57 protein-coding genes and 3 tRNA genes (2 of these 60 cut by a window edge) are annotated in these 55,673 nt (G+C 65.2%); 35 read left to right on the forward strand and 25 right to left on the reverse strand.

Annotated features, from left to right (window positions below; genetic code table 11):
- Positions 1 to 758, reverse strand: partial view of an ammonium transporter gene (locus IP65_RS15065; RefSeq protein WP_054132224.1) — the 5' portion only. The gene continues 565 nt to the left of window position 1, outside the view; the window shows 758 of its 1,323 coding nt (coding positions 1-758); it begins with the start codon at positions 756 to 758; its stop codon lies beyond the left edge, outside the window.
- A 68-nt stretch (positions 759 to 826) separates the two neighbouring features.
- Complete coding sequence (locus IP65_RS15070; protein WP_022676308.1) at positions 827 to 1,855, reverse strand: D-glycerate dehydrogenase; 1,029 nt, start codon at positions 1,853 to 1,855, stop codon at positions 827 to 829.
- A 208-nt stretch (positions 1,856 to 2,063) separates the two neighbouring features.
- On the opposite strand from IP65_RS15070, the gene IP65_RS15075 reads away from it, so the two are divergent.
- Entirely contained in the window at positions 2,064 to 2,564 is a 501-nt protein-coding gene (locus IP65_RS15075) for an SH3 domain-containing protein (RefSeq protein ID WP_022676307.1), read from the forward strand.
- An 88-nt stretch (positions 2,565 to 2,652) separates the two neighbouring features.
- Here the strand turns inward: IP65_RS15075 and IP65_RS15080 are convergent, their stop codons facing one another.
- A complete protein-coding gene (locus IP65_RS15080) occupies positions 2,653 to 3,849 on the reverse strand; it encodes an acetyl-CoA C-acyltransferase (RefSeq protein WP_022676306.1) in 1,197 nt (398 codons plus the stop codon).
- A 228-nt stretch (positions 3,850 to 4,077) separates the two neighbouring features.
- Between IP65_RS15080 and IP65_RS15085 the strand changes: the two genes are divergently transcribed.
- The 21 genes from IP65_RS15085 to IP65_RS15185 all read left to right on the forward strand — a co-directional run bounded on the left by IP65_RS15085 (position 4,078) and on the right by IP65_RS15185 (position 23,524).
- Complete coding sequence (locus IP65_RS15085) at positions 4,078 to 4,839, forward strand: A24 family peptidase (RefSeq protein ID WP_231627734.1); 762 nt, start codon at positions 4,078 to 4,080, stop codon at positions 4,837 to 4,839.
- 251 nt (positions 4,840 to 5,090) lie between these two features.
- Positions 5,091 to 5,465, forward strand: coding sequence for an NADH-quinone oxidoreductase subunit A (gene ndhC, locus IP65_RS15090; RefSeq protein WP_022676304.1), 375 nt, complete (start codon positions 5,091 to 5,093; stop codon positions 5,463 to 5,465).
- On the forward strand, positions 5,462 to 6,019 hold the full coding sequence (locus IP65_RS15095) for an NADH-quinone oxidoreductase subunit B family protein (RefSeq protein ID WP_022676303.1): 558 nt from the start codon (positions 5,462 to 5,464) through the stop codon (positions 6,017 to 6,019). Before ndhC ends, IP65_RS15095 begins: the two co-directional genes overlap by 4 nt.
- Before the next feature lie 13 nt (positions 6,020 to 6,032).
- Positions 6,033 to 6,764, forward strand: a complete 732-nt coding sequence (locus tag IP65_RS15100; protein WP_022676302.1) for an NADH-quinone oxidoreductase subunit C — start codon at positions 6,033 to 6,035, stop codon at positions 6,762 to 6,764.
- Positions 6,761 to 7,972, forward strand: a complete 1,212-nt coding sequence (locus IP65_RS15105) for an NADH-quinone oxidoreductase subunit D (RefSeq protein ID WP_022676301.1) — start codon at positions 6,761 to 6,763, stop codon at positions 7,970 to 7,972. Before IP65_RS15100 ends, IP65_RS15105 begins: the two co-directional genes overlap by 4 nt.
- Positions 7,969 to 8,175 (forward strand): hypothetical protein, encoded by a 207-nt coding sequence (locus IP65_RS15110; RefSeq protein WP_022676300.1) that lies wholly within the window; start codon positions 7,969 to 7,971, stop codon positions 8,173 to 8,175. The genes IP65_RS15105 and IP65_RS15110 overlap by 4 nt, the downstream gene beginning before the upstream one ends.
- A 1-nt stretch (position 8,176) precedes the next feature.
- Entirely contained in the window at positions 8,177 to 8,512 is a 336-nt protein-coding gene (locus tag IP65_RS15115; RefSeq protein ID WP_022676299.1) for a nuclear transport factor 2 family protein, read from the forward strand.
- Complete coding sequence (locus IP65_RS15120; protein ID WP_054132225.1) at positions 8,512 to 9,180, forward strand: NAD(P)H-dependent oxidoreductase subunit E; 669 nt, start codon at positions 8,512 to 8,514, stop codon at positions 9,178 to 9,180. The genes IP65_RS15115 and IP65_RS15120 overlap by 1 nt, the downstream gene beginning before the upstream one ends.
- A 3-nt stretch (positions 9,181 to 9,183) precedes the next feature.
- Positions 9,184 to 10,476 carry an NADH-quinone oxidoreductase subunit NuoF gene (gene nuoF, locus IP65_RS15125; protein WP_054132226.1) on the forward strand — a complete coding sequence of 431 codons (1,293 nt, stop codon included), beginning with the start codon at positions 9,184 to 9,186 and terminating at the stop codon, positions 10,474 to 10,476.
- On the forward strand, positions 10,476 to 12,482 hold the full coding sequence (gene nuoG, locus IP65_RS15130) for an NADH-quinone oxidoreductase subunit NuoG (RefSeq protein ID WP_054132227.1): 2,007 nt from the start codon (positions 10,476 to 10,478) through the stop codon (positions 12,480 to 12,482). Before nuoF ends, nuoG begins: the two co-directional genes overlap by 1 nt.
- Complete coding sequence (nuoH, locus tag IP65_RS15135; protein ID WP_022676295.1) at positions 12,479 to 13,525, forward strand: NADH-quinone oxidoreductase subunit NuoH; 1,047 nt, start codon at positions 12,479 to 12,481, stop codon at positions 13,523 to 13,525. The genes nuoG and nuoH overlap by 4 nt, the downstream gene beginning before the upstream one ends.
- A complete protein-coding gene (nuoI, locus tag IP65_RS15140; RefSeq protein ID WP_022676294.1) occupies positions 13,522 to 14,007 on the forward strand; it encodes an NADH-quinone oxidoreductase subunit NuoI in 486 nt (161 codons plus the stop codon). Before nuoH ends, nuoI begins: the two co-directional genes overlap by 4 nt.
- A 12-nt stretch (positions 14,008 to 14,019) precedes the next feature.
- Positions 14,020 to 14,637, forward strand: coding sequence for an NADH-quinone oxidoreductase subunit J (locus IP65_RS15145; protein WP_022676293.1), 618 nt, complete (start codon positions 14,020 to 14,022; stop codon positions 14,635 to 14,637).
- Entirely contained in the window at positions 14,637 to 14,942 is a 306-nt protein-coding gene (nuoK, locus tag IP65_RS15150) for an NADH-quinone oxidoreductase subunit NuoK (RefSeq protein WP_022676292.1), read from the forward strand. The genes IP65_RS15145 and nuoK overlap by 1 nt, the downstream gene beginning before the upstream one ends.
- Before the next feature lie 4 nt (positions 14,943 to 14,946).
- Positions 14,947 to 17,001 (forward strand): NADH-quinone oxidoreductase subunit L, encoded by a 2,055-nt coding sequence (nuoL, locus tag IP65_RS15155; RefSeq protein ID WP_054132228.1) that lies wholly within the window; start codon positions 14,947 to 14,949, stop codon positions 16,999 to 17,001.
- Positions 16,998 to 18,542, forward strand: coding sequence for an NADH-quinone oxidoreductase subunit M (locus tag IP65_RS15160; RefSeq protein WP_054132229.1), 1,545 nt, complete (start codon positions 16,998 to 17,000; stop codon positions 18,540 to 18,542). Before nuoL ends, IP65_RS15160 begins: the two co-directional genes overlap by 4 nt.
- Positions 18,542 to 20,005, forward strand: coding sequence for an NADH-quinone oxidoreductase subunit NuoN (nuoN, locus tag IP65_RS15165; protein WP_022676289.1), 1,464 nt, complete (start codon positions 18,542 to 18,544; stop codon positions 20,003 to 20,005). Before IP65_RS15160 ends, nuoN begins: the two co-directional genes overlap by 1 nt.
- 7 nt (positions 20,006 to 20,012) lie before the next feature.
- Positions 20,013 to 20,759 carry a biotin--[acetyl-CoA-carboxylase] ligase gene (locus IP65_RS15170; RefSeq protein ID WP_197279264.1) on the forward strand — a complete coding sequence of 249 codons (747 nt, stop codon included), beginning with the start codon at positions 20,013 to 20,015 and terminating at the stop codon, positions 20,757 to 20,759.
- On the forward strand, positions 20,759 to 21,565 hold the full coding sequence (locus IP65_RS15175) for a type III pantothenate kinase (RefSeq protein ID WP_022676287.1): 807 nt from the start codon (positions 20,759 to 20,761) through the stop codon (positions 21,563 to 21,565). The genes IP65_RS15170 and IP65_RS15175 overlap by 1 nt, the downstream gene beginning before the upstream one ends.
- Positions 21,566 to 21,618: 53 nt before the next feature.
- A complete protein-coding gene (locus IP65_RS15180) occupies positions 21,619 to 23,214 on the forward strand; it encodes a ribonuclease J (protein WP_216643461.1) in 1,596 nt (531 codons plus the stop codon).
- 37 nt (positions 23,215 to 23,251) lie between these two features.
- Entirely contained in the window at positions 23,252 to 23,524 is a 273-nt protein-coding gene (locus tag IP65_RS15185) for a DUF1467 family protein (RefSeq protein ID WP_054132231.1), read from the forward strand.
- Position 23,525: 1 nt separating this feature from the next.
- On the opposite strand, the gene IP65_RS15190 is transcribed toward IP65_RS15185, so the two are convergent.
- Both IP65_RS15190 and IP65_RS15195 read right to left on the reverse strand, forming a co-directional pair.
- Positions 23,526 to 24,410, reverse strand: coding sequence for a bestrophin family protein (locus IP65_RS15190; protein ID WP_054132232.1), 885 nt, complete (start codon positions 24,408 to 24,410; stop codon positions 23,526 to 23,528).
- Positions 24,411 to 24,428: 18 nt separating this feature from the next.
- Positions 24,429 to 24,692, reverse strand: a complete 264-nt coding sequence (locus IP65_RS15195) for a hypothetical protein (RefSeq protein ID WP_054132233.1) — start codon at positions 24,690 to 24,692, stop codon at positions 24,429 to 24,431.
- Between the two features lie 234 nt (positions 24,693 to 24,926).
- Between IP65_RS15195 and IP65_RS15200 the strand changes: the two genes are divergently transcribed.
- Complete coding sequence (locus IP65_RS15200) at positions 24,927 to 25,808, forward strand: LysR family transcriptional regulator (protein ID WP_022676281.1); 882 nt, start codon at positions 24,927 to 24,929, stop codon at positions 25,806 to 25,808.
- Positions 25,809 to 25,883: 75 nt separating this feature from the next.
- Here IP65_RS15200 and phoB read toward each other — a convergent pair whose 3' ends face one another.
- From phoB to IP65_RS15235, 7 genes are all read right to left on the reverse strand, one after another.
- Positions 25,884 to 26,573 (reverse strand): phosphate regulon transcriptional regulator PhoB, encoded by a 690-nt coding sequence (phoB, locus tag IP65_RS15205; RefSeq protein WP_022676280.1) that lies wholly within the window; start codon positions 26,571 to 26,573, stop codon positions 25,884 to 25,886.
- Between the two features lie 99 nt (positions 26,574 to 26,672).
- Positions 26,673 to 27,356, reverse strand: coding sequence for a phosphate signaling complex protein PhoU (gene phoU / locus IP65_RS15210; RefSeq protein ID WP_022676279.1), 684 nt, complete (start codon positions 27,354 to 27,356; stop codon positions 26,673 to 26,675).
- An 11-nt stretch (positions 27,357 to 27,367) separates the two neighbouring features.
- Complete coding sequence (gene pstB / locus IP65_RS15215; RefSeq protein WP_022676278.1) at positions 27,368 to 28,198, reverse strand: phosphate ABC transporter ATP-binding protein PstB; 831 nt, start codon at positions 28,196 to 28,198, stop codon at positions 27,368 to 27,370.
- Between the two features lies 1 nt (position 28,199).
- Complete coding sequence (gene pstA, locus IP65_RS15220; RefSeq protein WP_054132234.1) at positions 28,200 to 29,471, reverse strand: phosphate ABC transporter permease PstA; 1,272 nt, start codon at positions 29,469 to 29,471, stop codon at positions 28,200 to 28,202.
- Positions 29,472 to 29,478: 7 nt separating this feature from the next.
- The gene (pstC, locus tag IP65_RS15225) at positions 29,479 to 30,861 is read right to left on the reverse strand and encodes a phosphate ABC transporter permease subunit PstC (RefSeq protein WP_022675553.1); all 1,383 of its coding nucleotides are present in this window, start codon (positions 30,859 to 30,861) and stop codon (positions 29,479 to 29,481) included.
- Between the two features lie 22 nt (positions 30,862 to 30,883).
- The gene (locus tag IP65_RS15230) at positions 30,884 to 31,930 is read right to left on the reverse strand and encodes a substrate-binding domain-containing protein (RefSeq protein WP_028657663.1); all 1,047 of its coding nucleotides are present in this window, start codon (positions 31,928 to 31,930) and stop codon (positions 30,884 to 30,886) included.
- Between the two features lie 156 nt (positions 31,931 to 32,086).
- The gene (locus tag IP65_RS15235) at positions 32,087 to 33,274 is read right to left on the reverse strand and encodes a cell wall metabolism sensor histidine kinase WalK (protein ID WP_022675555.1); all 1,188 of its coding nucleotides are present in this window, start codon (positions 33,272 to 33,274) and stop codon (positions 32,087 to 32,089) included.
- Between the two features lie 456 nt (positions 33,275 to 33,730).
- Here IP65_RS15235 and IP65_RS15240 point away from each other — a divergent pair, with 456 nt between their 5' ends.
- Entirely contained in the window at positions 33,731 to 34,000 is a 270-nt protein-coding gene (locus IP65_RS15240; RefSeq protein WP_133726748.1) for a hypothetical protein, read from the forward strand.
- Positions 34,001 to 34,093: 93 nt separating this feature from the next.
- Here IP65_RS15240 and IP65_RS15245 read toward each other — a convergent pair.
- From IP65_RS15245 to recJ, 4 genes are all read right to left on the reverse strand, one after another.
- Positions 34,094 to 34,168: transfer RNA gene (locus IP65_RS15245), tRNA-Glu, on the reverse strand.
- Positions 34,169 to 34,251: 83 nt separating this feature from the next.
- A tRNA-Glu gene (locus tag IP65_RS15250) sits at positions 34,252 to 34,326 on the reverse strand.
- 19 nt (positions 34,327 to 34,345) lie between these two features.
- Positions 34,346 to 34,420, reverse strand: a tRNA-Glu gene (locus IP65_RS15255).
- Positions 34,421 to 34,512: 92 nt separating this feature from the next.
- A complete protein-coding gene (gene recJ, locus IP65_RS15260; protein WP_054132252.1) occupies positions 34,513 to 36,327 on the reverse strand; it encodes a single-stranded-DNA-specific exonuclease RecJ in 1,815 nt (604 codons plus the stop codon).
- A 172-nt stretch (positions 36,328 to 36,499) separates the two neighbouring features.
- Here recJ and IP65_RS15265 point away from each other — a divergent pair, with 172 nt between their 5' ends.
- The 3 genes from IP65_RS15265 to IP65_RS15275 all read left to right on the forward strand — a co-directional run bounded on the left by IP65_RS15265 (position 36,500) and on the right by IP65_RS15275 (position 38,373).
- The gene (locus IP65_RS15265; RefSeq protein WP_231627735.1) at positions 36,500 to 36,982 is read left to right on the forward strand and encodes an NAD(P)H-dependent oxidoreductase; all 483 of its coding nucleotides are present in this window, start codon (positions 36,500 to 36,502) and stop codon (positions 36,980 to 36,982) included.
- 264 nt (positions 36,983 to 37,246) lie between these two features.
- Positions 37,247 to 37,834 carry a hypothetical protein gene (locus IP65_RS15270; RefSeq protein WP_156306637.1) on the forward strand — a complete coding sequence of 196 codons (588 nt, stop codon included), beginning with the start codon at positions 37,247 to 37,249 and terminating at the stop codon, positions 37,832 to 37,834.
- A 53-nt stretch (positions 37,835 to 37,887) separates the two neighbouring features.
- The gene (locus IP65_RS15275) at positions 37,888 to 38,373 is read left to right on the forward strand and encodes an AHH domain-containing protein (protein WP_255352220.1); all 486 of its coding nucleotides are present in this window, start codon (positions 37,888 to 37,890) and stop codon (positions 38,371 to 38,373) included.
- 65 nt (positions 38,374 to 38,438) lie between these two features.
- Here the strand turns inward: IP65_RS15275 and leuA are convergent, their stop codons facing one another.
- The 7 genes from leuA to miaA all read right to left on the reverse strand — a co-directional run bounded on the left by leuA (position 38,439) and on the right by miaA (position 46,341).
- Positions 38,439 to 40,109: a 2-isopropylmalate synthase gene (leuA, locus tag IP65_RS15280; protein ID WP_022675561.1), complete on the reverse strand. Its 1,671-nt coding sequence runs from the start codon at positions 40,107 to 40,109 to the stop codon at positions 38,439 to 38,441.
- Between the two features lie 248 nt (positions 40,110 to 40,357).
- A complete protein-coding gene (locus tag IP65_RS15285) occupies positions 40,358 to 41,005 on the reverse strand; it encodes a YceI family protein (RefSeq protein WP_054132237.1) in 648 nt (215 codons plus the stop codon).
- A gap of 128 nt (positions 41,006 to 41,133) precedes the next feature.
- Positions 41,134 to 41,532: an I78 family peptidase inhibitor gene (locus tag IP65_RS15290; RefSeq protein WP_022675563.1), complete on the reverse strand. Its 399-nt coding sequence runs from the start codon at positions 41,530 to 41,532 to the stop codon at positions 41,134 to 41,136.
- A gap of 246 nt (positions 41,533 to 41,778) precedes the next feature.
- Positions 41,779 to 42,798, reverse strand: coding sequence for a ketol-acid reductoisomerase (gene ilvC / locus IP65_RS15295; protein WP_022675564.1), 1,020 nt, complete (start codon positions 42,796 to 42,798; stop codon positions 41,779 to 41,781).
- A 103-nt stretch (positions 42,799 to 42,901) separates the two neighbouring features.
- Positions 42,902 to 43,417, reverse strand: coding sequence for an acetolactate synthase small subunit (gene ilvN, locus IP65_RS15300; protein WP_171792719.1), 516 nt, complete (start codon positions 43,415 to 43,417; stop codon positions 42,902 to 42,904).
- Positions 43,418 to 43,443: 26 nt separating this feature from the next.
- Positions 43,444 to 45,195 (reverse strand): biosynthetic-type acetolactate synthase large subunit, encoded by a 1,752-nt coding sequence (gene ilvB, locus IP65_RS15305; protein WP_054132238.1) that lies wholly within the window; start codon positions 45,193 to 45,195, stop codon positions 43,444 to 43,446.
- 165 nt (positions 45,196 to 45,360) lie between these two features.
- Positions 45,361 to 46,341: a tRNA (adenosine(37)-N6)-dimethylallyltransferase MiaA gene (gene miaA, locus IP65_RS15310; protein WP_022675567.1), complete on the reverse strand. Its 981-nt coding sequence runs from the start codon at positions 46,339 to 46,341 to the stop codon at positions 45,361 to 45,363.
- On the opposite strand from miaA, the gene serB reads away from it, so the two are divergent.
- Positions 46,334 to 47,218 (forward strand): phosphoserine phosphatase SerB, encoded by an 885-nt coding sequence (gene serB, locus IP65_RS15315; RefSeq protein ID WP_028657667.1) that lies wholly within the window; start codon positions 46,334 to 46,336, stop codon positions 47,216 to 47,218. The two genes, miaA and serB, sit on opposite strands and share 8 nt — an antisense overlap.
- Entirely contained in the window at positions 47,218 to 48,015 is a 798-nt protein-coding gene (locus tag IP65_RS15320) for a Coq4 family protein (protein WP_022675569.1), read from the forward strand. Before serB ends, IP65_RS15320 begins: the two co-directional genes overlap by 1 nt.
- A 180-nt stretch (positions 48,016 to 48,195) precedes the next feature.
- Here IP65_RS15320 and purL read toward each other — a convergent pair whose 3' ends face one another.
- Positions 48,196 to 50,337 (reverse strand): phosphoribosylformylglycinamidine synthase subunit PurL, encoded by a 2,142-nt coding sequence (gene purL, locus IP65_RS15325; protein WP_022675570.1) that lies wholly within the window; start codon positions 50,335 to 50,337, stop codon positions 48,196 to 48,198.
- 120 nt (positions 50,338 to 50,457) lie between these two features.
- Here purL and IP65_RS15330 point away from each other — a divergent pair, with 120 nt between their 5' ends.
- From IP65_RS15330 to queA, 5 genes are all read left to right on the forward strand, one after another.
- The gene (locus IP65_RS15330) at positions 50,458 to 50,703 is read left to right on the forward strand and encodes an exodeoxyribonuclease VII small subunit (RefSeq protein ID WP_028657669.1); all 246 of its coding nucleotides are present in this window, start codon (positions 50,458 to 50,460) and stop codon (positions 50,701 to 50,703) included.
- 5 nt (positions 50,704 to 50,708) lie between these two features.
- Positions 50,709 to 51,617 carry a polyprenyl synthetase family protein gene (locus IP65_RS15335; protein WP_022675572.1) on the forward strand — a complete coding sequence of 303 codons (909 nt, stop codon included), beginning with the start codon at positions 50,709 to 50,711 and terminating at the stop codon, positions 51,615 to 51,617.
- Positions 51,617 to 52,129: a pantetheine-phosphate adenylyltransferase gene (coaD, locus tag IP65_RS15340; protein WP_022675573.1), complete on the forward strand. Its 513-nt coding sequence runs from the start codon at positions 51,617 to 51,619 to the stop codon at positions 52,127 to 52,129. The genes IP65_RS15335 and coaD overlap by 1 nt, the downstream gene beginning before the upstream one ends.
- A 111-nt stretch (positions 52,130 to 52,240) precedes the next feature.
- Positions 52,241 to 52,960 carry a peptidylprolyl isomerase gene (locus IP65_RS15345; protein WP_054132239.1) on the forward strand — a complete coding sequence of 240 codons (720 nt, stop codon included), beginning with the start codon at positions 52,241 to 52,243 and terminating at the stop codon, positions 52,958 to 52,960.
- 174 nt (positions 52,961 to 53,134) lie between these two features.
- Positions 53,135 to 54,163 carry a tRNA preQ1(34) S-adenosylmethionine ribosyltransferase-isomerase QueA gene (queA, locus tag IP65_RS15350; protein ID WP_054132240.1) on the forward strand — a complete coding sequence of 343 codons (1,029 nt, stop codon included), beginning with the start codon at positions 53,135 to 53,137 and terminating at the stop codon, positions 54,161 to 54,163.
- Here the strand turns inward: queA and IP65_RS15355 are convergent, their stop codons facing one another.
- Positions 54,164 to 54,967: a TSUP family transporter gene (locus tag IP65_RS15355; protein WP_082350186.1), complete on the reverse strand. Its 804-nt coding sequence runs from the start codon at positions 54,965 to 54,967 to the stop codon at positions 54,164 to 54,166.
- A 69-nt stretch (positions 54,968 to 55,036) separates the two neighbouring features.
- Here IP65_RS15355 and tgt point away from each other — a divergent pair, with 69 nt between their 5' ends.
- Positions 55,037 to 55,673: the 5' portion of a tRNA guanosine(34) transglycosylase Tgt gene (tgt, locus tag IP65_RS15360; RefSeq protein ID WP_022675577.1), read on the forward strand. It continues 491 nt past the right edge of the window; 637 of the gene's 1,128 nt are visible here — the first part of the coding sequence; it begins with the start codon at positions 55,037 to 55,039; its stop codon lies off the right edge, out of view.

The following is a 55,673-nucleotide window of genomic DNA, read 5'->3' on the forward strand; positions in this document are numbered from 1 at the left end:
GCGCTGCCACCGGCCAGCGCCAGGCTGCCGGTCCAGACCATCGCGCCGCCAACCAGGGTCAGCAGCGTCAGGCCACCGTTGCGCGCAGCGGCCTGGGCAAAGCGTTCGCGCCGGCCCATCAGCAGCGCCACGATCAGCGCGGAAACCCCCGCGCTGGTGTGGACCACCAACCCGCCGGCATAGTCCACCGTGCCAAGCCGCGTGGCGAGCCAGCCGCCGCCCCAGATCCAGTGCGCGATCGGTGCATAGACCATCAGGCTCCACAGCGCGCAAAAGCCCAGCACCCAGCCAAAGCGGGCGCGATCCACCCATGCGCCGATCATCAGCGCCGGCGCGGCAAGGGCAAAGACCATCTCGAACAGGGCATAGGCGCTTTCGGGCACCAGGGTATCGGTGCGCACGTTACCCAGATCGATCAGCATCCAGGCACTGCCGCTGCCGAGCCAGCCATTGCTGACCGTGCCGAACGCCAGGGTATAACCCACCACGATCCACAACAGGGAAACCAGCGCGGTGACCGCCACGGTCTGCGTCATGACCGAGAGCATACTCTGCGTCCGCACCCGCCCGGCATAGAACAGGCCAATGCCCGGCAGCACCAGCAGCAGCCCGAGCAGCGTGGCGGCGAGAAGCCATGCGGTATCGCCGCTATCGGCGGGGTCGAGCCCGGCGTCCTGGGCATAGGCAAGGGTTGGAACCAGTAGCAGGGCCAGCGCGGCCAGGGCGCGGGCCCCGTGATGTCGCAACGAATCGTTCATGGCGCGGCACCTTAGGCCCAAGTCTTTGACAAATCCGAAATGGTTAGCGGCGCGGTGACCAAGCGCCGCTAGGCCCAGCCCTCGATCACCTGGTCGGGCGGGCGATGGCCATCGGCCCAAAAGCGGATATTGGCGATGACCTTGTCGCCCGAGGCGAGCCGCCCTTCGAACGTGGCGCTGCCCATGTGCGGCAGCAGGACCACGTTGGGCAACTGGCGCAGGCGCGGATCGACCTGGGGTTCGTGCGCGAAAACATCGAGCCCGGCGCCGCCGATCGCCCCGGCTTCCAGCGCGGCGATCAACGCGGCTTCCTCGATCAGTTCGCCGCGCGCGGTGTTCACCACATAGGCGTGCCGCTTCATCATCGCGATGCGCCGCGCATTGATCAGATGGTGGGTTTCGCTCGTGTGCGGGCAATGCAGCGACAGAATGTCGGCGGTGCGCACCAGCGTGTCGAGATCAGCTTCGTAGCGCGCGCCCAGCGCTGCCTCTGCCGCCGGGGGCAGGCGGTGGCGGTTGTGATAGACGACCGCCATGCCAAAGGCGCGGGCGCGCAGGGCCACGGCCTGGCCGATTCGCCCCATGCCGATGATGCCCAGCATCTTGCCGCCCAGCCGGTGGCCCAGCAGGCTGGACGGCGACCAGCCTTCCCAGGTCTGTTCGCGGATCACGCGCTCGCCATCGGCCAGCCGGCGCGGCACCGAAATGATCAGTGCCATGGTCATGTCGGCGGTATCGTCGGTGAAGACGCCGGGCGTGTTGGTGACGATGATCTTGCGCGCACGCGCGGAGGCGAGATCGATATGTTCGATGCCTGCGCCGAAATTGGCGATCAGGCCAAGGCCAGGGCCAGCCGCCGCGATCAGATCGGCATCGATCGCATCGGTGACCGTAGGCACCAGGACATGCGCCTGCGCCACGGCATCGCGCAAGGCCTGGCGCGACATGGGGCGATCATCGGCATTGAGCGTGACGTCGAACAATTCGGCCATGCGCCGCTGCGTTTCGGGCAACAGGCGACGGGTCACGACGACGCGGGGCTTGCCATCGATACGGCGCGTGAGGCGCAAGTCTTGCGGGCGGGCGTGCTGGCTCATCCCCACTATGGCTATGCGCATGGGGTGGTGGTGGTCAAGCAGGACCAAGGGCGATATCCGATCGGGACCGGAATTTGCCGCGACATTCGGGCTGGGCCAGGCGGGGTGATCGCCGGCCGCAGCCATGCAGGCTGTTGCCCTTGCCGGCCAATGCTGTATCGCACCAGAGATTGCACGTCCGGGCGGGGGCGGCAGGAGAAGTCTTACCGTGATCCAGTTTCGCTTTATCATCCGTTCGGCCGCGGCGCTGGCACTGGTTGCCGGTGCGGTGGGCCTGGCCGGACGGCCGGCGCACCTGCACGCCGCCGATGATGGCAACAGCCCCTATTGGGCGTCGCTATCCAAGGACCAGACCAACATGCGCGTGGGGCCTGGGCGCGAATACCGCATCAATTGGGTCTATGTGCGCCGTGGCTTGCCGGTAAAGGTCTTGCGGGTGATGGGTGGCTGGCGCCTGATCGAAGATCCCGATGGCGCGCGCGGCTGGGTGCTGGCGCAGTTTCTCAGCCGCAACCGCGCAGCGCTGGTCAAGGGCGCGATTACCCCGATCCGGGCCAACAAGGATGGCAGTGGCCCCGTGCTGTGGCGCGCGGCGCCGGGCGTGCAGGCCGCGCTGGGCGATTGCCGCGATGGCTGGTGCCCGGTGGATGTCGGCGGGCGCCGGGGCTTTGTGGCGCAGGATGCGCTGTGGGGCGCGGGGACGCCTTGATTGGGTGGTTTCCCCAGCGTTTGCTGAGGTTTCCACCACCCCCAACCCCCTCCTCTGAAGAGGAGGGGGCGGAAGACTTCATTCGGTTTTAGACCAGTTCGACGGCGAGGGCGGTGGCTTCGCCGCCACCGATGCACAAGCTGGCCACGCCCTTGGTCTTGCCGTGGCGCTTGAGCGCGGCAAGCAGGGTAGTGACGATGCGTGCGCCCGAGGCGCCGATCGGATGGCCCAGGGCGGTGGCGCCGCCATGGACGTTGACCTTGTCGTGGCTGATGCCAAGGTCATGCATCGCGAACATCGCCACGCAGGCAAAGGCTTCGTTCACTTCGAACAGTTCGACGTCGTCAATGCTCCAGCCGGCCTTGTCGAGCACCTTCTTGATCGCGCCGACCGGGGCGATGGTGAAGTCCTTGGGTTCCTGGGCATGGGCGGCCAGGGCGACGATGCGCGCCACGGGCTTGAGGCCCTTGGCATCGGCCACGCTCTGGCGGGTAAGCGCAAGGGCTGCTGCGCCATCGGAGATCGACGAGGAGGTAGCGGCGGTGATCGTGCCATCCTTGGCAAAGGCGGGCTTGAGCGAGGGAATCTTGTCGGGACGGGCCTTGCTCGGTGCCTCGTCGGTATCGACCGTCACTTCGCCAGCGCGGGTCTTGACCGTGACGGGGGCGATTTCCTCGACAAAGGCGCCATCGGCGATCGCGGCCTTGGCGCGGCGCAGCGATTCGATGGTGTATTCGTCCTGGTTTTCGCGGGTCAGGCCATAGTCGTTGGCAGTATCCTGGGCGAACGTGCCCATGGCGCGGCCGGCGTCATAGGCGTCTTCCAGGCCATCGAGGAACATGTGGTCATAGGCCGTATCATGGCCGATGCGCGCGCCCGAACGGTGCTTCTTGAGCAGGTAGGGGGCGTTGGTCATCGATTCCATGCCACCGGCAATGGCCAGGTCGATGCTGCCGGCGGCCAGGGCCTCGGCGGCCATGATCACCGTCTGCATGCCGGAGCCGCAGACCTTGTTGACCGTGGTGGCCTGGGCCGACTTGGGCAGGCCGGCCTTGATCGCGGCCTGGCGGGCAGGTGCCTGGCCCAGGCCGGCGGGCAGCACGCAGCCCATGTAGACCCGCTCCACGTCGGCGCCGTCCACGCCGGCGCGCGCGACGGCGGCCTTGACCGCGGTGGCGCCGAGATCGGTTGCGGCAACGTCTGCCAGTGCACCCTGCATGGCGCCCATCGGCGTGCGCGCATAGCTGAGGATGACGATCGGATCGGCGGCGGAGAACTGGGCCATGGTAACAGGTCCTTCCTGTGCTAAACTGCCGCCCCGGCTGCGGGCGGGTGGCAGCGTCTTGTCGTTGCCAGCGCCGATGTAGAGACCGGGCGTGGCGATTGCAATTGAAGGCGGCCCTGCATTGCCGTTTCATGACGCATTGCAGCAATTCGGCAGACACCCTGGGGTGGGGCTCGTGCCGCCGGGCATGGGGCGGGTGGGGGACGTAACGTGGGGTTTTCGGCGCAGATGCCGATGTTTACGGTCGTGGCGGGCATGCCGGCCTGGCTCTTGGTGACAATCGACGCCATTTTGGGGGCAATCATCGGATCATTCCTGGGCACCGTGGCGGTGCGCCTGCCGGCCGGGCGCGGCATCATCCGCGCGCCTTCGGCCTGCGATAGCTGCCGCCAGCGCCTGCGCCCGTGGCACCTGGTGCCGATCGTTTCATGGCTGGCCCTGCGCGGGCGCTGTCAATCCTGCGCCGCGCCGATCGGGCGGGGGCAACTGGTGGCAGAGGTGCTGGGCGCCGCGATCGGCGCATTGGCATGGTGGGCACCGATTGGCCTCGCCTTGCCGGCCATGGTGCTGGGCTGGCAACTCCTGCTGCTGGGGCTGCTCGATGCGCGCTGCCTGTGGTTGCCGTGGCGCCTCAACGCTGCGCTGGCGTTGAGCGGATTGGCGGTAGCCGTGGCGGACAACTGTTTGCCATTTGCCCTCGCTGGCGGCGGCCTGGCCTATGGCCTCTTGGCGCTGGTTGCGTGGGGCTATCGCCGGGCGCGCGGGCGCGAAGGGCTGGGCGGAGGTGATCCGCTGCTGCTCGGCGCGATCGGGTTATGGGTGGGGCCGGTGGGCGCGGTGCATGTCCTGCTTGGCGCGGCGCTGCTCGGCCTGGCCGTGGCGGGCCTGATGGCCTGGCGAGGAGGCCGCATCGATGCGGCCACCAGATTGCCGCTCGGTACGTTCCTGGCGGCCGCGGCCTGGCCTGTTTTCGTGCTCGACCTGAGGTGAGGATGCGCGGGGCGCCTTGTGCGCCATGCAATCGTGTGCGCAATTCCTGCAACTGACATCTCGCGATGCGGCAAGAGGTGGCTGGTTTGCCGGGCTTTTGGGCGAAATCCGGGGGGTCGTGCCTCGGTATTGTCACGATCTTGCCCAAATGGGTGGGGTCAACCCCCTTTATTGCGCTGCACCCCACTTGCGCATGGGCCAAGGCAGGACTAGTGCCCCGTGCCAAGTGCATTCCATCGCGAGTCAGCCCCTTGGTCGACCTCATCCAATATCTGCCGATCCTGATTTTCCTCGGGATCGCGCTCGCGCTTTCCACGGCCTTCGTGTTTTTGCCGATGGGGGCAGCCCGTCTGACGGGCACCCACAATCCCACGGCAGACAAGCTGGCCGAATATGAGTGCGGGTTCCCCGCCTTTGAAGACCCGCGCAGCCAGTTCGACGTGCGGTTCTATCTCGTGGCGATCCTGTTCATTATCTTCGACCTGGAAGCAGCGTTCCTGTTTCCCTGGGCGGTGAGCCTCAAGCAGACCGGTTGGGCCGGCTGGGCGACCATGATGGTCTTTCTGGCTGAACTGGTGCTGGGCTTCATCTATGCCTGGAAGAAGGGCGCACTGGATTGGGAATGAACGACATGGCTACTACCCCCGCTGTTTCGCCGGTCGCTGGCTCGCCGATCGTCGCGCCCGACCAGGCCTTTTTCGAAAGCATCAACGCCGAGGTTTCGGACAAGGGCTTTCTCGTCACCTCGACCGAGGAACTGTTCCAGTGGGCGCGCACCGGCTCGCTCTGGTGGATGACCTTTGGCCTGGCATGCTGCGCGGTGGAAATGATCCACGTCAACATGCCGCGCTATGACATGGAACGCTTCGGCGTCGCCCCTCGCGCTTCGCCGCGCCAGTCCGACGTGATGATCGTGGCCGGCACGCTGTGCAACAAGATGGCCCCGGCGCTGCGCAAGGTCTACGACCAGATGTCGGACCCCAAGTACGTCATCTCGATGGGCTCGTGCGCCAATGGCGGTGGCTATTACCACTACAGCTATTCGGTGGTGCGCGGCTGTGACCGCATCGTGCCGGTGGATATCTATGTGCCGGGTTGCCCGCCGACTGCCGAGGCGCTGCTCTATGGCGTGATGCAGTTGCAGCGGAAGATCCGCCGCATCGGCACGCTTGAGCGTTGAGAGGGTAGGGCATATGGCCATTCTGCATTCCGCACCGCGCTATGCCCCCTTCGACGGGGTGAAGGACACGCTGGCCACCGCGCTGGGCGACCTGGTGATCGAGGCGAAGGAAGAGCACGGCGAAATCGTCCTGCTGGTCGTGCGCGAGCGCATCCAGGACGTGCTGCGCACCCTGCGTGACGAGCACGAATACCAGCAGCTGATGGAAATTGCCGGGGCGGACTATCCGCAGCGGCTTGACCGTTTCGAGGTGGTTTACTGCCTGCTCTCGCTGACCCGCAACCATCGCCTGATCGTGAAGGTGCGGACCGACGAGTCCACCCCGGTTCCCACCGCCACCACGCTGTGGCCGGTGGCTGGCTGGCTGGAGCGCGAAGTCTATGACATGTATGGCGTGCTGTTCGCGGGCAACCCCGATCTGCGCCGCATCCTCACCGACTATGGCTTCCAGGGGCACCCGTTCCGCAAGGACTTCCCGCTGACCGGCTATGTCGAGCTGCGCTATTCCGAGGAAGACCAGCGCGTGGTCTATGAGCCCGTGCGCCTGGCTCAGGACCTGCGCCAGTTCGACTTCATGAGCCCGTGGGAAGGCGCCGAGTACGTGCTGCCCGGTGACGAGAAGGCAGCGCAAGCGGCCGCGCCTGCACCGGTGGCCACGCCCAAGGACACGCCGACGCCGGCGCATACCGGTGCTGGCGCGGCAGCCAACAAGGAAGCGACCAAGCCCTCGGGAGACAAGGCATGAGCTTCTCGCTCGAACAGTCGCCCACCACGGGTGACGAGGTCATCACCAACTACACGATCAACTTCGGCCCGCAGCACCCGGCCGCGCACGGTGTGCTGCGCATGGTGATGGAGCTGGACGGCGAAATCATCGAGCGGATCGATCCGCACGTTGGCCTGCTGCATCGCGGCACCGAAAAGCTGATCGAGCACAAGACCTATCTCCAGGCGCTGCCCTATTTCGACCGCCTGGACTACTGCTCGCCGCTGGCGATGGAGCACTCCTACGTGCTCGCGGTGGAAAAGCTGCTCAACATCGCCGTGCCGCTGCGCGCGCAGTATCTGCGCGTGCTGTTTGCCGAGCTGACCCGCATCTGCAACCACATGCTCAACATCGGTTCGCACGTGATGGACGTGGGGGCGATGACGCCGAACCTGTGGCTGTTCGAAATCCGCGAGGACTGCCTCACGTTCTTCGAACGCGCGTCGGGCGCGCGCATGCACTCGGCCTGGTTCCGCCCCGGCGGCGTGCACCAGGACGTGCCACTCAAGCTGTTGACCGACATGGCCGACTGGCTCGACACGCGCCTGCCGCAGCTGTTCGACGACGCGATGAGCCTGGTGGTCGACAACCGCATCTTCAAGCAGCGCAACGTCGATATCGCCGTGGTGAGCAAGGACGATGCGGTGCGCTGGGGCTTTTCCGGCCCGATGATCCGCGGTTCGGGCATCCCCTGGGATATCCGCAAGGCGCAGCCCTATGACGTCTATGACCGCATGGAATTCGATATTCCGGTGGGCACGCGGGGCGATTGCTATGACCGCATGATGGTGCGCGTGGAAGAAGTGCGCCAGTCGGCCCGGATCATGAAGCAGTGCCTGGCGCAGATGCCCGAAGGCCCGGTGCACAGCGACGACCGCAAGGTGATGCCGCCCAAGCGCGCCGAGATGAAGAGCTCGATGGAAAGCCTGATCCATCACTTCAAGCTCTACACCGAAGGGTTCCACGTGCCGGCTGGCGAAGTCTATGTCGCCACCGAAAGCCCCAAGGGCGAATTCGGCGTGTACCTGGTCTCTGACGGCACCAACAAGCCCTATCGCTGCAAGATCCGCCCGACCGCGTTCTCGCATCTCCAGGCGATGGACTTCATGTCCAAGGGCCACATGCTGCCCGACGCGACCGCCATCCTGGGCGCGATCGACGTGGTGTTCGGGGAGTGCGACCGGTGAGCCGCGCGCAGATCGATCAGGTTTCGATCCTCGCCTGCCTGACCGGGCTGGTCCTGGCCGTGGCCTGGTTCATTGCCCTGGGCGTGACCGGCAAGGCGCCGGAAAGCCTGGCCATGCTGGCGAGCGCCGTGGGCGGGTTCGAGCTGTTCCATTTTGGCCAGGGGCTGTGGTTCAACCGCGCCCGCCGGCGCAGGGGGCTTTGACATGGCTGGTTTGACCCAGATCGCCACGGCCATGATCGCGGCCTACAACGCCCAGGATGCCGACACCTACGTCAGCTACATGACCGACGATGCCTGCGAGGCTGGCTATCGCGGCGCCGTGGTGCGCGACGGCAAGGAAGGCACCCGCGAGGGCCTCAAGAAGATGTTTGCCGAGTTTCCGGAAAACCGCGCCGAGGTGATCGGGGCGAACGAGCTGGGCAATTATGTGGTGTTTCACGAGCGCGTCTGGCGCTCTGCCGCTGCCGAGCCGTTTGACGTGATTGCCGTCTACAGCTTCGTCGATGGCAAGTGCGCACGCGTGGAGTTCATTCGCTAATGGCTGATCGTCATCCCGAACCCGATAGCCCCGCGCTGCGTGCGCGCTGGGGCAGCTTTGCCTGGACGCCCGAGAACGCGACCAAGGCCAAGGAAATCATCGCGCGCTATCCCGCCGGGCGCCAGCGCTCCGCGGTGATGCCGCTGCTCGACCTGGCCCAGCGCCAGGTTGGTGCCGAAGAGAACACGCAGGGCTGGCTGCCGCTGCCGGTGATGGAATACGTCGCCGCGCAGCTCGACATGCCGATCATCCGCGTGCTCGAAGTGGCCACCTTCTACACGATGTACAACATCGCGCCGATTGGCCGGTTCCACGTGCAGGTCTGCGGCACCACGCCGTGCATGCTGCGCGGGTCTGACGACATCCTGGCGGCCTGCAAGGCCAAGGGCATGAAGAAGGGCCACACCACTGCCGATGGTCTGTTCACGCTGACCGAAGTGGAATGCATGGGCAACTGCTCGTCGGCGCCGATGGTGCAGATCAACGACGACAACTATGAAGACCTGACGGCCGAGCGGATCGAGCATATCCTCGACGAACTCGCTGCCGGGCGCCAGCCCAAGACCGGCACGCAGGAGCCGGGCCGCCACACCGTGGAACCGGTGGGTGGGCCGACCTCGCTGACGGCGATGGTTTCCGAAAACCACGATTATCGAGGGGAGTGGTAAGCCATGGCCCTTGCCGACAAGGATCGCATTTTCACCAATCTCTACGGCTATCAGCCGTGGAACCTGGCTGCCGCCCAGGCGCGCGGCGATTGGGACAACACCAAGGATCTGATCGCGCGCGGCCGTGACGCGATCATCCAGGAAATGAAGGACTCCGGCCTGCGCGGCCGTGGCGGTGCGGGCTTCCCCACCGGCATGAAGTGGTCGTTCATGCCCAAGGAATCCAAGGATGGCCGTCCCAGCTTCCTGGTGATCAACGCCGACGAATCCGAACCGGGTTCGTGCAAGGACCGCGAGATCATCCGCCACGATCCGCACAAGCTGATCGAAGGCGCGCTGGTCGCCGGTTTCGCCATGGGTGCGCGCGCAGCCTATATCTACATTCGCGGTGAATATATTCGCGAGGCCGAAACGCTGTTTGCCGCCGTGGCTGAAGCCTACGACGCGGGTCTGCTCGGCAAGAACGCCGCCGGTTCGGGCTATGACTTTGACGTCTTCGTCCACCGCGGCGCGGGCGCCTACATCTGCGGCGAAGAAACCGCGATGATCGAATCGCTCGAAGGCAAGAAGGGCCAGCCCCGTCTCAAGCCGCCGTTCCCGGCCGGCGCCGGGCTCTATGGCTGCCCGACCACGGTGAACAACGTGGAATCGATCGCGGTTGCCCCCACCATCCTGCGCCGTGGCGCGGGCTGGTTCTCCAGCTTTGGCCGTGAGAACAACAAGGGCACCAAGCTGTTCCAGATCAGCGGGCACGTCGACAAGCCCTGCGTGGTCGAGGAAGAGATGTCGATCCCGTTCCGCGAGCTGATCGAGAAGCATTGCGGCGGCATTCGCGGCGGTTGGGACAACCTCCTGGCCGTGATCCCGGGTGGTTCGTCGGTGCCGCTGGTTCCGGCGGCCGAGATCATGGACGCGCCGATGGACTTTGACGGCCTGCGCGCGCTGGGTTCGGGCCTGGGCACCGCGGCGATCATCGTCATGGACAAGTCCACCGACATCGTCCGCGCGATCAGCCGCCTTTCGTACTTCTACAAGCACGAAAGCTGCGGCCAGTGCACGCCCTGCCGCGAAGGCACCGGCTGGATGTGGCGCGTGATGGAGCGCCTGCGCACTGGCGATGCCGACGTGGAAGAGATCGACATGCTCTTCAACGTGACCAAGCAGGTCGAAGGCCACACCATCTGCGCCCTGGGTGACGCGGCCGCCTGGCCGATCCAGGGCCTGATCCGCCACTTCCGCCCCGAAATCGAACGTCGCATCGCCGCGCGCGCCGACGTTCGGGAGGCAGCAGAATAATGCCCAAGGTCAAAGTAGACGGCGTCGAACTCGAAGTTCCGGCCGGGGCCACCGTGCTCCAGGCCTGCGAACTCGCCGGCAAGGAAATCCCCCGCTTCTGCTATCACGAGCGGCTGAGCATTGCCGGCAACTGCCGCATGTGCCTGGTCGAAGTGAAGCCAGGGCCGCCCAAGCCGCAGGCTTCGTGCGCGCTTCCGGCCAGCGAAGGCCAGGAAATCCGCACCGACAGCGAAATGGTCAAGAAGGCGCGGGAAGGGGTGATGGAGTTCCTCCTCATCAACCACCCGCTCGACTGCCCGATCTGCGACCAGGGCGGCGAATGCGACCTGCAGGACCAGTCGGTGGCCTATGGCCGTGGCGGCTCACGCTATCACGAGCACAAGCGTGCCGTGACCGAGAAGTACATGGGCCCGCTCATCAAGACGACGATGACGCGCTGCATCCACTGCACCCGCTGCGTGCGGTTCTCGGAAGAGATCGCCGGCGTGGACGAAATCGGCGCGCTCTATCGCGGCGAAACCATGCAGATCAGCACCTATCTGGAAAAGGCCGCCAAGCACGAGCTTTCGGCCAACGTGATCGACCTGTGCCCGGTCGGCGCGCTGACCAGCAAGCCCTATGCGTTCGAAGCGCGCCCGTGGGAGTTGAAGAAGACGCTGTCGATCGACGTGTCTGACGCGATCGGCGCCAACATCCGCCTCGACAGCCGTGGCCGCGAAGTGCTGCGCATCCTGCCGCGCGTCAACGATGACGTGAACGAGGAATGGCTGGCCGATCGTGGGCGCTTCATGGTCGACGGCCTGACCCGCCGCCGCCTGGATCGTCCGTGGCTGCGCCGTGATGGCAAGCTGGTTGCCGCAACCTGGGCCGAAGCCTTTGCCGCGGTTGCCTCGATCAACCCCGGCCCGTCGGTTGCGGTGGTTGCCGGTGACCTGGTCGATTGCGAAACGATGTTCGCCGCCAAGGCGCTGGCTGGCGCGCTCGGTTCCTCGCTGCTCGAAGGGCGGCAGACCGGCATGGCTTACACCACGTCGAGCCTGGCTGCGGTGGCGTTCAACTCCACCCTCGCGGGTATCGAGGACGCCGACGCGATCCTGATCGTGGGCAGCCAGATCCGTTCCGAAGCCCCGCTGCTAAATGCACGCCTGCGCAAGGCCGCCAAGCGCGGCGCCAAGGTCTTCGTGATCGGCCCGGTGTGGGACACCACGTTCCCCGCCACGTTCCTGGGCGTCGATGCCGCCACGCTGGCCAACCTGCCGGCCGAAGTGGCCGACGCGTTTGGCGCAGCGGCCAAGCCGGCGATTATCATCGGCGGTGCTGGCCTCGCCAAGGGCGCGCTGGAAGCGGGCCTGGGTTTTGCCGAGCGCTTCAACCTGGTGCGCGATGGCTGGAACGGCTTCAACGTGCTGCACATGGCGGCAGCGCGCATGGGCGGCCTGATGCTGGGTTATGCCCAGCCGGGCGGCCTGGCTGATCTCGTGGCGGCCAAGCCCAAGATGGTCATCTCGCTGGGCGCGGACGAGGTTGACTGGACCAAGTTTGCCGACAGCATGATCGTCCACATCGGCCATCACGGCGACAAGGCGGCCCATGCCGCCGACGTGATCCTGCCTGCCGCTGCGTTCAGCGAAAAGGACGGCACTTACGTCAACACCGAAGGCCGCGTGCAGTTTGCCGAACGCGCCGTGTTCGCCCCGGGCGAAGCGCGCGAAGATTGGACGATCCTGCGCGCGCTGGCCGATGCCTTTGGCGTCAATGTCGGGTTCGACAGCTTTGAACAGCTGCGCGCGGCGATGATCGCGGCGGTGCCGGCACTGGGCGTCGAAGGTCTGGCCGATTACGGCGCGCTTCCCACGGCTCCGGCCAGCGCGGATTGCACCGGGACGATCGCCTATCCGATCGCCGATCCCTATCTGACCAACGCCATCGGCCGCGCCAGCCCCACGCTGCAGCGCTGCTCGAGCGAACTGCTCCACGGTGAACTTCAGGCGGAGGCCGCGGAATGACTGCGTTCTTTCAAGGCCTTGGCCTGCCCTTCGCGGCGGCCTGGACCATTTCCACGATCTGCGGAATCCTGCTGATCGCGCTGCCGGTGATGCTGGCGGTGGCCATGGTCATCTATGTCGACCGCAAGGTCTGGGCATCGATGGCGCTGCGCCGTGGCCCCAACGTGGTTGGCCCGTTCGGGATTCTTCAGTCGTTTGCCGACGGCCTGAAGGTGTTCCTGCAGGAAACCATCATTCCTTCGGCGGCGAACAAGGGCCTGTTCCTGATCGCGCCGATCATCACCTTTACCGTGGCGCTTTTGGCCTGGGCGGTGATCCCGTTCAACTCGGGCGCGATCCTGGCCAACATCAACGTCGGCCTGCTTTATATCCTCGCGATCTCGTCGCTCGGGGTTTACGGCATCGTCATCGCGGGCTGGTCATCCAACTCGAAGTACCCGTTCTTCTCGGCGATGCGCGCATCGGCCCAGATGATCAGCTATGAAGTCTCGATCGGCTTCATCCTGGTCTGCGTGGTGCTGTGGGCCAACTCGTTCAATCTCAACGATATCGTCAAGGCGCAGCACGGCTTCGGCTTTGGCTTCATCAACGGTTTCTGGTGCAGTCCGCTGCTGTTCCCGATGTGGGTGATGTTCCTCATCTCCAGCATGGCCGAAACCCAGCGCGCGCCGTTCGACCTGACCGAAGCGGAAAGCGAACTCGTCGCCGGCTATCAGACCGAATATTCGTCGATGGCCTTCGCCCTGTTCTGGCTGGGTGAATACGGCAACGTGCTGTTGATGTGCGCGCTCAACGCCACGCTGTTCTGGGGCGGTTACCTGCCGCCGGTGGAACTGGCGGTCCTCTACCTGATCCCTGGTTGGATCTGGCTGATCCTCAAGATCGCTTTCGGCTTCTTCGTCTTCAGCTGGGTCAAGGCGACGGTGCCCCGTTACCGTTATGACCAACTGATGCGCCTTGGCTGGAAGATCTTCCTGCCCGTCTCGCTGCTGTTCGTGTTCCTCGTCAGCGGCTACCTCATGGCTACCGGACACTTCGCATGACTGTCGGACAGCTCGTCAAGAGCTTCACCCTCTGGGAGTTCGTGAAAGCGCACTGGCTGACCCTGAAGTATTTCTTCAGGCCCAAGGCGACCGTGAACTACCCGTTCGAGAAGAACCCGATCTCGCCGCGCTTCCGTGGTGAACACGCCCTGCGCCGTTATCCCAACGGCGAGGAACGCTGCATCGCGTGCAAGCTGTGCGAAGCGGTGTGCCCGGCGCAGGCGATCACGATCGAGGCGCAACCGCGCGAGGACGGCAGCCGCCGCACCACGCGATATGATATCGACATGACCAAGTGCATCTTCTGCGGCTTTTGCCAGGAAGCATGCCCGGTCGATGCCATCGTCGAGGGGCCCAACTTCGAATACGCGACCGAAACGCGCGAAGAACTGCTCTACGACAAGGCCAAGCTTCTGGCGAACGGGGACAAGTGGGAGCGGGCGATTGCCGCGAACCTTGAAGCCGATGCACCGTACCGGTAAGGGGCGCGCGTCATGATCCAGGCAATTGCCTTTTATCTCTTTGCCACGCTTACGATCTTTTCGGGCGCGGTGACCATTCTCGCCCGCAATCCGGTGCACTCGGTGCTCTGGCTGATCCTGGCGTTCTTCAACGCTGCTGGCCTCATGATCCTGATCGGCGCCGAGTTTATCGCGATGCTGCTGGTGATCGTCTATGTCGGCGCGGTCGCGGTGCTGTTCCTGTTCGTCGTCATGATGCTCGACATCGACTTCGCGCAGCTGCGGGCCGGCTTCATCAAGAACTTCCCGCTGGGCTTTGCCCTGGCTTTCGTGTTCCTGGCCGAACTGGTCATGGGCGTGGGCGCCTACAAGGCCGGTGGCCTGGTGCTGGGTACGCCTGATGCGGCGACTGCGCCTGTGGCGGGGCTGTCCAACACGGCGGCCATCGGGGCGCTGCTCTATTCGCGCTATCTCTTCCTGTTCGAAACCGCTGGCATCATCCTGCTGGTGGCCATGATCGGCGCCATCGTGCTGACCCATCGCCAGCGTGGCGATGTGCGCGGCCAGAAGCCGAGCAGCCAGATCTCGCGCCGTCCGGAAGAGGCGACCATCAATCTTCAGCCGGAAGTCGGGAAGGGGGTAACGCTCTGATGATCGGCATCGAACATTATGTCTTCGTCAGCGCGATCCTGTTCGTGCTCGGCGTGCTGGGGATTTTCCTCAACCGCAAGAACGTCATCATTCTGCTGATGTCGATCGAGCTGATCCTGCTGTCGGTGAACCTCAACCTGGTCGCTTTCAGCGTCTTCCTGCATGATCTGGTCGGCCAGATCTTCGCGATGTTCGTGCTCACGGTGGCAGCGGGCGAAGCGGCGATCGGTCTTGCCATTCTTGTCATCTACTTCCGTGGCCGCGGCACGATTGCCGTCGACGACGTCAACCGGATGAAGGGCTGAACCCATGTCGTCCATCAACGTCATCGTCTTCCTGCCGCTTCTGGCAGCGATCGTTGCCGGCCTTGGCAACAAGAAACTGGGCCTGATCCCGTCGAAGGTGATCACCACCGGCGCGCTGTTCTTTTCCTGCGCGCTGTCGTGGCCGATCTTCCTCTCGTTCCTGGGCGGCCATGCCGAAGCGAGCGTTACGCCGGTGCTGCACTGGGTGAAGTCGGGCGATCTCGATTTCCTCTGGGCGCTGCGCGTCGATACGCTCACCGCGATCATGCTGGTGGTGATCACCACCGTCTCGTTCCTCGTGCACCTCTATTCCTGGGGGTACATGAGCGAGGAACCCGATCAGCCGCGCTTCTTCGCCTATCTGTCGCTGTTCACCTTTGCCATGTTGATGCTGGTGACGGCCGACAACCTGGTGCAGATGTTCTTCGGCTGGGAAGGCGTGGGCCTGGCCTCGTACCTCCTGATCGGCTTCTGGTTCCGCAAGCCCAGCGCCAATGCCGCCGCGATGAAGGCCTTCGTGGTCAACCGCGTGGGCGACCTTGGCTTCATGATGGGCATCTTTGCGACGTTCCTGGTGTTCCACACCGTGTCGATCCCACAGATCCTGCACGATGCGCCAGCCGTCCTTTCGGGCTCGACCATCGGTTTCCTGGGCTATCGCCTCGATACCGCCACGGTGATCTGCATCCTGCTGTTCATCGGCGCGATGGGCAAGTCGGCGCAGCTCGGCCTGCACACCTGGTTGCCTGACGCCATGGAAGGCCCGACCCCGGTGTCGGCGCTGATCCACGCGGCCACCATGGTGACCGCCGGCGTGTTCATGGTTTGCCGCCTGTCGCCGCTGTTCGAACTGAGCCCGACGGCGACCAGCTTCGTCACCTTCATCGGCGCGATGACCTGCTTCTTTGCCGCCACGATCGGCACGACGCAGACCGACATCAAGCGCGTGATCGCCTATTCGACCTGCTCGCAGCTCGGCTACATGTTCTTTGCCGCCGGCGTTGGCGCCTATGGCGCGGCGATGTTCCACCTGTTCACGCACGCCTTCTTCAAGGCGCTGCTGTTCCTGGGTGCCGGCTCGGTGATCCATGCCATGCACCACGAACAGGACATGCGCTATTACGGTGGCCTGCGGAAGAAGATCCCGCTGACCTTCTTCGCCATGATGGCCGGCACGCTGGCCATTACCGGGGTGGGTGCATTCGAGATCGGTTTCGCCGGTTTCTTCTCGAAGGATGCGATCATCGAGGCCGCTTGGGCCAAGGGCACCGAACTCGGGCACTTTGCCTTCTTCATGGGCGTGTTCGCCGCGCTGCTCACCAGCTTCTATTCGTGGCGCCTGGTCTATCTGACCTTCTTCGGCAAGCCGCGCTGGGAACAGTCGGAGCATATCCAGCATGCCGTGCACGATGCGCATGGCCACGGCGATCATGGGCATGATCACGCCCACGCGCATGGCCACGATCATCATCACCATGACGAACACAGCGACGGCACGGCGGGCTATCACCCGCACGAAAGCCCGCTGGTCATGCTGGTGCCGCTGGTCGTGCTGTCGCTCGGCGCCATCTTCGCAGGTTGGGTGTTCGCACACGCGTTCATCAGCGAAGGGACGGGTGAGTTCTGGAAGGGCGCGCTGGTTTACAGCGAGCATCTGATCCACGCCGCGCACCAGGTGCCGACCTGGGTGAAGTGGTCGCCGTTCGCGGTGATGGTCACCGGGTTCCTGATCGCGACTTATGCCTATGTCGTGAACCCGGCGTTCCCGGCGGCTTTCGTGAACCAGTTCGGCTTCCTCTACCGCTTCCTGCTCAACAAGTGGTACTTCGACGAACTCTATCACTTCATCTTCGTGCGTCCCGCGCTGTGGCTCGGCCGCGTGTTCTGGAAGGTGGGTGATATCGGGATCATCGATCGCTTTGGCCCGAACGGCGCCGCCTGGCTGGTGGCGCAGGGCAGCCGCGGGGCGGTCAAGCTCCAGTCCGGATATCTCTACAGCTATGCGCTGGTCATGCTCGTCGGTCTCGTCGGCGCGATCAGCTGGGTGATCGCACAATGACCGGCTTTCCGATCCTTTCGCTCATGCTGCTGGTGCCGCTCGTCGGCACCGGCCTGGTCCTCAAGGCCAACCGCGAGCAGGCCCGCCTGATCGCGCTGATCGCCACGCTCATCGATTTCGTCCTGGGTGTTGTCCTGTGGATGCACTTCGATGTGGGCGGCGCACAGTGGCAGTTCCAGGAGCGGGCCGCGCTCTTCTCCGGCTTTGAATGGAAGCTGGGCATCGATGGCATCGCCCTGCTGCTGATCGCACTGACCGTGTTCCTCATGCCGATCTGCATCGGCGCCAGCTGGAACTCGATCGAGAAGCGCGCCGGTGAATACTACGCGGCGTTCCTGCTGATGGAGACGCTGATGATCGGCGTCTTCACCGCGCAGGATCTGTTCCTGTTCTACATCATGTTCGAAGCCGGCCTGATCCCGATGTATCTGATCATCGGCATCTGGGGCGGGGCGGATCGCATCTACGCCAGCTACAAGTTCTTCCTCTACACGCTGCTCGGCTCGGTGCTGATGCTGATCGCGATGTTCTGGATGGTCAACGTGGCGGGCACCAGCGACATCCCGACGCTGATGGCCTACAACTTCCCGGTCCATGCGCAGACTTGGCTGTGGCTTGCGTTCTTTGCCAGCTTTGCGGTGAAGATGCCGATGTGGCCGGTGCACACCTGGCTGCCCGACGCGCACGTGCAGGCACCCACCGCCGGCTCGGTGATCCTGGCGGGCGTGTTGCTCAAGATGGGTGGCTACGGCTTCATCCGCTTCTCGCTGCCGATGTTCCCCGAAGCCTCGGCGCAGTTCGCGCCGCTGGTGTGGGGCCTGTCGATGGCGGCCGTGGTGATCACCTCGCTGATCGCGCTGGTCCAGCAGGACATCAAGAAGCTGATCGCCTATTCCTCGGTCGCGCACATGGCGATCGTGACCATCGGTCTCTTCGCGTTCAACACGCAGGGTCTCGAAGGCTCGATGCTGATCATGCTCAGCCACGGCCTGGTGGCCGGCGCGCTGTTCCTGGGCGTGGGCGTGATCTATGATCGCCTGCACACCCGTGAAATCACGCGCTATGGCGGTCTTGCCATCAACATGCCGTACTACGCGCTGTTCATGCTGCTGTTCACCATGGCCTCGATCGGCCTGCCGGGCACCAGCGGGTTCGTGGGTGAATTCCTCTCGCTGATGGGCGTCTATGCCGAAAGCAGCTGGGTGGCGCTGGTGTGCACCACCGGGATCATCCTGGGTGCGGCCTATATGCTCTACCTCTATCGCCGCGTGATCTTTGGCGACCAGAAGAACGCCGACGCTGCCGCAATGCTCGATCTCGACAAGCGCGAGTGGGCAATGATGGTGCCGCTGGCCGCCGTGGTGCTGTGGATGGGCGTCTATCCGGAAAGCTTCCTGGCGCCGATGCGCAAGGATATCGCCGCGCTTGAAGCGCGCGTGGCCCCGGCCAAGCCCAAGGGCGACGCGCAACTGAAACTCGGGGTGGCCCAGCCGGTTGGTGCCGCTACCCATGAAGAAGCCGCGCACGGGGAGGCGCACTGATGGAACTGCTTCGCTCTCTCCAGATCACCCTGGCCGAGGAAGTGCTCAGCATTTCCGGCCTGATCCTGCTGCTGGTGGCGGCCTGGGCCGGCGACAAGGCTTCGCGCCTGATCTCGATCCTGTCGGTTGCGGTCCTGACCGTTTGCGCCCTGATCGCCGCACCCGCGCTGTGCGGATCGGCGATGGGCCCGGCGGTGACGGCCTTTGCTGGCCAGTATCATGCCGATGCCTTTGCCGCCTTTGCCAAGCTGCTGATCTACGCAGGTGCCGGCGTGACGCTGATCGTGGCGCCTGCGTTTTTCGAACGCGTGCGCGGCATGCGTGCGGAATTTCCGTTGCTGGTGCTGTTTGCCGCGCTCGGCATGGGGATCATGGTTTCGGCCGGTGATCTTCTCGCGCTGTATATCGGTCTCGAACTCAACAGCTTGGCCTCGTATGTGCTGGCCTCGATGCTGCGCAGCGACGAACGCTCGGCGGAATCGGGCCTTAAGTACTTCGTGCTGGGCTCGCTCGCCTCGGGCATACTGCTTTATGGCGTCAGCCTGACCTATGGGTTCACCGGCACGACCAGCTTTGAAGGCATTCGCCTGGCGCTCAGCCATGGCCTGTCCACCGGCGCCACTTTTGGCGTGGTGTTCGTGCTGGCGGGCCTGGCGTTCAAGATCAGCGCCGCGCCGTTCCACATGTGGACGCCCGACGTCTATGAAGGCGCGCCGACCCCGGTGACGACTTTCTTTGCCACGGCGCCCAAGGTCGCTGCGCTCACGCTGCTTATGCGTGTCAGCCTCGAAGCATTCGGCACCCAGGTCCACGCCTGGCAGCAGATCGTGATCTTTGCCGCGCTGCTGTCGATCGTGATCGGTGCGCTGGGCGCGATCGGGCAAAACAACATCAAGCGCCTGATGGCCTATTCGTCGATCAACAACGTGGGCTTCATGCTGATCGGCTTGGCCTGTGCCAACCAGCCGGGCGCGGCCGCGATGCTGGTTTACCTGGCGATCTACGTGGCGATGTCGGTGGCGGGCTTTGTCGCCGTGCTGATGCTCAAGGATGCCGATGGCGAGCCGGTGGAAGCGATTTCCGACATGGCCGGCCTGTCCAAGACGCGCCCGGGCCTGGCCGCAGCGCTGGCTGCAGTCATGTTCAGCCTGGCGGGCATTCCGCCGCTGTTCGGTTTCTGGGGCAAGTTCGTGGTGTTCCAGGCGGCCGTTCAGGCCAACCTGCTGGCGCTGGCCGCGATTGGTATCGCTGCCTCGGTGATCGGCGCGTTCTACTACCTCAAGGTCGTCAAGGTGCTCTACTTTGACGAGGCGACCGACAAGGTGACGGGCAAGAGCGAACTGGCCCATACCGTGTTGCTGGTGGTGGCCACGCTGTTCATCTCGCCGCTGGGCTACCTGCTGACCAACTGGCTGCACGTGCTTGCCGGCAATGCGGCAGCCGCGCTGTTCCACGTGGCCTGAGCCGCTCTTGCTCGAATACGTAAAAGAAATCCCCTCCACCAACGCGGCCCTTGTGGCGCGCGCTGGTGGGGGGCATTGCCTTTTGGAGGGGCACTGGCTGATCGCCGATCGGCAGAGCGCCGGGCGCGGCCGATCGGGCCGGGTGTGGAGCGATGGCTTTGGCAACTTCATGGGCTCTACCGCCGTGCAACTGGCGTCCCATGAAACCGCGCCGCAGACATTGGCGCTGGTTGCCGGCCTGGCGCTGTGGGATGCCGTTTCCAGCATGGCGCCGGGGCTACCCGGACTGTACCTGAAATGGCCCAACGATCTGCTGGTGGGCCAGGCCAAGCTGGCGGGTATCCTGCTGGAACGGGTGGGCCAGACCGTGGTGGTCGGCATCGGCGTGAACCTCGCCGCCGCGCCCGATGTGCCGGGGCGGCAGACCGTTTCCCTTGCGGCATTGGGCCACGCTATTGCGCGTGATGCCTTTGCCGCGGCCCTGGCAAGCGCCTGGGCCGCGCGGCTTGGCGCCTGGCATGCCGGGCAATGGCCTATCTTGCGCAGCGCCTGGGAAGAGCGGGCGGTGCCGCGTGGCACGCTGGTTTCCGTCAACGATCGCGACCATAGCATGATCATGGGTGCCTTTGCCGGCATCGATGCCGATGGCGTGGCCCAGTTGCGCCTGGCCGATGGCCGCACCCTTGCGATTCATGCCGGCGATGTCGATCTGGTGGGTGGTCCCACGCCACCAGCGGCCCAAGGAGATGCGTAATGCTGCTGGCGGTTGATGTCGGCAATACCAACGTGGTGTTTGCCCTGTTCGAGGATCGCACGATCCGCGCGCGCTGGCGCGTGGCCACCGATCCGCGCCGCACGGCCGACGAATACGCCGTGTGGCTGCTGCAACTGATGCAGATCCAGGGCTTTGCCCGCGATGCCGTGCGCCAGATCGTGATTTCCACGGTAGTGCCGCGCGCACTGCACAACCTGCAGGTTCTGGCTGACAAGTATTTCGGCCTGGAAGCGCTGGTGGCGGGGCAGGGCCTGGCCGAATGGGGCTTTGTCGCCGATGTGGACGAGCCGCGCTCGCTCGGCGCGGACCGCGCGCTGAACGTGATTGCCGGCCATGCCGCCCATCCCGGGCAGCACCTGATCATCATCGATTTCGGCACTGCGACGACGTTCGACTGGGTAGACCCACAAGGCACCTACAAGGGCGGGATCATTGCGCCGGGGATCAACCTCTCGCTCGACGCGCTGGTGAGTGCGGCGGCGAAATTGCCGCGCATCGCCATTTCCGTGCCGCGCCAGGGCGAAAGCGTGATAGGGCGCAACACCGAAGACCAGATGCACATCGGCGTGTTCTGGGGCTATGTTGCCATGATGGAAGGCCTGATCGCCCGGATGCGCGCCGAAATCGGCCAACCGGCCAAGGTGATTGCCACGGGCGGGCTGGCCGTATTGTTTGACCGCCACACGCGGATTTTTGACCATGTCGACCCCGACCTGACGTTGGACGGCATGGCCTTGCTTGCAGAGCGCGCCATCGCGGCCGCCCAGAACAGGACACAAGAGTGAAGCCCGGAAAGGAATTGCTGTTTCTCGCCCTTGGTGGTTCGGGCGAGATCGGGATGAACGTCAACCTCTATGGGTGTGACGGCAAGTGGTTGATGGTCGACCTGGGCATGACCTTTGCCGATCCCTGGTATCCCGGCGTCGAACTCGTCTTTGCCGATCTGGAATTCATCGAAGCGCGGAAGAAGGACCTGCTCGGCATCGTTCTGACCCACGCGCACGAAGATCATATCGGTGCCGTGCCCTATTTCGCGCAGGAACTGGGCGTGCCGCTTTATGCCACGCCGTTTACCGCGCGCCTGGTGAATGAAAAGCTGGTGGAAGCCGGCATCGAGAACAGTGTCGAACTGAACGTGATCCAGAACGAGGGCAGCCTCTCGCTCGGCGCGTTCGACATCCGCTATGTGCCGCTGGCGCACTCGATCGCCGAGGGCAATGCCCTGGTGATCGACACGCCCTATGGCCGCGTGTTCCACACCGGCGACTGGAAGCTTGACGACGAGCCGCGCGTGGGCACGCCCGCCACCGAGGAAGAGCTGACTGCCATCGGTGACGAAGGCGTGCTGGCGCTGGTGTGCGATTCCACCAATGTGTTCAATCCCAAGCCTTCCGGTTCGGAAGGCGCGGTGCGGGCCGGGCTCTTGGAAACCATTGCCGAGCTTAAAGGCCGGCGCGTGGTGGTGACGACCTTTGCCTCCAACGTGGCGCGCTTGCAGACCCTGGCCGAAGTGGCCGAGGCCACCGGGCGGCAGCTGTGTGTGGCCGGGCGCTCGCTCGATCGCATCATCAAGGTGTCGCAGGCATCGGGCTATCTGCTTGATTTTCCCGATCCTATCAGCATGGACGCGGCGATGGACCTGCCGCGCGGTGAAGTGCTGATCCTGGCCACTGGCGGACAGGGTGAGGCGCGCGCCGCGCTGGCCCGTATCGCTGGCGGCCAGCATCCGATCTCGCTGGAAGCGGGCGATGCAGTGGTGTTTTCCAGCCGCCAGATTCCCGGCAACGAACTGGCCATCGGCCGCGTGCAGAACGCGCTGGTGGAAAAGGGCGTGCGCCTGATCACCGACAAGCAATCGATGATCCACGTTTCGGGTCACCCTGGTCGGCCGGAACTGGTGGCGCTGTATGATTGGCTGCGCCCCAAGATCCTGGTGCCGGTGCATGGCGAAATCCGCCACATGGCCGAGCAGGCCGCGCTGGGCAAGGCCGAGGGCATTCCCAAGACCATCCTGCAGAAGAACGGCGATCTGGTGCGCCTGGCCCCCAATGGGCCGGTCAAGCTGAGCACGGAGCGCAATGGCCGCCTGGTGCTGGATGGCGATATCATCGCCCCGGCCGATGGCGAGGCGATGGCCGCGCGGCGCAAGCTGGGCAACAATGGCCTGGTCAGCGTGGCCCTGGCGGTCACCGCCGAAGGCAAGCAGGCCTCTGGCGTGGACATCGGCTGCATTGGCGTGCCCCTGGAAGAGGACATGGAGCCGTTCCTGGAAGAGGCGCGCGAGGACGTGTCCAAGGCGCTGAAAGCCCTCAAGGGCGACCGCAAGCGCGACCGGGTGGCCGTTGCCGAATGCGTGCGGCTTGCGGTAAGACGCACGGCGCAGCGCTGGTCGGGCAAGAAGCCGGTGGTGCAGGTGCTGCTGCGCGAGCGTTAAGCCGGCAGCAGCCGCACGGCGTAAGAGGGAGAGAACGATGCGTTTTGGCTCGATGCTGGCGGTCTATGCCCTGATCTGGGTGCTGGCGGCCTTTGCCGTGCTGCCCTTTGGCCTGCGCACCCCGCATGATGCCGGGGTGCGGCCCACCGTGGGCCACGCCACCAGCGCGCCGATCAATTTCCGGCCCGGCATGGTGGCCTTGCGCGCAACGCTAGTATCGGCGGTGGTCTTTGCCGTGCTCTATGCCAACTTCCGCGAAGGCTGGGTCACGGCATCTGACCTCGATATCTCGCCGCTGATCGGGCTCTGATTTACCAGAGGATGCCGCCTTCGGGCTGAACCACTGGCACGGGCGACAGGCCCAGGCTTTCATTGCAATCGGATTCGATCGTGGCGCACATCGCGGTCAGCGGTGCGTCGTGGATCGTGTTGGCAAACGGATTGACCAGATCATCGCCGATCTGCAGCGCGGCCAGGAACATGAAGCCCGCCAGCGCCGAGCCCAGCGGTGTGGCCGGCCCCAGCGTTTCGACGAGGCCAATTGGCAGCAGCACGCAGAACAGGCGCGTGAAGAACGTCGGAAAGCTGCGGTACTGCGCGGGCAGCGGGGTGTTGCGCAGCCGCTCCATGGCGCCTTGGGCGTTGCTGATATCTACCATGATCGCCTCGATCCGGCTCAATTGCACGGTATCGATCCAGCCGTGACGCAGCGCGGAGGCCAGGCGCATGCCGTTGCCTTCGAGCAGGCCATTGGCCGGGTTGCGCCGCGCCAGCTCGGGAATCTCCGCCTCTCCCAGCACGCGATGGGCGCTTTCGGCCGGGTCTTGCCCGCGCAACTGGTGGCGCAGCACGTGGACATAGGCGATGTGGCGGCGCACCACGTCATGCCGCATGGCCTGGCCGGCCGCGTGATCGGGCAGGGCGGCGCCCACCGCGCGCGCCAGGCTGCGCGATGCGTTGGTCATCGCGCCCCACACGATGCGGCCTTCCCACCAGCGGGCGTATGCCGAATTGACGCGAAACCCCAGCAGCAGTGCCAGCCCGGTGCCGAAGATCGTCAAGGGCAGCGCCGGGGCGGGGAATGGCGTGAAGTAATAGAAAACGGTTACCGCCACATCCCACACGAACAGGGCGAGCAGCGTGTTCCACGCCGCCACGAACGTCATGCGGATACGCGGGGTCTTGCCAACGATCATGCCTGGTTGAACCTTTGATCAGGGGCGCGGCGCCGGGTCATCGGGGCGATCCATGCCCAGCCATGCCCGGCGCAGCGCGATGCAGCCGATAATACCGATCACCTTGGCGAGCGCCAGTTGCAGTGTCTGCCCTTCTTCGTTGATCGCCAGCCAGGCCAAGACGGCCATGGCCAGCACGGCGCAGTGTACCGGCAGCGCTTCGATATCGTTCCAGCGCAGGGGCTGTTCGGCGCGATGCGCGGCGGTAGGTGCGGCGTCGCGAAAGGGGAATGCAAAGGCCATCGACAGGTTCCCGTGTCTCATCGGCGGTACCACCGTGGCACGCCATCGCCCTTTCATTTTGCGACGCGCCAGGGGAATGGGAATGCCCAGGCCCGGCAACCGTGGCTTGCAGATTATGAAAACATCAGATGGAACAGGGCATTACGTCGTAAATCCGGCAGTGGGCAACGATTTCAAACAGTTCTGCAACCTTGAGGATATTGCGGCGCAACACCGGCATCTTATCCTCGGTTAATGGCAGATCGATATTCCGAACTGGTTTCATTCGTCCGCGTGGCGGAGGCGGGCAGCTTGTCGCAGGCCGCCGTGCGCCTGGGCCTGTCGCTGCCGGTGGTCAGCCGCCGCCTGGCCCAATTGGAGGCGCGCCTGGGCGTGGCGCTGGTCCGGCGCAACAGCCGCCACCTTTCGCTGACCGAGGAAGGCGAAATCTTCTATCGCCAGGCCGGGCAGGCCCTGGCCGACATGGAACGGGCCGAAACCGTGATTCGCACGCGCGCCTTTGGCCCGGCGGGCACGCTGAAAGTGGCAACGACCCTGGCCTTTGGCCGCCGCCGCCTGGGCGAGTTGTTGCAGCGCTTTGCCCGCGCCCATGCCGATGTGACGGTGCATCTCGACAGCGTGCCCGCGCTCGCCAATCCGGTGGAGAGCGGGCACGATCTGGTGATCAGTTTTGCCGCGCCGCCGCTTTCGTCGCTGATCTGCCGCCGTTTGGGCAGCAACCCGCGCGTGCTGTGTGCCGCGCCATCCTATCTTGAGCGGCGCGGGCGCCCGCAAGCGGTGGATGATCTTGCCCGGCACGAGCACGTGGTCGTGCTGGACGAAGCCGGCGCCGTGCTGCGCGAGGGCCTGCCCGAGGGGCTGGCGCTGCCGGCGGGCCTGGCCACCAACGATGCCGACGTGGCGCGGGCCTGGGCCCTTGATGGCGCCGGCGTGGCGCTGCATTCGCTGTGGGAAGTGGCCGAAGACCTGGAGAGCGGCGCGTTGGAGGCGGTGCTGCCCGATCTGGAACTGCCGGCGCTGCCGGTGGTGGCGCTGTTCGAGCCGCGCCAGGGACAGACACCGCGCCTGCGCCGCTGCCTGCAATTCCTGGCGCATCAGGTGCCGGCTTTGGCGTGATGGCGTTTACATGCCCCCTCCGTCAGCCCTGCGGGCTTGACACCTCCCCCACGGTGTGGGGGAGGATTTGGATGGTTACACGCCTTCCAGGGCGTAGCCGGCGGAGCGTACGGTGCGCACCGGGTCGGCCGCGCCGGGCAGGGCGATCGCCTGGCGCAGGCGGCGGATATGCACGTCAACCGTGCGCAGTTCGATGTCGCTGCCGCTGCCCCACACCGCATCGAGCAGCTGCCCGCGCGAAAACACGCGGCCGGGATGTTCCATGAAATGCTTGAGCAGGCGGAACTCGGTGGGGCCGATCTTGATCGTCTGGCCGCGCCGGGTGACGCGGTGCGCGGTGGGATCGAGGCTCATGTCGCCAACGGTAATGGTTTCGCCGGCCAGCGCCGGGCGCACGCGGCGCAGCACGGCGCCGACGCGGGCGATGAGTTCGCGTGGCGAGAACGGCTTGGTGACATAGTCGTCTGCGCCGGTTTCCAGGCCGCGCACGCGATCATCCTCATCGCTGCGGGCGGTGAGCATGATGATCGGCACATGGGCCGTGGCCTTGTTGCGGCGCAGGCGGCGGCACACCTCGATCCCGCTGGTGCCACCGATCATCCAATCGAGCAGCACGAGATCGGGCGTGTCTTCGGCGGCCAGAAGCAGGGCTTCATCGCCATCGTCGGTGCTGCGCACGTCATAGCCTTCGCCGCGGAAGCGATATTCGACGAGTTCGGCCAGCGCGGTATCGTCTTCGACGAGAAGCAGCTTGGGAGCAGACACGCATTACCTCCGGGATGAACCTTGACCGTAACCTTGCGAAAGCACGACAATTGTTACGTGGCCATGACGAATGGCGCGGGAATAATGCGGCCGCCGCGATCACGCTGGCGGAATGACGTCTTCCCGTTCGGGCAGATAGGTGCCCGTGGCGGCATAGTGGACGATTTCGGCAATATTGGTGGCCTGGTCGCCGATCCGCTCGATATTGCGGGCGACGAACATGAGCTGGGCGACGCTGCTGATCGTGGCGGGGTTTTCCACCATGTACGACACGAAATTGCGGAACACGCTGTCGTAGATCGCATCGACCTTGGCATCGCGGCGCACGATTTCGGCGGCGGCCACGGCATCGCGCGCGGCATAGGCGGTGAGCACGTCGTGCACCATGTCGCTGGCCAGCTCGTTCATGATCGGCAGCAGGGTCAGCGGTTCGAAGCGCTTGCGCCCCTCGATATGGCCCACGCGCTTGGCGATGTTCTTGGCATAGTCGCCAATCCGCTCGATCACGCCGGCGATCTTGAGCGCGGCGATCACTTCGCGCAGGTCGTCGGCCATCGGTGCGCGCAGGGCGAGCACGCGGATGGCGAGGCGATCAACCTCGCCCTCCAGCTGGTCGATGCGCTTGTCGCGCGCGATCACGCTGGTTGCCAGTTCCTCGTTGCCGCCGACCAGGGCGTCCATCGCCTCGGTAATGGAAAGTTCGGCCAGGCCGCCCATTTCCGCCACCAGGCCGCGCAGGCGGGTGATGTCTTCGTCGAATGCCTTGACGGTATGTTCAGCCACGTCTCGTATCCTTACCCGTAACGCCCGGTGATATAGTCCTTGGTGCGCTCTTCCCGTGGATTGGTGAAGATGTCCGAGGTCGTGCCATATTCCACGATCTTGCCCATATGGAAGAACGCGGTGCGCTGCGAGACGCGGGCGGCCTGTTGCATGGAGTGGGTGACGATCACGATGGCATAGCGGCCACGCAATTCGTCGATCAGTTCCTCGATCCGCGCGGTGGCAATGGGATCGAGCGCGGAGCACGGCTCGTCCATCAGGATCACTTCGGGATCGACGGCAATGGCGCGGGCGATGCACAGGCGCTGTTGCTGGCCGCCCGAAAGCGCGGTGCCGCTGTCGGTGAGCCGATCCTTGACTTCGTCCCACAGGCCGGCGCGCTGGAGCGAGGTTTCGACGATGCCGTCCAACTCGCTCTTGCTGGTCGTCAGCCCGTGGATGCGCGGGCCATAGGCGATGTTTTCATAGATCGACTTGGGAAACGGGTTGGGCTTTTGAAAGACCATGCCAACGCGCGCGCGCAGCTGCACCACGTCCATGCCGGAGCGGTAGATATCCTGCCCATCGATCAGGATTTCGCCTTCGACCCGCGCGTTGGCGATCGTGTCGTTCATGCGGTTCAACGAACGCAGGAACGTGGACTTGCCACAACCCGAGGGGCCGATGAACGCGGTGACATAGTCGTTGGGCACGTCGATCGAGACATCGTCGATCGCGCGCTTGGCGCCATAGAACACCGACACGTTGCGCGCGCTGATCTTGGCCGGGCCATCGTCGGGCAAGGTAGAGATCTGCGCCGCGGCTTCGGCAGGGGCGTCGTTCAGGGGAAGGGGGGCGTTCATGTTACCACCGTTTCTCGAAGCGGTTGCGCAAGTAGATGGCAAGACCGTTCATGAGCAGAAGGAAGACCAGCAGGACGACGATCGCGGCGCTGGTGCGCTCGATGAAGCCACGGTCGATTTCGTCGGACCACAGGAAGATCTGCACCGGCAGCACCGTGGCCGGCGAGGTGAGATCGCCCGGTGGCGAGGCAACGAAGGCGCGCATGCCGATCATCAGCAGCGGCGCGGTTTCACCCAGCGCGCGGGCCATGCCGATGATTGTGCCGGTGAGGATGCCGGGCAGCGCCAGCGGCAGCACGTGGTGGAACACCACCTGGACCGGGCTGGCGCCCATGGCCAGCGCGGCATCGCGGATCGAGGGCGGGACTGCCTTGATCGCATTGCGCCCGGAAATCACGATCACTGGCATGGTCATCAGCGCCAGCGTCATGCCGCCGATCAGCGGGGCCGAGCGATAGTGCGGGAAGATCGCGAGGAATACCGCGAGGCCCAGCAGTCCGAAAATGATCGAGGGCACGGCCGCCAGGTTGTTGATCGAGATTTCAATGAGGTCAGTCCAGCGGTTGCGCGGGGCATATTCCTCCAGATAGAGCGCGGCGAGCACGCCCACCGGGAAAGCCAGCACGATCGTGACCAGCATGGTCATGATCGAACCCTTGAGCGCGCCCCAGATGCCCACGGACTGCGGGCTGGTAGCGTCTGAACGGGCAAGGAAGCCCCAGTCGAATGCGCGCACCAGCTTGCCATCCTGGACCAGGCGCTGCGCGACAGGGCGAAGTGCCTCGGGGCCATCGCCACGCTGGGCAGCGGCGAGTTCGTCGGTGGCGGGCAGCGAGACGGCCATGCTAGCCTCGTCCAGCAGCGCCGGCTTGGCCGCAATCTGCGCGGCGACATCGCGCCAGGCACCATCGGCAAGCAGCGCCGCGCCGCCCTGGCCCAAGCCCTTTTCAGCGGCGGCATCGACCATGGCCGGCAGGCCTGCCAGTTCCAGCGCGCTGGCCGGATCGGGCTGGCCCAGGCGATCGCGATCGATCGAAAGCTGGCCGCGCAGGGGCAGGTCAAAGCGCAGTTCGCTGCGCTGGAAACCAGCCAGGCCACTCGATGCCATCGACACCAGCAGGAACACCAGGACCAGCGCGGAAAACGCCACGGCACCCAGGCCAGCCAGCTTGAACAGCCGGTCGCCGGTGTGGCGGCGCGCCAGGCGCGCGGCCATGCGGGCGCGGCGCTGGGCGGCCAGCGTATCAGCAGAAGAGGAAGTCAGCGTGTCCATGATCGGCTCACTCATAGGCTTCGCGATAGCGCTTCACCACGCGCAGGGCGATGAAGTTGAGCGCCAGGGTGACAAGGAACAGCACCATGCCCAGGGCAAAGGCCGAAAGGGTGGCCGGGTGATCGAAGCTGCCTTCGCCGGTGAGCATGGCAACGATCTGGAACGTCACCGTGGTCATTGACTGGAACGGATTGGCAGTGAGATTGGCCGAGGCGCCGGCCGCCATGACCACGATCATGGTTTCGCCGATTGCGCGGCTGACCGCCAGCATGATGCCGGCGACGATGCCGGGCAGCGCGGCGGGTACCAGCACCTTGCGGATGGTTTCGGCGCGGGTGGCGCCCATCGCCAGGCTGCCATCGCGCAGGGCATCGGGCACCGCGGCGATGGAATCGTCGGCCATCGAGGAGACGAAGGGAATGATCATCACCCCCATGACCAGGCCTGCGGCCACCGCGCTTTCGGTCGAGGCGCTGGAAATGCCGATTCCTTGCGCAAAATCGCGCACGGCCGGCGCCACGGTGAGGGCGGCGAAATAGCCGTAGACCACCGTCGGCACACCCGCGAGGATTTCGAGCAGCGGCTTGATCACCTTGCGCACGGTGGAAGAGGCATATTGCGTGAGGTAGATCGCGCTCATCAGGCCAAGCGGGATGGCCACCAGCATGGCAATGATCGCGCCGATATAGATCGTGCCCCAGAACAGCGGGATGGCGCCAAACTGCTTGCCATCGACCGCGCCGGTGCTCATCGGATCGGGCGCCCAGTGGGTGCCGAACAGGAAATCAATGGGCGAGACCATGCCGAAAAAGCGCACGGTTTCGAACACCAGGCTGATGATGATGCCGGCCGTGGTGAGGATGGCGACGAGCGAAGCGATCAGCAGCAGCGACATGACCGCCCGCTCCACCCGCGTGCGGGCGGTGAAATCAGGCTTGAGGCGCAGGAAGGCAAAGGCCCCGCCAGCCAGCGCGACCAGGATGGTGACGATCAGCCCGATCGATTCATAGCGGGCGAGCGCGACGCGATAGGGCGCGATCAGCCCTTCGGCCTCGGGCATGAACACGCCAAACGCTTTGCCTTCGGCCACGGCGCGGGCCTGCGCCAGCATGGCTTCGCGTTCAAAGCCAAAGCCGGGCAGGGCCGCTGCTGCCGGATCGGCCAGGACATGCGCGGTGATCAGCGCCGGGCTGACCGCATTCCACACCAGGGCAAAGACCAGCGCCGGCACCGCGATCCACAGCGCCACGTACCAGGCATGGAAGCTGGGCAGCGAATGCAGGCGCGCATCCGGCGTCTTGGCGCGAAACGCCCAGGCGCGCGAGCGGGCCGCCAGCCAGCCGACAAGGCCCAGCCCGAAGGCGAGCAGGAGAAGAATGGCTGGCGACATGACTGGGCTTTCCCGTCCTTTCTTACTTGAGCTGCGAACCGTCGAGCGACGGCATCGTGGTCACGGCCTTGGCGCTTTCGGCCAGGACGGCATCGGGCGCAACCACCATGCCGAGCTTGGCGAGCGTGCCATCCTTGCCCCACAGCTTTGACCATTGCGTGACATAGGCCTGCAGACCCGGAATCGCCTTGAGGTGGGCCTTCTTCACATAGATGTAGAGCGGGCGGGCGCCGGGATAGCTGAAGTTGGAAATGGTCTCATAGGTCGGCGTGATGCCGCTCATGGTCAGGCCCTTGATGCGATCGGCGTTGGATTCGACATAGGAGAAGCCGAAGATGCCGATGGCCTTGGGATTGGCCTCGATCTTCTGCACGATCAGGTTGTCGTTCTCGCCGGCATCGACATAGACGCCGTCTTCGCGCACCTGGGTGCAGACGTCGTCATGCTTCTTCTTGTCGCTGTCCTTGAGCGCCTTCATCTCGGGATTGGCGTCGCAGCCCTTGGCCAGGATCAGTTCCTTGAGCGCGTCACGCGTGCCCGAGGTGGACGGCGGGCCATAGACCAGGATCGGATCGGCCGGCAGCGCCGGGTTCACGTCGGCCCAGGTCTTGGCGGTGTTGGGCTTGCCATAGGGGTTCTTGGCGAGCGCCTTGTAGATGTCTTCCGGGGTCAGCGCGAGATTGGCGCCGCCCTTGGCTTCGGCAAAGGCCACGCCATCCAGGCCAACCTGGATTTCGGTGATGTCCTTCACGCCATTGGCGACGCATTCGTCGAATTCCGACTTCTTCATGCGGCGCGAGGCATCGGCGATATCGGGGTGCTGCGGGCCGACACCGGCGCAGAACAGCTTCATGCCGGCGCCCGTGCCGGTCGATTCGATGATCGGCGACTTGATCGAGGGATCGCTCTTGGCGAGCTGCTCGGCGACGGCCTTGGCAAAGGGATAGACGGTGGACGAGCCGACGGCGCGCACCTGGTCGCGGCTGCCGGAATCGGCGCCGCCGCAGCCGGCGAGAGCGAGCGAACCCAAAGCGGCAGTGGACAGAGCAAGTGTGCGAAGCGTGACCATGGCAATACCTTCCATTCCCCGTGGCCAGGAAGTGTCCCGGTGGATGAGCGGCCAATGCGACCAGGGTGTGACAGCTTTATGACAAAAGCTGCGGCATTTGTGACAAAACCATGGTGTCGTTGAAAAACGCCCGTTCAGCCCGGCAAGCCAGTCTGGCTAGGCAGCGGTTGGCGCAGCCTCAGGCGCGGCCAGGGGCAGGCGCACGGTCACGGTCGATCCTTCGCCCAATGTGCTGGCAATGTCGAGCTTGCCGCGATGGCGCTCGACGATATGCTTGACGATCGCCAGGCCCAGGCCGGTGCCGCCCGCCGCGCGGCTGCGGCCCGGATCGGACCGGTAGAACCGCCGGGTCAGATAGGGCAGGTGATCGGGGTGGATGCCTTCGCCCTGGTCGGCCACTTCCAGCACCACGTCGCTGCCGTCGCGGTGGACCCGCACCGCCACCGGGGCCTGCGCATCGCCATATTTGAGCGCATTGTCGATCAGGTTGCGGATCAACTGGTCAAGCTGCTGGCGATCGCCACAGACCACGCCGGTCTCGGTTTCGGGCAGGATGCGTTCGTCACCCACGGTGAAGCCCACTTCGCTGGCGATGGTTTGGGCCATCTGCCCCAGATCGATGCGTTCGCGCGGGAATTCGTGCTTTTCCGCCTCGATGCGCGAAAGCGACATGAGGTCTTCCACCAGCGTCTGCAGGCGCTTGGCTTCGCGCAGCACGGTGGCGTGGAACTTGGCCGAGGTGGCCGGATCGATCCGGGCATCGGGATCGGCCAGGGTTTCGACATAGCCGATGATCGAGGCCAGCGGGGTGCGCAACTCGTGGCTGGCGTTGGCGACGAAATCGGTGTGGGCGCGGCTGATATCGGCCTCGGCCGTGCGGTTGACCAACTCGATCAGCGAAAAGCGGTCGTCGATCGCCACCCGGCTGACCTGCCAGATGCTGCGTGCGCCGGTAAGGCCGCGAACCAGCGCGGTTCCCTCCGGCTTGTCGAGCAGGGTGATCGCCTCGGGATGGCGCAGCGCCACGCGCGCGTCCTGCCCGACGATATGCGGGCCCAGCGCCTCACGCGCGGCGGCATTGGCCGAGGCGATGCGCTGGCGATCGAGCATCAGCACCGGCACGCTGAACGGCTCCACCAGGGCGACCATGGCCTGGCGCGAGACGCTGCCTTCCTCGGGCCGGACCTGGACGATCTCCGGCTCGGGGCTGGCGAGCCACAGTGAGGCCAGCCACACCACCAGGACGGCAAAGGCAAGCCACAGGCTGGAGCCGGCAAACGGCATGGCCGCAGCGGCGACCAGGGCAATGCCCACGCTTGTCCAGGGCAGGGCCAGACCTTTCATCGGGGGATGTCACTTTCGCCAGGAAACGCAGATAGCGCACCTGTTAGGCGAGGGCAGGGGGGCGCGGCAAGCCCGCTGCCGGCCTGTCACACTTGCCGCCAAGGCTGTCCACAGGCTTGGCTGAGGGACGCGGCGGCGGCGCTGGACACGCGCGCTTTTGCTTCCGTTTCGGCGGGAGTGGTGACAGTTGGCGCGCGTGCCTGCTATTCATTAGCCATCTAACATGCTGCTTTTCCCTGAAGATGATCTGAAAAGCGGCCATTCTGGTACACGACTTAGTTGCGCGCGATACCGCCAAAGCTGCGGGGAAAGCCGTGGCGGGCAGGCGTGGCGGCGCGTAGATGAGACCAAGGTCGAACATTCCCCTTCATCGTCCGCCGCCATGGCGGGCAACGGGGCGCCGGGTTGCGCTGGCGGCTTGCAAGGCCGGCTCTAAGGCCTGTCGAGGTGTGGGGCGTGCGCACGCGCGGCCTGATCGGCGCCAAGAAGTGGGAGGACGATTGCGTGAAATCCTCGGATCGCAACGGCGCCGACAAGGCCGTTCTGGCCGACCTGATCGGCAAGCTGGAAGGCTCGCTGGCGGTGCTCGATCACCAGGGCGCCTCGCTGGCGGCCGCGCACCTTTCTATGGTGCTGGATCTGATGCGCAAGGAACTGGCTGGCCCGCGCCCGATGGAGGGGATCGCCGGCATTCCCGCCACGATACAATCCTCGCAACTGCATTGAGGGCGTGATTGCGGGCGCGCACAGCCCAGCATAATGCGATGGGTATGCGGCGTGCCGACGATGTGGTGTGGTTCCGCGCCAATTGCGCCGGAATGGTGACCCCTACGGGAATCGAACCCGTGTTTCAGCCGTGAAAGGGCCGCGTCCTAACCGCTAGACGAAGGGGCCTTGCATGCGAAGGCATGATTGCCGGCGAAACATGGCGCATTGCATGGCATGCCGGCAATCCGCACCTTGAGGCAAGATGCAGATGGTGACCCCTACGGGAATCGAACCCGTGTTTCAGCCGTGAAAGGGCCGCGTCCTAACCGCTAGACGAAGGGGCCGTCCGGCAGCGTGCAATGATGGTGACCCCTACGGGAATCGAACCCGTGTTTCAGCCGTGAAAGGGCCGCGTCCTGACCGCTAGACGAAGGGGCCTCCGGGCTTGCGCCGCTGGGCAGGTCCGCGCCTCTATTAGGCTGGGGCCGGTGCGTCAACCCGCCGATCCAAAAAAATCAGACCCAAAAAATTCAATCGGCAAACGCGGCATCTTCGATATGCAATTCGGCGGCGGGGCGGCTGCCCCAGTCGTCGAGCCGGGCGCGTCCGGCCAGCCATAGCTGGCGGCCCTTGCAGCCGTGCAGCAGGGCCTGGCCCAGATCGGTTTGTGCTGCGCGAAAGGCCATTGCCTTGAACGATCGGCCATCGGCCCCGGCCACGATCGCCCGCACGTGATCGTTGCCGACGATATCGCACTTGACCAGCCGCACCGGGCCCACTGCCACGCGCGGGCCGGGCCAGCCCACGCCATAGGGGCCAGCGCCTTCCAGCGTTTCGACCAGGCTGGGGGTCAGACCGCCAGGGCTGAGCGACAAGTCCAGCGCCAGGCTTTGCGCGGCGCGGGCATTGGCCACGTCGCGGCCGAGGCGTTCGTCCAGCCATTGCGCCAGGGGATCGACCCGATCGGGCGCGATGGTCAGGCCACAGGCCATGGCATGGCCGCCGCCCTTGACCAGCAGCCCGGCCTCGCGCGCGGCAATGATCGCTGCGCCCAGATCGACACCGGGGATGGAGCGGCCCGAACCCTTGCCCATGCCAGCGCCATCAACTTCGGCCTGTTCGCCATCGTCGAGCGCGATGACCAGCGTGGGCTTGCCGGTCTTTTCCTTGATGCGGCCGGCAACGATGCCGATCACGCCGGGATGCCAGCCCAGGCCGGACACTACCACTACGGCGCGATTGTGCTGTGCTTCCACTTGCGCTTCGGCGGCTTCCTGCACGGCCTGTTCGATCGCGCGGCGCTCGTCATTGAGGGCCGAGAGGCGCGTGGCGATGTCCTTGGCCTCGTCAGGGTCTTGCGTCGTCAGCAGCCGCACGCCGAGCGAGGAATCGCCGATGCGCCCAGCGGCATTGATGCGTGGCCCCAGGGCAAAGCCCATGTCGCTGGCAGTTGGCGCACGGGTGATGCGGCTGGCATCGATCAGCGCGGAAAGGCCGATATTGGCGCGCTTGGCCATGACTTTCAGCCCCTGCGCCACCAGCGCGCGGTTAAGGCCCTTGAGCTGCGCCACATCGGCCACGGTGCCCAGCGCAACCAGATCGAGCAGGCCCATGAGATCGGGCGCCGGGCGGCTTTCGAACCATCCCCGCGCGCGCAACACCCGCACTGTCGCCACGGCAAGCAGGAAGGCCACGCCCACGGCGGCAAGATGACCATGCGCGGCGGCCTCGTCATCCTCGTCCAGGCGATTGGGGTTGACCAGGGCCACGGCAGGGGGAAGATCAGGCGCGCACTTGTGGTGATCCACCACGATCACGTCGATTCCTGCGGCCGCGGCCTGGCCCAGCGCATCGTGCGCCATGGCGCCGCAATCGACGGTGACGATCAACTGGCTGCCTTCGCGGCCAAGCCGGACCAGCGCCTCGCCCGAGGGGCCATAGCCTTCGAGCAGGCGATCGGGAATATAGGCTTGGCCTTCCACGCCGAGTGCGCGCAGCAGGCGCAGCAGCAGTGCGGCGCTGGTGGCGCCATCCACGTCGTAATCGCCATAGACGGTGATGCGCTCGCCGCGCACCACGCCTTCGGCAAGGCGGCGTGCGGCCACCTCCATGTCGCGGAAAATGGCGGGATCGGGCAGGAAATCACGCAAGGTGGGGCGGCGGTGCCGCTCAAGATCATCGTGCGGCACCCCACGCGAGAGCAGCAACTGATCCACCAGATCATTGCTGAGGCCATCATCGCCACCGCCGGCGCGGCCGAAACGGCCGGAAAGGTCCATGTTGCCGCCACGCCAACGCCAGGCGAGGCCGGAAAGGGAATGGGTAATCGCAGTGACCGGGATCATTGTTGCGCGGTAGCCGATTGCCGCCCCATGGGCAAACCGCACGGGCAGATACATCGCCAGGAAACCGATTTGGCAAAGCTGCGTTCATGTCCGATTTGACACCAATGGATCGGCGCTTGTGCCGGGGATGACAAACGCTGCGGGGGCGGCGGTGGTGAAAAGGACAGGGGGCATGCTGGCAATCATCTGGCACAGCCGCACCGGCGCGGCACAGGCCATGGCACAGGCCGCTGCGCAAGGCGCAGCACAGGCCGGCGCGCCGGCGCAGCTGTTGCCGGCCGAGCAGATTAACCCCGCGCAATGCATTGCAGCGCAAGGTTTCCTGTTCGTCTGCCCGGAAAACCTTGGCAGCATGAGCGGCGAGATGAAGGCGTTCTTCGACCGCTGCTATTACCCCCTGCTGGAGCAGATCGCGGGGCGGGCCTATGCCACGGCCATCGCAGCAGGAACGGCGGGGCAGGGAGCGCAGGCGCAGATCGACCGGATCGTGACCGGATGGCGTTTGCGCCGCGTTGCGCCGCCCTGCATCATTCTAACGGGTGCGGATCGGCCCGATTCGATCTTGGCGCCCAAGGCCCTGCCGCATACTGCATTGCAAAAATGTCGCGAACTGGGGCAGTTGCTAGCGTCGGGTTTGGAAATGGGCGCTTTTTGAGCATGTCGCGCCGGGGTGTTGACGAAATTTCGACGGTATCGGGTGCAGGCCCTGTAGATCGCCGCAATGGATTGCGGCGCAAGGGTTTGTCCAACGACAGGAGCGTAAGCGGTGGCTGATGGTCAGGAAAGTGCGGGGGGGCGCGCCGTGGCGACGCTGTTGTTCGCCCCCGGCACGCGCCCTGATGCCGATGCCCTGGCCGGGTTGGCCCAGGCCGAGCACGCCTTTGCCGTGAGCCATCGCCCGGGCGGTGCAGCGCGTTGGGTGGAACTGCTGCGCGATGGTTTGACGTTCGACCTGACTGGTTTGGCGCCAAAAGAGGGGACGGCAACAGCGCTTGCGAACCTGCGTGTGGGCCTGCCTGCGGATTTTGACCCGAGCACCTATGAAGCGCTGCTGCTGGCGCCGGGGCCGCACTTGGCCGGGGCGGAAAGCCTCTTGCCGGTGGTGCAGGTGGCGGCCAGCCTGTTGCTGGTGCTGGCGACTTTGCCGGGCTTGGCGGCGATCGGCTGGTTGCCGGCTGGCAACCTTGTTTCGCCGCGCTGGTTCGTCGACGCCGTGCGCCCGTGGCTGAATGGCGGGCCGTTTCCGGCCATGGCCCTGGCCGGCCTGAAGCGCGGAGATGATCGCGTGACCAGCATCGGCCTGACCTTTTTCATCGGGCAGGAGTTTGCTTTGCACACCGGGGGCGAGCGGCCGGGAGAACAGCATGCGCGCGCCGCCGTGCGCCTGACAGACTGGTTGATCGCCCATGGCCACATTGCGCAGGCGCAGGCGGTTGAGCTGCCCGGCGCCGGCACGCTCTGGTTAGAACCAGGGGAAGACTGTATCATTTCGGCACGATGGGCCTAACGAAACGTGTTCCTGATTCGTCTCGCAAATGGCGGTTCGCCGCGCGCCGGGCGATTCCGTTTCATTGCGTCAACGTCGTCGGCTCTCCGGGATATCAGGCGCATATGCAGCGGCACCATATCCTGCCCTGCCAGGTTCTGACGCGCGCCGGTTTGAATGTCATGCTGGGCCGATTGGGCGAAGCCGAGGTGGGCTTTCACGATTTCCGCCGCAATGGTCTGCTGCTGCCGGCAACCGAGGCGGCCGCGCAACGCGTGCTGATGCCGCTGCATCGCGGCCCGCATCGGCAATACAACCAACTGGTGCTGGAACGGATCGGCCAGATCGAGGCCGGCTGGCAGCGGCGGCGCGGCGCCAACGACATGGCCGCCGATCGCGAAGCGCTGATGCGGCTCGACCTGTTGCAGCGTGCCCTGCGCCGCCGCCTGCTCGATCCACGGCGCTGGGGCGGGATGCCGCTCAACCGCCGCGATCCGGCGGTGGATTTCAGCCATCTCGATGCCATGGCCGACATGCTGTGGGCCGATACCGAGGCCTGAACGCAAAAAGGCCCCGGAGCGGATGCTCCAGGGCCCTTGCATGATGCGTGTGATGGTGGCGGCGATCAGCGGCCGGCGTTGGCTGCCGAAAGGATAGCGCGCACGCTGGCAGTGGCAACGTCTTCGTCGATACCCACGCCCCATACCACGCGGCCATCGGCCAATACGCATTCAACATAGGCGGCAGCGCGCGCGTTGGTGCCGCTGCCCATGGCATGTTCGGAATAGTCGCGCACTTCCAGGCGAACGCCGAACCCTTCGGCCAGGGTGGCAACGACCGACGAGATCAGGCCATTGCCGCGCCCGCTGACCGACTGCACCTGGCCATCGATCTCGATCTTGCCGGCAAACACGCGGGTGCCGTCGGTGCCGCGCTGCTCATCATAATCGACCAGCTGGAAATGCTGCGGTGCATCGAGGCGATAGACCTTGCGGAACACGCCCCAGATATCGCCGGCCTGCAGTTCGCGGCCCAGTTCGTCGGCCAGTTCCTGCACGTGGCGCGAGAAGTGCGCCTGCATCTTCTTGGGCAGCTTGAGGCCCTGGTCCTGTTCCAGCACCCAGGCAAAACCGCCCTTGCCGCTTTGCGAATTGACGCGGATCACCGCTTCGTAGCTGCGCCCCAGATCGGCCGGATCTATCGGCAGATAGGGGACGGCCCAGAGTTCGTCGTTGCGCTTTTCCTGCGCGGCGAAGCCCTTCTTGATGGCGTCCTGGTGGCTGCCGGAAAACGCGGTGAAGACCAGTTCGCCGCCATAGGGGTGGCGCGGATGCACGGGCAGCTGGTTGCAGTATTCCACGGTCTGGATCACTTCATCGATGTTCGAGAAGTCCAGTTCCGGGTCTACCCCTTGCGTGTAGAGGTTGAGGCCCACGGTGACCAGGCAGCAGTTGCCGGTGCGCTCACCATTGCCGAACAGGCAGCCTTCGACGCGATCGGCCCCGGCCATCAGGCCCAGTTCCGCCGCGGCCACGCCAGTGCCACGGTCGTTGTGGGTGTGCAGGCTGATCACGGCGCGATCGCGGCCGGGCAGGTTGCGGCAGAAATACTCGATCTGGTCGGCATAGATATTGGCAGTGGAGGCTTCCACCGTGGCCGGCAGGTTGAGGATGATGGGCTTTTCCACCGTGGGCTGCAGCACGTCCATCACCGCTTCACAGCAGGCGATGCTGAAATCGAGTTCGGCGGTGGAGAAGGTTTCCGGGCTATATTCGAAACGCCAGTCGGTCTGCGGGAAGCGGGCCGCCTGGTCACGCAGGAACGTCGCCCCACGGCGGGCGATTTCCTTGATTTCGCTCTGTTCCATGCCGAACACCACCGTGCGCCACAGCGGCGATACCGCGTTGTAGACGTGGACGATGGCCTGCTTGGCGCCGGCCAGGCTTTCGAACGAGGTCTTGATCAGGTCTTCGCGCGATTGCGTCAGCACCTGCACGACGACGTCTTCGGGGATACGGCCTTCGTCCACCAGGGCGCGGATGAAATCATATTCGGTGGCACCCGCGCTGGGGAAGCCGACTTCGATTTCTTTCAGGCCAACCTTGCACAGCAGATCGAAGAAGCGCGCCTTCTTGTCGGCGTCCATCGGATCGATCAGCGACTGGTTGCCATCGCGCATGTCGGTCGAGAGCCAGCGCGGGGCCTTGGTGATGGTGCGCGAGGGCCACTGGCGATCGGGCAGATCCACCTGCGGAAACGGACGATACTTGATGCCGGGATTCTTCAGCATGGCCATGATGGCTGAACCTTAAAATGAAAATGATGCGTCTGGTGCGAGGGGATGACCCTTGGGCGCCGTGTGCGCCGCAAAACCGACGCGTCAGCTCACGCCCAAGGGCGTGTAAGTCGCAGGGTAAGGTTCAGCGCGGCGATCATCGGCCATGCCTATGGTGCCTTGCGCCAGCTTTGTCCAGATCAAATGCCGGGCGCAACAAACCCCGCAGCGGCATGCCGTTGCGGGGTTGCTGGTCAGTCAGGCAGAGGTCAGGCGGTCTTTTCGAACGCGATGGTGATGTTGAGTTTTACCTCGTCAGACACCAGCGGCAGCGCGCCATTCACGCCAAAGTCTGAACGCTTGAGCGTGGTGGTCCCTTCAAAACCGACTGTTTCCTTGCCCCAGCCTTTGCCGGCGCCGATGAACCTGGCGGCGATGGAAACCGGCTTGGTCACGCCATTGAGCGTGAGATTGCCTGCGATGGTGGCGCTGGTGCCATCGGCGCCAGGTGTCACACTGGTGGATGTGAAGGTGGCATCGGCCGGATTGGGGCCAAAGAAATCGGGCTTCTTGCCCTCGGTGCCGGGGCGCAGCAGGTGCGCGTTGAGACCGGCATTGGCGGTGAGCACCTTGCTGACGGGGATAGTCGCGGTCACCTTGGCAGCGGAAAGATTGGCTGGATCGAGCGTGAGCTTGGCCGAAACATCACCAAACAGCCCGAAATAATCGTTGAAGCCGAGGTGGTTGACACTCCAGGCCACGAGCGAATGATTGGGATCGGCGGCATAGTTGCCGGCCGTGACGCGGGCCTTGTCCGGCTGGCCGGGAACGGCAGGGGCCTGGGCAATCATCGGCGTGGCGGCCAGGGCCAGGGCCAGTGGGGCGGCCAGCGTGAACGCGGTACGAACGGTGATCATGTGATGTCTCCCTTGGGCGCGGCCGTTGCGCAGCCAGGCACGCCGTCGCCCAGAGGGAAAGGTGCCAAACGCATGGGCGAGTGGCAAGCGAGCAAAGCGGCTATGGTCCCTGTTGCAGGGGCGGGCGATCAGCCGCAGCGGGTGGCGGCGATCTGGCCGTGTTCGTCGACGATGACGTTGAGCCGGCCGGGCTGGTAATCCATCGTCACGGCATCGCCGGGATGGACCCAGCGGATGTGGCGATGGCCCACGGCCGCAATCACGGCGGCATGGGCTTCTTCGGATTCCGGCATGTTCATCAGCTTGGCCATGCGGCCTTCGCCGCAATTGATCGCGGGCAGGGTATCGGGATCGACCGCTGCATCGCTGCTGTCGGAGGCATCTGCCACTGGGCCTGTAGTGGCGGGAGGCGCCACCGGCACTCCGGCGCCATCGGGCGTCGGCGTGGGCTTTGGCACCGGGGCCTGGCACGCCCCGAGCAGGCATAGCGCGGCACAGGCCGAGGCAAGATGGGGCAGCGAAGGCATCGGCGACTCGATCAGTTTCTGGTGGTGGGCAGGACTGGAAAGCGATGGGTGAACCAATAGGTCCAAAATGGCTATGAATGCATTTTTACGATTTTGCCATGCAGTTCGTCGAGCCGGTGGACCGCTCGGTAGAGCGAGGGGGCGCACGAAAAAGGGCCAGCCCGCCGAACGGGCCGGCCCCTTTGCCGGAAGGCCAGGCCACCGCACTTGCCAGGGCAAGGCGCGGTGGCGCAGGTCTTTGCGCGATCAGTTCTTGGACTGGTCGACCAGCTTGTTGGCGCCGATCCAGGGCATCATCGCGCGCAGCTGGGCGCCGGTCTTTTCGATCGGGTGCGCGGCAGCGGCCTTGCGCGCAGCCTTGAGTTCGGGCTGGCCAGCGCGGTTGTCGAGCACGAAGTTCTTGACGAAACGGCCCGACTGGATGTCGGCCAGAACGCGCTTCATTTCCGCCTTGGTTTCGGCGGTGATGATGCGCGGACCGGTGACGATGTCACCATATTCGGCGGTGTTCGAGATCGAGTAGCGCATGTTGGCGATGCCGCCTTCATAGAGCAGGTCGACGATCAGCTTGGTTTCGTGGAGGCATTCGAAATAGGCCATTTCCGGGGCATAGCCGGCTTCGACCAGCGTTTCGAAACCGGCCTGGATCAGGTGGGTCACGCCGCCGCACAGCACGGCCTGTTCGCCGAAGAGGTCGGTTTCGCACTCTTCCTTGAAGTTGGTTTCGATGATGCCCGAACGGCCACCGCCCACGCCCGAGGCATAGGCCAGGGCGATGTCGTGGGCATTGCCGGTGGCGTTCTGGTGGATGGCCACCAGGCACGGCACGCCGCCGCCCTTGACGTATTCACCGCGCACGGTGTGGCCCGGGCCCTTGGGCGCAACCATGATCACGTCCACGTCGGCGCGTGGTTCGATCAGGCCGAAGTGCACGTTGAGGCCATGGGCAAAGGCCAGCGCCGCGCCGGGGCGCAGGTTGGCGTGGATGTCGTCGGCATAGATGGCAGCCTGGTGCTCGTCGGGCGCCAGGATCATCAGGATGTCGGCCCAGGCGGCGGCTTCGGCGTTGGGCAGAACCTTGAAGCCGGCGGCTTCGGCCTTGGCGGCGCTGGCCGAACCGGGACGCAGGGCAATGGCCACTTCCTTGATGCCCGAATCGCGCAGGTTCTGCGCGTGGGCATGGCCCTGGCTGCCATAGCCCAGGATGGCGATCTTCTTGCCGGTGATCAGATTGAGATCGCAATCGGCGTCGTAGTAAACCTTCATGGTACTCGTCCTTGGTTGGTCGTCCTGCCGCAACGGGCATCCCTCAGGCCGAATTAGCGCAGTGGTGGACGCAGGGTTTGTGCAAACAGCGATGGAAAAAGGGTCAGGCGGCCTCGGCGCCGCGGATCATGCCGACGATGCCGGTGCGGCCCACTTCGACAAGGCCCAGTTCCTTCATCAGGCTGACGAAGGTATCGATCTTGTCGGGCGCGCCGGTCAGTTCGAAAATGAAGCTGGAGGTGGTGGTGTCGACCACGTTGGCGCGAAACACCTCGGCAAGGCGCAGGGCCTCCACGCGGTTTTCGCCCTTGCCGGCCACCTTGATCAGCGCCAGTTCGCGCGCGACATAGGGGCCAACCTCCGTCAGGTCGGTCACCTTGTGCACCGGCACCAGGCGTTCGAGCTGGGCATGGATCTGGTCGATCACCGCTGGCGGGCCGTGCGTCACGATCGTGATGCGGCTGACATCGTGCTCGTCGGTGATGTCGGCCACCGTCAGGCTGTCGATATTGTAGCCGCGCGCAGTGAACAGCCCGGCGATCTTGGCCAGGATGCCCGCCTCGTTGTCGACCGTGATGGTCAGGACGTGGCGCTCCTGCGCCTCTGCTTTGATTTTCATCATCGGATCAATCTTCAAATCGGGCTTCAAACCAGGGCCTTGGCTTCATCATCCATCGTGCCGGCCACTTCGTCGCCGTAGAGGATCATGTCGGTATGCGCTGCGCCCGAGGGGATCATCGGGAAGCAGTTGGCTTCCTTGGTGACGCGGCAATCGACAATCACCGGGCCGGGATGATCGATCATCGCGCGGATGCCGTCGTCCAGCTGATCGAGCGTGTCGATCTGGATGCCCTTCCAGCCATAGGCCTCTGCCAGCTTCACGAAATCGGGAAGGGCATCGGAATAGGAGCTGGAATAGCGGCTTTCATATGTCAATTCCTGCCACTGGCGGACCATCCCCATCCATTCGTTGTTGAGGATGAAGACCTTGACCGGCAGGCGGAACTGCGTGGCAGTGCCCAACTCCTGGATATTCATCTGGATGGAGGCATCGCCGGCAATATCGATCACCAGCGCATCGGGGCAGCCCACCTGCGCGCCGATCGCCGCCGGCAGGCCATAGCCCATCGTGCCCAGGCCACCCGAGGTCAACCACTTGTTGGGCCGATCGAAGTGGAAGTGCTGCGCCGCCCACATCTGATGCTGGCCCACTTCGGTGCTGATGATCGGCTCGCGGTCCTTGGTCAGTTCATAGAGCCGCTCGATCGCCAGCTGGGGCATGATCTCGCCATTGGTACGCTTGGGATAGGCCAGGCTGTTGCGCGCGCGCCAGCCGTTGATGCGCGCATGCCATTCGGTCAGATCCTGCGCCTGGTGCCCGGCATCGAGCCAGCCGGTGATGATCTGGTGCAGCACGCGGCCGCAATCGCCCACCAGCGGCAGATCGACGCGCACGGTCTTGTTGATGGAGGCACGATCGATATCGATGTGGATCTTGCGGCTATCGGGCGAAAATGCGTCGAGCCGGCCGGTGACGCGATCATCGAAGCGCGCGCCGATGCACACGACCAGATCGGCGCGGTTCATCGCCATGTTCGCTTCATAGGTGCCGTGCATGCCCAGCATGCCCAGCCAATCCTTGTGCGCAGCCGGGAACGCGCCAAGGCCCATCAGCGTGGAGGTCACCGGCGCGCCGGTGAGCGCCTGGAGTTCCTGCAGCAGGCGTGCGGCTTCCGGGCCGGAGTTGATCACCCCGCCGCCGGTATAGAACACTGGCGCCTTGGCCGTCGCGAGCATGGCCACGGCCTGCGCAATCGCGTCGCTGGGCGCTTCCACCTGCGGGGCATAGCGATTGCGCATCTGCGTCGCCTGGCCGGTCCAGCGCGTGGACGCGATCTGCACGTCCTTGGGAATGTCGACCACGACCGGGCCGGGGCGGCCTTCGGTGGCGATGCGAAACGCCTCGTCGATGATCGTCGCCAACTCGGCCGGGTCTTTGACCAGGTAGTTGTGCTTGGTGCAGTGGCGCGTGATGCCGACGGTATCGGCTTCCTGGAACGCGTCGGACCCGATCAGCGCCGTGGGCACCTGGCCGGTGATGACGACCATCGGGATCGAATCGAGAAACGCGTCGGCAATGCCGGTGACGGCATTGGTCGCGCCAGGGCCCGAGGTGACCAGCACGACACCGGGCTTGCCCGTGGCGCGGGCATAGCCTTCGGCGGCGTGGGCCGCGCCGGCTTCGTGACGGACGAGGATGTGGCGGATGCGTTCATCGCCGAACAGCGCATCATAGATCGGAAGTACCGCGCCGCCGGGATAGCCGAACACAAATTCGACGCCCTTGGCGACCAGGCTTTCGACCAGGATTTCAGCGCCGCTGCGCTCGCTTTTCACGACCTTGTTCCCTTGCTTGCCGGGCCGCGCGAACGGCCCATAATCCTAAAAAATTGCGGCCCGGCTGCAGTTGCCTGCGCCGGGCCGTCTCTCCCTACTCGGGCACTTGGCAAGAGCCAAGCAATTGACGGCTTGGTAATTGACACAAACATTCGTGTCAACCCGCTAGTTTTGAAATAAAGATGCTATCCGGGTTCTGTCAAGGCAATTTTCGTGCGTGTCGCGTGGCCAATCGCCGGGAAACTGGTGCTTGGCCCAGGTGAACTGCCGCTTGGCATAGCGCCGCGTGGCCTGGCTGCCCGCAGCAATGGCGGATTCGGCGCTGATTTCACCGCGCAGGTAGGCCGCGATCTCGGGCACGCCGATGGCGCGCATCACCGGCAGATCGGGATCGAGCTGGCGCGCCAGCAGCGCGGCAACTTCGGCCTGGGCGCCCTGTTCCCACATGGCGGCAAAGCGTTGGTCGCAGCGGGCATAGAGCCACGCGCGATCGGGCAGCAGCACCAGCGGGCGCAGCGCCACGCTGTCGGCAATGCCACCCTCGCGCCGGGCCTGCCAGTAGGCCAGCGGCTGGCCGGTGGAGCGCACCACTTCCAGCGCGCGCGCCACGCGGATGCTGTCGCCAGGATTGAGCGCCGCGGCGCGCGGCGGATCTTCGCGGGAAAGAGCGGCATAGGCTTCACTCACCGGCAGGGCGCGAACCGCCGCTCGGATGGCGGGATCAATGGCGGGAATAGGGGCAATCCCATCAAGCAGCGTGCGGATATAGAGGCCGGTGCCGCCCACTAGGATCGGCAGCGCGCCGGCAGCATGCGCGGCTGCGATTTCTGCCGTGGCGGCTTGCGCCCAATCGGCGGCGGAACAGGCTTGGGCGCCGTCCCACGCGCCGAACAGGCGGTGCGGCACGCCCTGCATTTCCGCTGGTGAAGGGCGGGCGCTGAGGATGGCGAGATCGGCGTAGACCTGTGCGCTATCGGCATTGATCACCACGGCGGCGCGGCCAGCGGCCTGCTCGGCCAGGGCCAGCCGCACGGCAAGATCGCTCTTGCCGCTGGCGGTTGGCCCTGCAATGAGCGCGAGCCGAGGCCGGTTGTCGGTGGCGTGATTGTCCTGGCCGGAACAGGAAAGGGAAGTTTCAGTGCTCATTGCCCGTCTGATAGCAGACCCGACGACGCTTGGTGACAATCTTGCACGGGCGGTGGAGCAGATCACGGCCGCAGGCGGCGAAGTGGCCGGCGCCGGCATGCTCGATTTCTGCGAATCGGTCCTGGAAATCGAAGTGGCGACGGGCGATGCCGCCGCGGTGCGCGGCATTCTCGACACCTGCTTTCCGGCCAGCGATTTCCTGCTGTCGGATCGCGTGATCGAAACGCCGCGCCTGTTCGTGTCCGACATGGATTCGACCATGATCAGTGCCGAATGCATCGATGAACTCGCCGATTTCGCGGGCTTGAAAGAGCGCATCGCCGCCATCACCGAACGCGCCATGCAGGGCGAACTGGATTTCGAATCCGCCCTGCGCGAGCGTGTCGGACTGCTCAAGGACTTGCCGGAAACCGCCATCACGCAGTGCCTCGACGAACGCATCCGCCCGATGCCCGGTGCACGCACGCTTGTTTCCACGCTCAAATCGCGCGGCTGCCACACCGTACTGGTCACTGGCGGCTTCCATTCGTTTGCCGATCCGGTGGCAGCGCAACTCGGCTTTGACCGCGTAGTAGGCAACCGCCTGGAGATCGCCGACGGGCGCCTTACCGGCGCGCTGGTTGGCGGGATCGTCGATAGCGGGGTGAAGAAGACCGTGCTGCTCGAGGAGATGGACCGGCTCGGCCCGGCGACTGCCAGCCTTGCAACCGGCGATGGCGCTAACGATATTCCGATGATCGCGGCCGCCACCCACGGCATTGCCTATTATGCCAAGCCCAAGGCGCGGCAGGCCGCAGATGGCTGGATCGACCGGGGTGACCTGACATCGATCCTGCAGCTGTTTGGCATCGCGCGCGAGGATTGGGTGATCGACTGATGGAGCAACGGGCGGGGGACTTTGCGGCGCTGCCGCTGTTTGACCCGGCGCGGGAAAAGCCGCGCCTGCGCCCGCTGGTTGCCTATCGCCATTTCCGCCGACTGATGCACAATACCGAAAACACGGCAGAGGTGTTCGGCATCTTTGCCGCCTTGCCCTGGCGTGGCGGGGGCAGGGCAGGCTCTGCGTTTCTCGCCACGCGGAAAGGCCATGCGCTGGCGCTGGCCGAGCCGTGGCTGCCGGCGGTGCTCGACGATCACGCGGCGCTGCGGCGGATGCCGGCTGGCTCGCTGGCCCAGGCCTATTGCGATTTCATGGAGGCCGAGGGCCTGACCGCGCAAGGGCTGGTGGAAGAAGCCGAGCGCTTCCTGGCTGATCGCCCGCGTTATAACGACCGCTTCCAGTGGTACATGAACCGCCTGCGCGATGTGCACGATCTGCTGCATGTGCTGACCGGCTATGGCCGCGATGCCTTGGGCGAGGCGTGCGTGCTGGCCTTCACCTTTCCGCAGCAACCGGCGCCCGGGCACCTGTTCATCGCCTGGATGGCGGCGCTGCAGATGAAGCTGCGCCTCAACAGCCGGGCGCCGGTGCTGGGCGCGGTGCGCGAGGCATGGCGGCGGGGCAAATCCTGTCCGCGCCTGATGGAGCAATCGATCGTCGCGCTCTTGCCGCTGTCGCTGGAAGAAGCGCGGCGACGCCTGGGGATCGTGCCCGGCGTGGTTTATGAGCAGGCCCATGCCGTGTGGCAGGCCGAAGGCATCGATCCGCGCGACCTGCTCAAGCACGCGCGTTAAACGGCTAAACGCCCCTCCCGCAGGCGGGAGAGGTTGGAGAGGGGATGTTAAGCCAACATGCCCCCTCCGACAGCCCTGCGGGCTGCCACCTCCCCCACGGTGTGGGGGAGGATCTGGTCCTCCCTGTCGCACAGCAACGGGGATGGGGACCGCCCGCGCAGCGGGTGGTGGAGGTGCGGCTTAGCCTTCCATCCAGTCGCGGAAGAAGGCTTCGTTCGCTTCGCGCAAGGCGGCAAGCGGCACGCCGGCCACGGCCTGGCCGCCGGTGGTGCCAAGCTTGGTGGCGCCGTCAAGCACCACGCCAGCCGGCGTGGTGACGACATAGCGCGACTGGTCTTCGCCAAAGGCCTGCGCGGTGGTGAGCGGCGCATCAAGCGTCACGCCGATATTGCCGGCCAGCGCCATTTCGGTCAGCGCCACGAGCAGGCCGCCATCGGCCACGTCGTGCACTGCCGTAACCTTGCCGTCGGCAATCCATTCGCGCACCAGTTCGCCGTTGCGGCGTTCCAGCGCGAGGTCGACCGCGGGAGCCTGGCCTTCTTCGCGGCCGAGGATTTCGCGCAGGTAGAGCGACTGGCCCAGGTGGGTGCCTTCGGGCCCGAGCAGCCACACGGTTTCACCGGCGGCCTTGAAGGCAACCGTGGCCATGCGCGTGTGATCGAGCATCAGGCCAACGCCGCCGATGGCCGGCGTGGGCAGGATGGCCGAGCCGCCGCCGGTCGCCTTGGATTCGTTGTAGAGCGAAACGTTGCCCGAGACGATCGGGTAATCGAGCGCGCGGCACGCATCGCCCATGCCTTCCAGGCAGCCCACGATCTGGCCCATGATTTCCGGGCGCTGCGGGTTGGCAAAGTTGAGGCAGTTGGTGATGGCGAGCGGCGTGGCGCCAACCGCGCAGATGTTGCGGAACGTCTCGGCCACGGCCTGCTTGCCGCCTTCATAGGGATCGGCAAAGCAATAGCGCGGGGTGCAGTCGGTGCTGATCGCCAGCGCCTTGTCGGTGCCGTGCACGCGCACCACGGCGGCATCGCCACCGCTCTTCTGCAGCGTATCGGCGCCGACCTGGCTGTCGTATTGCTCGAAAATCCAGCGGCGGTTGGCAAGGTCGGGGCTGCCGATCAGTGTGACCAGGTCGGCGCCGATATCAGCGCTTTCGGGCAGGGCTTCGATCGCGGCCGGCTTGGGCGTGGGCACGTGCGGGCGATCGTAGAGCGGCGCGTCGTCGGCCAGCGGATCGAGCGGAATGTCGCACACGACTTCGCCGTTCCATTCCAGCACCATGTGGCCGGTGTCGGTCACTTCGCCGATCACGGCAAAGTCCAGCTCCCACTTGCGGAAGATCGCCTCGGCCATCGGCTCCTTGCCGGGCTTCAGCACCATGAGCATGCGCTCCTGGCTTTCCGACAGCATCATTTCATAGGGCGTCATGCCCTCTTCGCGGCAAGGCACCATGTTCATGTTGAGGCGGATGCCCGCGCCGCCCTTGCTGGCCATTTCCACCGACGAGGAGGTGAGGCCGGCCGCGCCCATGTCCTGGATGGCGACGATGGCGTCGGTGGCCATGAGTTCGAGGCAGGCTTCGATCAGCAGCTTTTCGGTGAAGGGATCGCCCACCTGCACGGTCGGGCGCTTTTCATCGCTCTTCTCGTCGAAATCGGCGCTGGCCATGGTGGCGCCGTGGATGCCGTCGCGCCCGGTTTTCGAACCGACATAGACGATCGGATTGCCCAGGCCCGTGGCTGCCGAATAGAAGATCTTGTCGGTATCGGCCACGCCCACGGTCATCGCGTTGACCAGGATGTTGCCGTCATAGGCCTTATGGAAATTGGTTTCGCCGCCAACCGTGGGCACGCCCACGCAGTTGCCATAGCCGCCGATGCCCGCCACCACGCCCTGGACTAGGTGCTTCATCTTGGGGTGATCGGGCCGGCCGAAACGCAGCGCGTTCATGTTGGCCACCGGGCGCGCGCCCATGGTGAACACGTCGCGCAGGATGCCGCCAACGCCGGTGGCCGCGCCCTGATAGGGTTCGATGTAGCTGGGGTGGTTGTGGCTTTCCATCTTGAAGATGGCGGCCTGGCCATCGCCGATGTCGATCACGCCGGCGTTCTCGCCGGGGCCGCAGATCACCCACGGCGCTGTGGTCGGCAGCTTCTTCAAGTGGATGCGGCTCGACTTGTACGAGCAATGCTCTGACCACATGACCGAGAAGATACCCAGCTCGACCAGGTTGGGCTCGCGCCCCAGCGCGCCGAGCACGCGGGCGTATTCTTCTTCCGACAGGCCGTGAGCGGCGACGATTTCAGCGGTGATCTGGGACATGGGAAGCGCCCTTAGCCGCGTGCGCGCGTTTGCGCTAGGGGAAGAACACCCCAAAAGGCCGGTGACAGCCACGCGTTCCCCGCTTGACCGGCCCGGCCGGCGCGGCCATTGCTTGCCGCGATGGCTAGCACACCCGATATCGCCGCGCTCAGCTTCGAGGATGCGCTGAAGGAACTTGAAGTGGTGGTCCGCCGCCTGGAAAGTGGCGAGGCTCCGCTCGACGAATCGATCGACCTCTATGCCCGGGGCGAGGCCCTGCGCACGCATTGCCAGGCCCGGCTCGATGCCGCGCAGGCGCGAATCGAGGCGGTCGTGGCCGATCGCGAAGGGCGGCCGGCAGCAACCCGGCCGTTCGACGGGGCCTGATCGCGATGACCGCGCCCACGGGCAGCCCTGGCCTGCTCAAGCCGGCACTGGCCGCGATCCAGGCCGATATCGACGCCAGCTTCGATGCGCTGCTGCCCCTGCCGGGTGATCCGCGCGATCGGCTGGTGCAAGCGATGCGCTATGCCACCATCGGTGGCGGCAAGCGGCTGCGCCCACTGCTGGTGACGGCCACGGCCGCGATGTATGGCGTCGATCGCCAGGTGGCGGTGCGGGCAGGGACCGCGCTGGAGGCGATCCACGTCTATTCGCTGATCCACGATGACCTGCCGTGCATGGACAACGATGATCTGCGCCATGGCAAACCCACGGTGCACAAGGCGTTCGACGATGGCACGGCCGTGCTGGCAGGCGATGCGCTGCACGATTTCGCGTTTGAGATCCTGTCTGATCCGGCGATGAGCGGCGACCCGTTCGTGCGCGTCGAACTGATCCGCACCCTGGCCGTGAACAGCGGGACCAATGGCATGGCCGGCGGGCAGATGATGGATATCGTGGCCGAAACCGCCACGTTCGATCTGCCCACCGTGACCCGCCTGCAACAGCTCAAGACCGGCGCGCTTCTGGCCGCTGCGGTGGAAATGGGCGCGATCCTGGGGCGGCTGCCGCCCGAAGGCCGCACCCACCTGCGCGGCTATGCCCGCGATATCGGCCTGGCTTTCCAGATCGCCGACGATCTGCTCGACGCCGAGGGTGACGAGGCCGCCGCCGGCAAGGCGCTGCGCAAGGATGCCGTGGCCGGCAAGGAAACCTTCGTCTCGCTGCTCGGTGTCGAGCGCGCGCGCGAGCAGGCGCGCATCCTGGTCGACCAGGCAATCGCCCACCTGGGCAGCCATGGCAGCGAGGCAGACCTGCTGCGCGAACTCGCGCGCTTCATCGTGGAAAGGAATCACTGATGGCGCAGCGCGTTGGCATCTATCCCGGCACGTTTGATCCGATCACGCTGGGCCATCTCGATATTATCCGCCGCGGCGCCAAGCTGGTGGACCAGCTGATCGTGGGCGTGACCACCAATCCATCCAAGAACCCGATGTTCACACCCGAAGAGCGGATGGACATGGTGCGCCGCGAACTGGACGAGCAGGGCATCGACAATGTCAGCGTGGTGGGTTTCAACGCCCTGCTGATGAAGTTTGCCGAAGCGCAGGGCGCCAGCGTGATCGTGCGCGGCCTGCGCGCCGTGGCTGATTTCGAATACGAATACCAGATGGCCGGGATGAACCAGCAGCTCAACGACCGGATCGAGACGGTCTTTCTGATGGCCGATGTCAGCCTGCAGCCGATTGCGTCCAAGCTGGTCAAGGAAATCGCGCTGTTCGGCGGCGACATTTCCGGCTTCGTTACCCCCACCGTGCGCGACGATGTGGTGGCCCGCGTCAACAGCATCGGCCGCCTGGGGGATTACTGAGCGCGCCATGCCGCCGCGCCGATCGCGTGTTTATTGCCGAATCGTTCATTGCAGTGTCAGCGCGCCGGGCCTAATCGGCGTTTCACATATTCCAACAAGGTGGCAGGCTTGATGATCGCCCGTTCGTTTTCCAAGGCCCTGATCTGCGCTGCCCTGGCAGCCTCGGCGGTCGTGTCCGGCCCGGCCATGGCGCAAAGCCGTGGGGAAAAGGCCCCGGCGCAGCCGTTCAAGATCGACAAGGTCGTGCCGCAGCACGAAATTACCTATGCCGTCGATACCGATCCGGCCCACGATCCTGAAAACGTGCTGGTGCTCGACCTGTCGAACGGCGGGCGCGTGCTGATCCGCCTGATGCCGCAATGGGCGCCCCACCATGTGGAGCGCATCAAGACGCTGACGCGCGAAGGGTTCTACAACGGCATCATCTTCCACCGCGTGATCGACGGGTTCATGGCGCAGACCGGCGATCCCACCGGCACCGGCCAAGGCGGATCGAAGCTGCCCGACCTTCAGGCCGAATTCAACGATGCCCCGCACATGCGCGGCACCGTGTCGATGGCCCGCACCAACGAGCCCAATTCGGCCAACAGCCAGTTCTTCATCGTGTTCTATCCGCGCTTTGCGCTCGATCACAAGTACACCAACTTTGGCCGCGTGATCAGCGGGATGGATGCGGTGGACACGATCGTGCGGGGCGAGCCGCCCAGCAACCCGACCAAGATCCTCCAGGCCTCGATCCTGGCTGACAACAAGCCGCGCCCCGCACTGCCGGCGCCGGTGCCGACCGGCGCGATCACGCCCGACATGCTGAGCAAGTCGCGCACCAACTGATCTTGGGGCAAGGGGCCTTCGACAGGCTCAGGCCGAACGGATGCGGATATCTGTTCCCAATACGCCGTTCGGGCTGAGCCTGTCGAAGCCCCTTGGCCGCTTCAAGCGCCGAAGCCCAAATGGCACGCGCCAAACCCTTGCCCTGCGCCCTTGCTGTCGCTAGCGCGCAGCCTCATGCGTGTTGACCTTTTCGATTTCGAACTGCCGCCCGAAAATATCGCCCTGCGCCCGGCTCGCCCGCGTGATGCGGCCAAGCTGCTGCATGTGGCCGGCGGGCAGCCGCTGAGCGACCATGTGGTGCGCGATCTGCCCAGCCTGCTGCGCCGCGGCGATGTGCTGGTGTTCAACGATACCCGCGTCATCCCGGCCCAGCTCGAAGGCCGGCGCGGCGAGGCGCGCGTGGGCGCCACGCTGCACAAGCGGCTCGACCTGCGCCGCTGGCAAGCCTTCATCCGCAACGGCAAGCGGCTGCGCGCCGATGACGTGATCGATTTCGGCGCCGGCGTTTCCGCCACGGCCGAGGCGCGCCACGCCGATGGCAGCTGGACGCTGTTCTTTCCTGGGGATGAGGCGGTGGAAGTGCTGCTGGAACGGGCCGGCCGCATGCCGCTGCCGCCCTATATCGCTGGCAAGCGCGAGACTGACGCCCAGGATCGCCAGGATTACCAGACGATGTTCGCGCAAAAGGACGGGGCCGTTGCCGCGCCCACCGCCGCGCTGCATTTCACGCCAGAGCTGATGGCGGGGTTGGCCGACGCCGGCATCGCTCATGAAACGCTCACGCTGCATGTGGGGGCGGGCACGTTCCTCCCGGTCAAGGCCGATGACACCGCCGATCACCAGATGCATGCCGAATGGGGCCGGATCGAGCCCGAAACCGCGGCCCGGCTCAACGCCGCACGCGCGGCCGGTGGGCGCATCATCGCGGTGGGCACCACCTCGCTCCGCCTGCTGGAAAGCGCGGCGGATGAGGCGCGCACGATCCACCCGTTCGAAGGGGACACCGCGATCTTCATCACCCCCGGCTATCGCTTCAAGGCGATCGACGGGCTGATGACCAATTTCCACCTGCCCAAGTCCACGCTGTTCATGCTGGTTTCGGCGCTGATGGGACTGGACACGATGCAGGCGGCCTATGCCCATGCCATCGCCACCGGCTATCGCTTTTACAGCTACGGCGACAGTTCACTGTTGGTGCCGTAATCAGCCGGCAAACCACTGCCACACCAGCCGCCCGGTCAGGGCCAGGCTGACCACGATCAGCAACGGGCGGATCAGCCGGGCGCCAAAGCGGGTGGCAAAGTGGCTGCCGATGATGGCACCGGTCATCGCCCCGGCGCCCATGCACAGGCCCAGCAGCCACAGCACATGGCCGCCCAGGGCAAAGACGATCACGCTGGCCAGGTTGCTGGTCACGTTGAGCAGCTTGGTCAGTCCGGTGGCGCGGGTCAGCCCCATGCCGCGCAGGGCCACCAGGGTGGTGGTGTAGAATTGCCCGGCGCCGGGGCCAAAGAACCCGTCGTAGAAGCCCACGCCCCCCGCAACCGGCAGGAACTTGCGCGCGCCAAGGCGATCGTGGCGGTCGCAATCGTCCATGCGCGGGGAAAGCACGGTGTAAAGCGCCACCCCGATCAGCAGCACCGGCACGATCAGCGAGAGCACCTGTGGCTTGAAATGCTGGATCACCAGTGCGCCGATCAGCGCGCCGGCAAACGTGACGGCCACCAGCACGCCATTGCCGGCCAGGGTGAACAGCCCGGCGCGGTGATAGCGCCAGGTCGCCATCGTGGTGCCGCACATCGACTGGATCTTGTTGGTGCCCAGCGTCAGGTGCGGGGGCAGGCCCACCGTGATCAGCGCAGGCATCATGATCAGCCCGCCGCCACCGGCAATGGCATCGACCAGGCCGGTGATCACGGCAATCGCGGTCAGTACCGGATACATCCACGGCGCCGGCGTGAACGCGGGCGTCTGGGCAGCGGCAAGAGCAAGGTGAAACAGCGACATTTGCACGCCTTGGCGTTTGCGCCTAAGGGCCGCAACTGTTCTTTTGCCCCGGATGATTGCCCGCCCCCGATGACCCGCTTTTCGTTCCAGATCCACGCCACCAGCGGCAAGGCCCGCACCGGCACCATCCAGATGAAGCGGGGCGAGATCCGCACGCCGGCGTTCATGCCGGTGGGCACGGCGGCCACGGTCAAGGCAATGAAGGTGGAAGACGTACGCCGCACCGGTGCCGACATCATCCTGGGCAATACCTATCACCTGATGCTGCGCCCCGGTGCCGAGCGCATGGCGCGCTTGGGTGGCCTCCACGCGTTCATGGGCTGGGATCGCCCGATCCTGACCGACAGCGGCGGCTATCAGGTGATGAGCCTGTCAGACTTGCGCAAGATCACCGAGGAAGGCGTCACGTTCGCCAGCCACCTCGACGGTTCGCGCCACATGCTCTCGCCCGAACGCTCGATGGAAATCCAGCGCCTGCTGGGCTCCGACATCGTGATGGCATTCGACGAATGCCCGCGTGCCGATCAGCCGCGCGACGTGATCGCCCGCTCGATGGAAATGTCGATGCGCTGGGCCCGCCGCAGCCGCGCCGGTTTCGACAGCGGGGAAGAGCATGCCGCACGTTCGGCGCTGTTTGGCATCCAGCAGGGGGCCTTGGACGAAGGGCTGCGCCAGGCAAGCGCCGATGCGCTGCGCGACATCGGCT

Source organism: Novosphingobium sp. AAP1 (assembly GCF_001295765.1).
In the GTDB taxonomy this organism is placed as follows: domain Bacteria; phylum Pseudomonadota; class Alphaproteobacteria; order Sphingomonadales; family Sphingomonadaceae; genus Novosphingobium; species Novosphingobium capsulatum.

Coding starts and splice junctions, on each gene's coding strand:
- IP65_RS15070 (WP_022676308.1), bottom strand. CDS start 1,855: ATGAGCCAGCACGCCCGCCCGCAAGACTTGCGCCTCACGCGCCGTATC.
- IP65_RS15080 (WP_022676306.1), bottom strand. CDS start 3,849: ATGGCCCAGTTCTCCGCCGCCGATCCGATCGTCATCCTCAGCTATGCG.
- IP65_RS15085 (WP_231627734.1), top strand. CDS start 4,078: ATGCCGATGTTTACGGTCGTGGCGGGCATGCCGGCCTGGCTCTTGGTG.
- IP65_RS15095 (WP_022676303.1), top strand. CDS start 5,462: ATGAACGACATGGCTACTACCCCCGCTGTTTCGCCGGTCGCTGGCTCG.
- IP65_RS15100 (WP_022676302.1), top strand. CDS start 6,033: ATGGCCATTCTGCATTCCGCACCGCGCTATGCCCCCTTCGACGGGGTG.
- IP65_RS15105 (WP_022676301.1), top strand. CDS start 6,761: ATGAGCTTCTCGCTCGAACAGTCGCCCACCACGGGTGACGAGGTCATC.
- IP65_RS15115 (WP_022676299.1), top strand. CDS start 8,177: ATGGCTGGTTTGACCCAGATCGCCACGGCCATGATCGCGGCCTACAAC.
- IP65_RS15120 (WP_054132225.1), top strand. CDS start 8,512: ATGGCTGATCGTCATCCCGAACCCGATAGCCCCGCGCTGCGTGCGCGC.
- nuoF (WP_054132226.1), top strand. CDS start 9,184: ATGGCCCTTGCCGACAAGGATCGCATTTTCACCAATCTCTACGGCTAT.
- nuoG (WP_054132227.1), top strand. CDS start 10,476: ATGCCCAAGGTCAAAGTAGACGGCGTCGAACTCGAAGTTCCGGCCGGG.
- nuoH (WP_022676295.1), top strand. CDS start 12,479: ATGACTGCGTTCTTTCAAGGCCTTGGCCTGCCCTTCGCGGCGGCCTGG.
- nuoI (WP_022676294.1), top strand. CDS start 13,522: ATGACTGTCGGACAGCTCGTCAAGAGCTTCACCCTCTGGGAGTTCGTG.
- IP65_RS15145 (WP_022676293.1), top strand. CDS start 14,020: ATGATCCAGGCAATTGCCTTTTATCTCTTTGCCACGCTTACGATCTTT.
- nuoK (WP_022676292.1), top strand. CDS start 14,637: ATGATCGGCATCGAACATTATGTCTTCGTCAGCGCGATCCTGTTCGTG.
- nuoL (WP_054132228.1), top strand. CDS start 14,947: ATGTCGTCCATCAACGTCATCGTCTTCCTGCCGCTTCTGGCAGCGATC.
- IP65_RS15160 (WP_054132229.1), top strand. CDS start 16,998: ATGACCGGCTTTCCGATCCTTTCGCTCATGCTGCTGGTGCCGCTCGTC.
- nuoN (WP_022676289.1), top strand. CDS start 18,542: ATGGAACTGCTTCGCTCTCTCCAGATCACCCTGGCCGAGGAAGTGCTC.
- IP65_RS15175 (WP_022676287.1), top strand. CDS start 20,759: ATGCTGCTGGCGGTTGATGTCGGCAATACCAACGTGGTGTTTGCCCTG.
- IP65_RS15180 (WP_216643461.1), top strand. CDS start 21,619: ATGAACGTCAACCTCTATGGGTGTGACGGCAAGTGGTTGATGGTCGAC.
- IP65_RS15185 (WP_054132231.1), top strand. CDS start 23,252: ATGCGTTTTGGCTCGATGCTGGCGGTCTATGCCCTGATCTGGGTGCTG.
- IP65_RS15190 (WP_054132232.1), bottom strand. CDS start 24,410: ATGATCGTTGGCAAGACCCCGCGTATCCGCATGACGTTCGTGGCGGCG.
- IP65_RS15195 (WP_054132233.1), bottom strand. CDS start 24,692: ATGGCCTTTGCATTCCCCTTTCGCGACGCCGCACCTACCGCCGCGCAT.
- IP65_RS15200 (WP_022676281.1), top strand. CDS start 24,927: ATGGCAGATCGATATTCCGAACTGGTTTCATTCGTCCGCGTGGCGGAG.
- pstB (WP_022676278.1), bottom strand. CDS start 28,198: ATGAACGCCCCCCTTCCCCTGAACGACGCCCCTGCCGAAGCCGCGGCG.
- pstA (WP_054132234.1), bottom strand. CDS start 29,471: ATGGACACGCTGACTTCCTCTTCTGCTGATACGCTGGCCGCCCAGCGC.
- pstC (WP_022675553.1), bottom strand. CDS start 30,861: ATGTCGCCAGCCATTCTTCTCCTGCTCGCCTTCGGGCTGGGCCTTGTC.
- IP65_RS15230 (WP_028657663.1), bottom strand. CDS start 31,930: ATGGTCACGCTTCGCACACTTGCTCTGTCCACTGCCGCTTTGGGTTCG.
- IP65_RS15235 (WP_022675555.1), bottom strand. CDS start 33,274: ATGAAAGGTCTGGCCCTGCCCTGGACAAGCGTGGGCATTGCCCTGGTC.
- recJ (WP_054132252.1), bottom strand. CDS start 36,327: ATGATCCCGGTCACTGCGATTACCCATTCCCTTTCCGGCCTCGCCTGG.
- IP65_RS15265 (WP_231627735.1), top strand. CDS start 36,500: ATGCTGGCAATCATCTGGCACAGCCGCACCGGCGCGGCACAGGCCATG.
- leuA (WP_022675561.1), bottom strand. CDS start 40,109: ATGGCCATGCTGAAGAATCCCGGCATCAAGTATCGTCCGTTTCCGCAG.
- IP65_RS15285 (WP_054132237.1), bottom strand. CDS start 41,005: ATGATCACCGTTCGTACCGCGTTCACGCTGGCCGCCCCACTGGCCCTG.
- IP65_RS15290 (WP_022675563.1), bottom strand. CDS start 41,532: ATGCCTTCGCTGCCCCATCTTGCCTCGGCCTGTGCCGCGCTATGCCTG.
- ilvC (WP_022675564.1), bottom strand. CDS start 42,798: ATGAAGGTTTACTACGACGCCGATTGCGATCTCAATCTGATCACCGGC.
- ilvN (WP_171792719.1), bottom strand. CDS start 43,417: ATGAAAATCAAAGCAGAGGCGCAGGAGCGCCACGTCCTGACCATCACG.
- miaA (WP_022675567.1), bottom strand. CDS start 46,341: ATGAGCACTGAAACTTCCCTTTCCTGTTCCGGCCAGGACAATCACGCC.
- IP65_RS15320 (WP_022675569.1), top strand. CDS start 47,218: ATGGAGCAACGGGCGGGGGACTTTGCGGCGCTGCCGCTGTTTGACCCG.
- purL (WP_022675570.1), bottom strand. CDS start 50,337: ATGTCCCAGATCACCGCTGAAATCGTCGCCGCTCACGGCCTGTCGGAA.
- IP65_RS15330 (WP_028657669.1), top strand. CDS start 50,458: ATGGCTAGCACACCCGATATCGCCGCGCTCAGCTTCGAGGATGCGCTG.
- IP65_RS15335 (WP_022675572.1), top strand. CDS start 50,709: ATGACCGCGCCCACGGGCAGCCCTGGCCTGCTCAAGCCGGCACTGGCC.
- coaD (WP_022675573.1), top strand. CDS start 51,617: ATGGCGCAGCGCGTTGGCATCTATCCCGGCACGTTTGATCCGATCACG.
- IP65_RS15345 (WP_054132239.1), top strand. CDS start 52,241: ATGATCGCCCGTTCGTTTTCCAAGGCCCTGATCTGCGCTGCCCTGGCA.
- queA (WP_054132240.1), top strand. CDS start 53,135: ATGCGTGTTGACCTTTTCGATTTCGAACTGCCGCCCGAAAATATCGCC.
- IP65_RS15355 (WP_082350186.1), bottom strand. CDS start 54,967: ATGTCGCTGTTTCACCTTGCTCTTGCCGCTGCCCAGACGCCCGCGTTC.